Source organism: Rhodobacter lacus, assembly GCF_042683065.1.
Classification (GTDB): Bacteria; Pseudomonadota; Alphaproteobacteria; order Rhodobacterales; family Rhodobacteraceae; genus Rhodobacter; species Rhodobacter lacus.
On record NZ_JBHUIX010000003.1, the window covers coordinates 110861 to 167504 of the forward strand.

Sequence of the window (56644 nt, forward strand, 5' to 3'; positions counted from 1 at the left end):
TGGAGCTTGTTCTCGACGAATTCGTTGCCCTCTTCGGTGAAGGTCACGCGGCGGAACTTTTCATCGAGCGTGTAATGCTCGGGCTCCAGCAGCGGAATATAGGCATCGAGCGTGCGGTAAAGCTCGGAGCGGTCCTGCGAGGGGCCAGAGATGATCAGCGGCGTGCGCGCCTCGTCGATCAGGATGCTGTCCACCTCGTCGACGATCGCGAAGAAATGACCGCGCTGATACATTTCCGGCACCGAGGCCTTCATGTTGTCGCGCAGATAATCGAAGCCAAGCTCGTTGTTCGTGGCGTAGGTGATGTCGGCCGCATAGGCCGCGCGTTTCTCACCATCGCCCTGAAACGGGTAAACAACGCCGCAGGTCAGGCCGAGCTGGCCATAGACCTTGCCCATCCATTCCGAGTCGCGTTTGGCAAGGTAGTCGTTCACGGTCACGACATGCACGCCCTTGCCCGCAAGCGCGTTGAGGTAAGCCGGGAAGGTGGCCACAAGGGTCTTGCCCTCGCCCGTTTTCATCTCGGCGATATTGCCCTGATGCAGGAAAATGCCCCCGGCAAGCTGCACATCAAAGGCACGCAGCCCAAGCGCCCGGCGCGCCGCCTCACGGCAGTTGGCAAAGGCTTCGGGCAGCAGATCATCAAGGCTTTCGCCCGATTGCGCGCGCTTTTGCAATTCGCGGGTCTTGGCGATGATGCCTTCGTCGGTCAGCTTTTCGAACTCGGGCTCGAGCGAGTTGATCTTCGCGATGATCGGGCGCGTCCGCTTCACTTTGCGGTCATTCGGCGTTCCGAAAATCTTTCTTGCAATGAATCCGATGCCCAGCATTTTGTCTCCGCGGGTTCGACTGACCTAATCGTGTGAAATGCGGCCTTGCCGCACCCTCTGGACGCCCGTAGAACGGCAAGCGAATAAGGGCGGAGCGCCTTCACAGGACCCTTGGCGATGTAAGGGGGCGCCGTCCGAGTGTCAACGCCGCGGGGTGCCGCGGCCCTTGCGGAGAGGCTTTCATGCCGAATTTCACGAAATTTCTGGGCACTGCCGCGGTTCTGGCTTGCCTCGCCGGGGGCGCTTTTGCGGAAACCGCGCCCAAGGATCTCGACCCCGACACCGTGGTGGCCAAGGTCAATGGCAAGGAAATCACGCTCGGCATGATGGTTGCGGTGCGCAATGCGCTGCCCGCCGAATACAAGCAACTGCCCGACGAGATCCTGTTTGGCGGCGTGCTCGATCAGTTGATCCAGCAGACCGCGCTTTCCGAGATCGGCGAGGGCATGATGACCCATCGTGACGAGATCGCGCTTGAGGTGGACCGGCGCGCCTATCTGGCGGGCATGCTGCTCGACTTTACCGCCAAGCGCGCGGTGACGCCCGAGGCCCTCAAAGAGGCCTATGACACGAAATACGCGCATGCCGAGCCGAGCCGGGAATATCACGCCGCGCATATCATCGTGCCGACCGAAGACGAGGCGAAGGCCGTCTTGGCCGATATTCAGGGCGGCGCCGATTTCGCCACCGAGGCAAAGGAAAAATCGCAAGATGGCGCGGCCGCGAATGGCGGCGATCTGGGCTGGTTCGGCCTTGATGCGATGGTGCAGCCCTTCGCCGAGGCCGTTGCCGGAATGAAAGATGGCGAGGTCAAGGGCCCGATCCAGACCGAATACGGCTGGCACGTGGTCAAACTGATCGAGAGCCGCCTTGCGGCCGCGCCGACGCTGGAAGAAGCAACGGCGGATCTTTCCGGCGATCTGCGGCAAAAAGCGGTCGAAGATCGGGTGAATGAGACCGTTGCCAAGGCAAAGGTGGAAAAATTCGTGGATGGCATCGACCCTTCGGTTCTCAAGGACCCGAAGCTGACGGGCGCGGAATAAGCCCGGATCGGGGCGAGGAGAGATCATGGGCAAGAAAAAAGAGCTTGAAGCACGCATTGATCGTTTGAAGGCAAAAGTGCGCGCGCTGAAAGGAAAGCTGGGGGACGGCGCGGCTGCCGCTGCGCCCGCGACCAAGGCAAAAAACCCGGTCTCGCCGCTCGCCCCGGCGGCCTTCCCGGCGTTGCCGGTGATCGAGGGGGTGGCGTTTTCCGCCACCGCCGCGGGCGTGCGCTACGCGGGCCGCACCGATGTGATGCTCGCGCGCATCGCCCCCGGCGCCACCATTGCCGGGGTGTTCACCACCTCCGCCACCCGCGCCGCCTGCGTGCTTGACTGTCAGGCCAAGCTTGCGGGCACGGTGGACGAGGCGGCGGGCGCCGCGATCATCGTCAACTCTGGCAATGCCAATGCGTTCACCGGCGCCGCCGGTCAGGCCTCGGTCGATGCCGTGACGACCGCCGTGGCCGATGCGCTCGGCCTTCCGGCCCACCGCGTTTTCTCCTCCTCCACCGGCGTGATTGGCGAGCCCCTGCCGCATGAGCGCATCGTCGAGGCTGTGTCCAAGCTTGTGACGGCGCTGGATGCCGAAGGCATGGAGGCGGCGGCGCGCGCGATCATGACGACGGACACCTTCCCCAAAGGCGCCTCCGCCGAGATCGCCGCCGAGGGCGGCGCGATCCACATCGCCGGCATCGCCAAGGGCTCCGGGATGATCGCGCCGAACATGGCAACGATGCTGGTCTATATTTTCACCGATGCGAAGATCTCTGCCAAGCTCTTGCAAAAGATGCTCTCGCGGCAGGTGGATGACACGTTCAACGCGATCACGGTGGACAGCGACACCTCCACCTCCGATGCGCTGATCCTCGCCGCCACGGGCAAGAGCCCGGCGGCCGAAATCACCGATCTGCGCTCCAAGGCGGCGAAGGATTTCGAGGCTGCGCTGCGCAGCGTGATGATGGATCTCGCGCATCAGGTGGTGCGGGACGGCGAGGGCGCCACGAAATTCGTCGAAGTGCGCGTGAGCGGCGCCGAGACGGTTGCCGATGCGCATAAAGTGGCGATGGCGGTGGCCAATTCGCCGCTCGTGAAAACCGCGCTCGCGGGCGAGGATGCGAATTGGGGCCGGGTGGTGGCCGCCGTTGGCAAATCCGGCGCGAAAGCGGATCGGGACCGGCTGCGGATCTCTTTTGGGGACATGGTTCTGGCCGAGAACGGCGCGCGTGTGCCCGATTACTCGGAAGAGGCCGCGAGCGCCTACATGAAGGGCCAGGAGCTTGTGATCGGCGTCGATCTGGGCCTCGGCGATGCGGCGAAATCGGTCTTCACCTGCGATCTCACGCATCGCTACATCGACATCAACGCGGATTACCGCTCGTGAGCGGGGGCGGCTGCGGCCCCGGCTTGCCCGCCCCGCCCGCGCCTGCGCGGGTGGTGCTGGTGAGCGCCGTGGCGCTGATCGACATAGATGGGCGGGTATTGCTCGCCCAGCGCCCGGAGGGCAAGTCGCTTGCCGGGCTCTGGGAGTTTCCGGGCGGCAAGGTCGAGCCGGGCGAGAGCCCGGAGACGGCGCTTGTGCGCGAGCTGCACGAAGAGCTTGGCATCGACACCTGGCACTCCTGCCTCGCGCCGCTCACCTTTGCCTCGCATGCCTATGCCGATTTTCATCTCCTGATGCCGGTCTTTGCCTGCCGCCGCTGGGAGGGCACAGTGCAGCCGCGCGAGGGGCAAAAACTCGCCTGGGTGAAGCCCGCGGATCTGCGCAACTACCCGATGCCCCCCGCTGATGAACCGCTGATTGCAGTGCTGCAAGACTGGCTCTGACTGTTGCGGATGCAGAAATAATCACTGCATCGCAGCAATTATCCTGCGCCAGAATGCCACATCACGCAAGAAAAGTTCAAAAATTTGCCCGCTGCGGCGCTTTTGCATTTGCATTTCGTAAAGCTATTGTGACTAAGCTCACTTATGAAATGTCTCATGGGAGAGAGCCTGATGCTTCGCACCATCATCGTGGGCAGCTGTGTTTCCGTTCAGGGAACATTTGAAAGCCAACTCGACAATGGCAAGATCGTGGTGCGCGTCGGGGACGGTCTTTTCACCGGCAAGCCGGTGGTGAAGAAAACCGCCTGACCGCAACGGATATGCCGGAAACGCAAAAGGGGGGCCACGGCCCCCCTGATTCATTTTGGCAGACGGCCCCCCGCAGCCTGCGCCGCGGGAGGGAAAGCCTCAGAGCTTGCGCTCGACCTCTTCGCGTTCGAAGATCTCGATCACATCGCCCTGACGGATATCGTCGTAGTTCTCGAAGGCCATGCCGCATTCCTGACCGGACTGCACTTCCTTGACCTCGTCCTTGAAGCGCTTGAGCGTTTTCAGCGTGCCTTCGTGGATCACCACGTTGTCGCGCAGAAGCCGCACGCCCGCCGAGCGGCGCGCCACGCCCTCGGTGACAAGGCAGCCCGCCACCTTGCCGACGCCGGAGACCTTGAAGACCTCCTTGATCGAGGCATAGCCGATGAAGGTTTCGCGCACTTCGGCCTTGAGCAGACCCGAGGCCGCCGCCTTGATGTCATCCACCAGATCATAAATGATCGAGTAGTAGCGGATCTCCACACCCTTCTGGTTCGCGGCGGCACGCGCGGGCGCATTGGCCCGGACGTTGAAGCCGATCACCGGCGCCAGCGACGCTTCGGCAAGGCCGATATCGCTTTCCGTGATGGCGCCGACGCCGGAGTGGATGACGCGCACCCGCACCTCGTCATTGCCGATCTTTTCAAGCGCCTGCACGATCGCTTCGGTGGAGCCCTGGACGTCGGCCTTCACCACAACCGAAAGCTCGGCCACGTTCTCGTCGGCCTTGGCCTTCGCCATAAGCTGTTCGAGCGTGGTCGCGGCCCCGGCAGCGGCGCGTTTGTCCTTCGCGGCCTGGATCCGGTAATCGGCAATCTCGCGGGCCTGCGCCTCGGTCTCGACGACGTTGAGCACGTCGCCCGCCTCGGGCGTGCCGTTGAGGCCGAGCACCTCGACCGGAACCGAGGGGCCAGCCTCGTCCACGCGCTCGCCCTTGTCGTTGATCAGCGCGCGCACCTTGCCCCATTGCTCGCCGACCACAAAGATGTCGCCGCGCTTGAGCGTGCCGTGCTGCACCAGAACCGTGGCCACCGGGCCGCGGCCAACATCGAGCTTGGCCTCGATCACCGCGCCTTGCGCGGCGCGCTCGGGGTTGGCGCGCAGTTCGAGAATTTCGGCCTGCAGCGCAATCGCCTCAAGCAGCGTGTCGAGCCCCTTGCCGGTCTTGGCCGAAACCTCAACCGTCTGCACATCGCCGCCCATCTCTTCGACAACGACTTCGTGTTGCAGCAGGTCCGTGCGGACCTTCTGGGCATTGGCAGAGGGCTTGTCGATCTTGTTGATCGCCACGATCATCGGCACGTTGGCGGCCTTGGCGTGGTTGATCGCCTCGACCGTCTGCGGCATCACCGCGTCATCCGCGGCCACCACCAGCACAACGATATCGGTGACCTGCGCCCCGCGCGCCCGCATCGAGGTGAAGGCGGCGTGGCCGGGGGTGTCGAGGAAGGTCAGCACCGCACCCGATTCGGTCGTCACCTGATAGGCGCCGATATGCTGGGTGATGCCGCCCGCCTCGCCCGAAACCACGTTGGCGTGGCGGATCGCGTCCAGCAGCGAGGTCTTGCCGTGGTCGACGTGCCCCATGATCGTGATGATCGGCGGACGCGAGACGAGATCTTCGTCCTTGTCCTTGACCGTGTCGATCACCTGTTCCACGTCCGCATCCGAAACGCGCACGGCACGGTGACCAAATTCCTCGATGATCAGTTCGGCCGTATCGGCATCGAGCGTCTGGTTCGCCGTCACCATCATGCCCATTTTCATGAGCGCCTTGACGACATCTGCGGCGCGTTCGGCCATGCGGTTGGCAAGCTCCGAGACCACGATGGTCTCAGGGAGCTGCACATCGCGCACCATCTTCTCGGCTTTCTGGCCGAAGCCCATCGCCTTTTGCCGTGCTTTTTCCTGCTTGCGCTTCATCGCGGCAAGCGAACGCTGACGGCCGCCCTCGCCCTCGATATCCGAGAGGCTCAGCTTGCCGGCGCGGCGGCCTTCGTCGCCCTTGCCCTTCGAAGTGCGGTCGGCCTGCACATTGCCGCGGTCGTCGCGGTCGCGGTCGGTCTTGCGCGGCCCCGTGGCAGACACGCCCTTGGTTGCCGCACGGGCCGCAGCCGCTTCCGCCGCCGCCGGATCGGCGGGGGTGGCGGGCTTCGGCGCGGGCTTGGCGCGCACCTCTTCCTTGCGTTGGGCGCGCAGCTCCGCCTCGCGGGCCTTGCGCTCCTCTTCTTCCTGCTTGAGCTTGAGCGCCTCTTCGCGCTCGCGCTCCTCGCGTTCCTTGGCCTCGGCCTCGGCGCGACGGCGCTCACGCTCTTCCTCGCGTGCCTTTTCCTCGGCGACGCGTTGCGCGGCTTCCTCGACTTCGCGGGCCTTGGCGGCCTGCAGCGCCTTCAGACGGCGTTCCATCTCGGCATCGGAGATGCCGGCCGGGCGGCGCGACGGATCACCGAGCGCGGGGTTGCCAGACGGTTTCGCACCGCCGGCACCGGGCTTGGGCACCATGACCTTCTTGCGCTTGGTTTCGACCACGACGTTCTTCGTACGCCCGTGGCTGAAGCTCTGCTTCACCGAACCGGGGCGCGCGCCGCCACCAAGACCAAGGGGTTTCTTGCCGTCCGTATCGCTCATGCCGTCTTCGTATCCTTCATGGCGGTCTGGCCGCCGTCCTGCCTGCGCAATCCCGCAAGCCTTGCCGCTTCTCTAATCACACGAGGGGTGAGTCCTCCAGCCGCAAGCGCGCCGTGTATCGCACGGTCGCGGCCAAAAGCCAAACCCAATTCCGAGGAGGTCAGGCAGCCGAACCAGCGCCCGCCGGGGGGCGTCCAGAGTTTGCCCTTGCCACGGTCCGAACCGTCCGACGCCTGGAAAAGCACCTTCGCGCGCCCATCCGCCAGCCAGCCCTTGACCTTTTCGAAGCCGCAGACCGCATCCCCCGCCTTTCGGGAGAGCGAAATCAGCTCCACCACGCGATGCGCAAGGCCCGCATCGACGAGCCCGACGAGGTCTTCAGGCAGCTTTGCCTGCGACCTTGCAGCGCGGGAAAAGAGCCCCTTCGAGACCGCCTTTTCCAGCACATCGCGCTCCGAGGTGACCCAGATCCCCCGACCGGGAAGCTTTTCGGCCAGATCCGGGTAGATCATGCCGTCGGGGCCAAGCACGAAACGCAACAGGCCAGCCTTCGGCGCAACATCGTGGGTCACGATGCAGCGCCGCTCCGCCTCTTCACGTTCCTTTTCCCGGCCCCCGCGGCTCATCTTATTCCTCAGTTTCTTCTTCCTCGGTTTCTTCTTCCTCGGCCGTTTCAACTTCCGAGGGATCGACCCAGCCAAGCTGGATCCGCGCCGTCATGATCAGCGTCTGCGCATCTTCAAGCGACATGCCGAACTTCTCGAGGATGCCGTCATCCTTGACGCGCGAGCCATCGACCGTGGTCCAGCCACCGGCCAGTTCCCAGTCCGCACAGGTGGCGAAATCTTCCAGCGTCTTCACGCCATCCTTCGCCAGCGCCTCGATCATCTGGGGCGTCAGGCCCTCGAAGTCAAACAGCGACTCCTCGACCCCCATCGCTTTCGCGGCTTCGGTCGCCTTGCGGTTCTGCTCTTCGATATAGTCGCGCGCACGGGCTTGCAGCTCTTCCGCCGTGCCCTCATCCACGCCTTCAATCGCCAGAAGCTCGTCCAGATCGACGTAGGCCACCTCTTCGAGGTTGGTGAAGCCTTCGGCCACCAGAAGCTGGGCGAAGAATTCGTCGAGATCAAGCGCATCGACAAAGAGCTTGGTGCGCTCGGCGAATTCCGCCTGACGACGGCTCGATTCCTCGGCCTCGGTCAGGATGTCGATGTCGAGCCCGGTGAGCTGGCTCGCCAGCCGCACGTTCTGGCCACGCCGACCGATCGCCAGCGAAAGCTGCTCGTCGGGCACCACGACCTCGATCTTGCCCGCTTCCTCGTCGATCACCACCTTCGCCACTTCCGCCGGTTGCAGCGCGTTCACAAGGAAGGTCGCCTGATCGGGGTTCCACGGGATGATGTCGATCTTCTCGCCCTGCAGCTCGCCCACCACAGCCTGAACGCGCGAGCCGCGCATCCCGACGCAGGCACCGACCGGGTCGATCGAATTGTCGTTCGAGATCACGGCGATCTTTGCGCGCGAGCCCGGATCGCGGGCCACGGCCCGGATCTCGATGATGCCGTCATAGATCTCCGGCACTTCCATCTTGAAGAGTTCGGCCATGAACTGCGGATCGGTGCGGCTCAGGAACACTTGCGGCCCGCGGGTCTCGCGGCGCACATCCTTCACATAGGCGCGGATGCGGTCGTTCGGGCGGTAGCTCTCACGGCCAATCTTCTCGTTGCGGCGCAAGATCGCCTCGCCGCGGCCAATATCGACGATGATATTGCCGTATTCCTCGCGCTTGACCACGCCGTTGATGATCGTGCCCTTGCGGTCCTTGAATTCCTCGAACTGGCGGTCACGCTCGGCCTCACGGACCTTTTGCAAGATCACCTGCTTGGCCGATTGCGCGGCGATCCGGCCAAGGTCCACCGGGGGCACCTCGTCCACGATCTCGTCGCCCACCTTCGGGTCGGAGAGATATTGCTTGGCCTGCGCCACGGTCACTTCGGCCTGATAATTCTCGACCGCATCTTCCTCGACCACGGTGCGCACACGGGTAAAGGTGGCGCGACCGGTCTTGCGGTCGATGGCCACGCGGATGTCCATCTCGGCGCCATAGCGCGACTTCGCGGCCCGCGCGAGGCTGTCTTCCATCGCCTGGATCACCAGATCCGGGTCGATCATCTTCTCGCGGGCGACGGCTTCGGCCGTTTGCAGAAGTTCGAGCTGGTTGGCAGAGGTGATTGCCATCTCTCAGGTCTCCTCGTCGGGATCTTGGTCGTTGGAGTTCGTGTCGTCGTCTTCGATATCGTCGAATTTCGTCTCGTCGATGATGCCCGCGGCTTTGCGCTGGCGCAGCATCTCGGCAATCAGCTCATCGGTCAGGATCAGTTTCGCATCAGCGAGCCAGTCGAACTGCAGCCCGATGGTGACCTGCTCGCCCTGCTCCTCGATCTCGATCAGCACCTCGTCATTTTCGGTGCCGCGCAGCAGGCCCTTGAAGCGCTTGCGCCCGTCGATCTGCTCAGAGGTCTCAAGCCGCGCCTCATAGCCTTCCCAAGCGTCAAAATCCTTCAGCCGGGTCAGCGGCCGGTCGATGCCGGGCGAAGAGATCTCGAGCGTGTATTTTTCCTCGATCGGGTCTTCCACGTCGAGCACGGCCGAGATCGCGGTAGAGATCACCGCGCAATCATCCACGTCGATGCCGCCCTCGGGGCGGTCCGCCATGATCTGCAAAAGCGGGTGCTTGCCGCCTTGCAGGCGGATGCGCACGAGTTCGAAGCCGAGCCCCTCGATGGTGGGGCCGACAATTTCAGCCAGACGCCGGTCGATGGCGGTTTTGGCGATAAGGTCGGTCATGTCCGATCCCTGAAAACAAAAAGCGGGCCTAAGCGGCCCGCGACATAGCTTCGGTGGGTATCGAGTTTGGACCTCGATACGCCGCTGTTGAGAGCGATATAGGCGAAAGCGCTCTGCGTTGCAAGCGTTCTGTAAAAGGCCTGCAAAACGGGCTCAGCTGCGCATCCGGTCCATGGCGGCGACCAGCGCCGCGGTGATGCCCGGCTCGCTCAGCGCATGGCCCGCCGCGGGCACCAGGCGCAGGTCGCATCGCTTCCAGCCGCGCGCGAGCCGCCAGGCCGAGATCGGCGGGCAGATCATATCCATCCGGCCCTGCACGATGGTGGCCGGGATATGCTCGATCCGGTGCCGGTCCCGCAGGATCTGGCCGTCTTCTTCCAAAAACGCATGGTTCATGAAGTAATGGTTTTCGATCCGCGCGAAGGCATGGGCATAATCGGGCGGCGCCTCGCCGGGAAAGCCGTCGTAATCGACCGAGGCAAGCGCGTTTTCCCACATCGCCCAATGCCGCGCAAACCGCGCCTCTTGCAGGTAATCGCCCGAAAAGAGCCGCCGGTTATAGGCGGTGATCATGTCGTGGCGTTCCTCGTCCGGGATTGGCGCAATGAATTGCGTCCACAGATCCGGGAAGAACTGCCCCGCCCCGCCGCCGTAAAACCACTCAAGCTCGGAGCGCTGTGCAAGGAACACGCCGCGCAGCACCAGCGCATCGACGCGGTCAGGGTAGGTCTGCGCATAAAGGAGCGAAAGCGTCGCCCCCCAACTGCCGCCAAACACGACCCAGCTCTCGATGCCAAGCGCGGCGCGGATCCGCTCCATGTCGGAGATCAGATCCCAGGTGGTGTTGTGATTGACCGAGGCATGCGGTTTGGAGAGCCCGCAGCCGCGTTGGTCAAAGAGCACGATCCGGTAATGCGCAGGGTCAAAATAGCGCCGCATTGCGGGGCTTGAGCCGCCGCCGGGGCCGCCATGGCACACCACAACGGGGCGCCCCTGCGGGTTGCCCGATTGCTCGAAATAGATCTGATGGCCAAAGCCCACGTCCAGAAGCCGCTGATCGAAGGGCTCGATCGGCGGATAAAGAAAGGCGCTGGCCGTGCGCTTTTGCCCTGCGTTCTTGTCCATCGTTGCACTATATAACGCGGGCAACCCGCCCGCCACGGGGCGGAGGGAAAAATTCAGCCGGAGGGTGGCATGGAAGCTGCGACAAAGACGATCGACCCCGCCGAGGTGGCGAAATTCGAGGCAATGGCCGCTGAATGGTGGGATCCGAACGGCAAGTTCAAGCCCTTGCACATGCTCAACCCCTGCCGGCTCGACTATATCACCACCCAGATCGCCACCCAGTTTGGCCGCGACCTGAAGGCGCCGCGCCCGTTCGAGGGGCTGCGCCTTCTCGACATCGGCTGCGGCGGCGGGCTGCTTGCCGAACCGATGGCGCGGCTTGGCGCCACTGTCGTCGGCGCGGATGCGGCGCCCAAGAACATCCCCGTGGCAAAGCTTCATGCCGAACAATCGGGGCTCACCATCGACTACCGCAATTGCGCCGCCGAAGACCTTGCCGCCGCGGGCGAGCGGTTCGATGTGGTGCTGGCGATGGAGATCATCGAGCATGTCGCCGATACGCAGGGGTTCACCAACACCTGCGCGTCCCTGATGACCCCGGGCGGGCTGATGGTGATGTCGACCCTCAACCGCAATCCGAAAAGCTACATGATGGCAATTTTCGGCGCGGAGCGGGTGATGCGCTGGCTGCCGGTGGGCACGCATGACTGGTCGAAATTCATCACGCCGGACGAGCTTTACGGCCTGATGCGCGGCGCGAGCCTCGACCCGATCGACCGCAAGGGGATGGTGTTCAACCCGCTCGGCTGGAGCTGGTCGCTCTCGTCGCGCGATCTGAGCGTGAATTACGCCGCCGCGGCGGTGAAACGGTAAGAGCGGGGGTTTCACACCCCCGCACCCCCGTGGGATATTTGAACAAAGTCGAAGGCGAGACTTTTCACCTTCGACTTTGCGCAAATATCCCGGGGGGCGAGGGGGGCAGCGCCCCCCTGCTACGTCGCCTTCGGGCGGAACGCGGCAATCTTCGTCGGATCGGTCTCGATATGGGCCGCGCCGATCAGATCGAGGCAATAGGGCACGGCGGCAAAAACCGCATTCAGGCAAGTGCCGATCGCGCGCGGGCTGCCGGGCAGCGTGATGATCAGGCTCTTGCCTGCGATGCCTGCGGTCTGGCGCGAGAGGATCGCCGTCGGCACTTCCCTGAGCGAGGCCCGCCGCATCTCCTCGCCAAAACCCACAAGTTCCTTCTCGATCACCGCGCCCGCCCCTTCGGGCGTTTGATCGCGCGGCGCGGGGCCGGTGCCGCCGGTCACAAGGATCAGATCCGCGCCCTCTGCCACCAGCCCGCGCAGACAGGCGGCCACACTGTCGCGCCCGTCGGGAATGATCACGCGGGAAATGGAGAGGGGCGTCGTCACGACGCCCCGAACCCAGTTCTCGCAGCCCGGCCCGCCCTTGTCCTCGTATTCCCCGCGCGAGGCGCGGTCGGAAACGGTGACAATGGCGACCTTGGCGCTCATTTCTTCGCCACACGCGCGTTGCGGGTGGCGATAAGGCGCAGCCGCAGCGCGTTGAGGTGGATGAAGCCCGCCGCGTCTTTTTGATCGTAGGCGCCCGCATCTTCCTCAAAGGTGACGTGCTTCTCGGAATAGAGGCTCTCTTCCGACCAGCGCGCCACGGTCGAGGCCTTGCCCTTGTAAAGCTTGAGCCGCACCGTGCCCGAGACATGCTCTTGCGTCTTGTCGATCAGCGCCTGCAGCGCCTCGCGTTCGGGGCTGAACCAGAAGCCGTTGTAAATCAGCTCGGCATAGCGCGGCATGATGCTGTCTTTCAGGTGCCCCGCCCCCGCGTCGAGCGTGATCTGCTCGATGCCGCGGTGCGCCTCGAGAAGGATCGTTCCGCCGGGGGTTTCATAGACACCGCGCGACTTCATGCCGACAAAGCGGTTTTCCACCAGATCAAGCACGCCGATGCCATGCTTGCCGCCGATCTCGTTGAGCGTGGCAAGGATCGTCGCGGGCGACATCGCCACGCCGTTGATCGCCACCGCATCGCCCTTCTCGAACGTGATCTCGACCATCTCGGCCTGATCGGGGGCCTGTTCCACCGGCACGGTGCGTTGCAGCACGTAATCGGGGAATTCGACCGCCGGGTCTTCCAGCACGCGCCCCTCCGACGAGGTGTGCAAGAGGTTCGCATCGACCGAGAACGGCGCCTCGCCGCGCTTGTCTTTCGCGATCGGGATCTGGTTCGCCTCGGCAAATTCCAGCAGCTTGGTGCGCGAGGTCAGATCCCACAGCCGCCAGGGCGCGATCACCTTGATCGCGGGGTCAAGCGCGGCGGCGGAAAGCTCGAAGCGCACCTGATCATTGCCCTTGCCGGTGGCACCATGGGCAATCGCATCGGCGCCGTGCTGTTGCGCCAGCTCAACGAGATGCTTGGAGATCAGCGGCCGCGCAATCGAGGTGCCGAGCAGGTAGAGCCCCTCATAAAGCGCGTTGGCCCGGAACATCGGGAACACGAAGTCGCGCACGAATTCCTCGCGCACATCGACGATGTTGATGTTCTCCGGCTTGATGCCCAGCAGCTCGGCCTTGGCGCGTGCCGGCTCCAGCTCCTCGCCCTGACCGAGGTCGGCGGTATAGGTGATCACCTCGCAGCCGTATTCGGTCTGCAGCCATTTCAGGATGATCGAGGTGTCGAGGCCGCCCGAATAGGCAAGCACGACTTTCTTGGGAGCGGACATGGATAGCCTCCGAAGCTGCGTTTCGCGCGGCATAGTGGGTTTTTACCCACTTCTCAAGGGCCGCGGCGGGGTTTGGAGTGCCACAATTGTGCCCCGCACAATGGCGCCTCTGCCTTTGGGCTTGCGCAAAGCGCGGCTTGGCGCCACATCTCGGCGATGACCCAGTTTGCCCTCGCCGCCCTTGCCGCCACCCGTGCGCTGCGCGCGCTCTTCGAGCCGACGCCGTTGCAGCGCAATGCCATGCTCTCCAAGCGCTATGGCGCGGAGATCTGGCTCAAGCGTGAAGACCTGACGCCGGTGCGCTCCTACAAGCTGCGCGGCGCGTTTACCGCGATGCCCAAACGCCGCGCAATCGACCCGGCGGCGACCCATTTCGTCGCCGCCTCGGCGGGCAATCACGCGCAGGGCATGGCCTTTGCCTGCCGTCATTTTGGCGTGAAGGGCACGATCTTCATGCCGGTCACAACACCGCAGCAAAAGATCGACAAGACCCGCGTGTTCGGCGGCGATGCGGTCGAGATTGTGCTGACGGGCGATTATTTCGACCAGACCCTCGCCGCCAGCCAAGCCTTTTGCGAAGAGGCCGGGGCGCATTTTCTCTCGCCTTTCGACGATGCGGATGTGATCGAGGGGCAGGCCTCGGTCGGGGTGGAAATCCTTGACCAGCTCGGCGGCGCGCCCGATCTGGTGATCTTGCCGGTCGGAGGCGGCGGCCTTGCCGCGGGTGTTACAGGCTATCTGCGCGCCACCGCGCCGCAGACCGAATACCGCTTTGTCGAGCCGCTGGGCGGCGCGAGCCTCACCGCCGCTTTGGCTGCGGGCGGGCCCGTCACCCTCAAGCAAGTCAACAGTTTCGTTGACGGCGCGGCAGTGGCGCGGATCGGCGCCTTGCCGTTTTCGCGGCTGGACTGGATCGCCCCCGAGCATGTCCTGCTGTCCCCCGAAGACCGGATCTGCATCTCCATGCTCGAGATGCTCAATCACGAAGGCATCGTGCTCGAACCCGCGGGCGCGCTGTCGCTCGACGTGCTGCCCGAACTTGCAGAGCAGATTCGCGGCAAAACGGTGGTCTGCCTGACCTCGGGCGGCAATTTCGATTTTGAACGGCTCCCCGAGGTCAAGGAGCGCGCGCAGCGCTTCTCGGGGCTGAAGAAATATTTCATCCTGCGGATGCCGCAGCGCCCCGGTGCGCTTCGCGAGTTCCTCGAAATGCTCGGCCCGTCCGATGACATCGCCCGGTTCGAATACCTGAAGAAATCGGCACGCAACTTCGGTTCGGTGCTGATCGGCATCGAGACGAAAGAGGCCAGCGCCTTTGCCGCGCTGGCCCAAAAGCTTGATGCGGCAGGTTTTGACTACCGCGACATCACGGATGATTCGGCGCTTGCCGAATTCCTGATCTGACCGCCTCAGGCCGCCGAGAGGAATTCGTCGACGCGGCCCATGAACTCCGCCTTGGAGATGCCATAGCAGTCGAGCACCGCCGCAATATCGACGCTCTCGGCCTCTCCGGCCGCGCAGCGGCGCTCACCATACTGACACATCGCCCCGAACGCGCGGAACCCGAGATTCCAGGCCGAGCCTTTCAGAAAGTGCAATTCGTCGCCCAGCTTGCCGGGTTTGCGGCCGAGGTTCATCACCACCGCTTCGACTTCATCGAGAAAAAGCTCCAGAACTTCGGCAAACCCTTCGGCGCCGATTTCGGATCGCAACTCGGCGACCCGTTCCCAATCAATCATCATGCCCTCCACGGACCCCAATTTCCTTCACCACCTCCCACGCTACGGGGGAAATATTGCCGAAGCTTTAAGCGGCACTGCAGCAAATCGCGTTTACCGCTTCTTAAACCTGATCCCGCAATTTGGCGCGAAGCAGTGTAGCCGGTGAGCCGCGTGTCCCAACCGTTGATAGATGAGCGACCCTTGAACCGTGGCGCCGTAACGGCACAGCCGCGGCGCGTGCTTGTGGTCGACGACAGCCGGATGCAGCGCCGCATTCTTTCGGCGCAGCTTGCCCGTTCAGGCTATGAGGTGCTGGAGGCTGAAAGCGGCGAGAGCGCGCTTGAAATCTGCGCCCGAATCGAGCCCGATTTCGTGCTGTCCGACTGGATGATGGAAGGCATGACCGGGATCGACTTTTGCAAGCGATTCCGGGAGATGGAGCGGAAGGGCTACGGCTATTTCATCCTGCTCACCTCGAAATCCGACAAAAACGACGTGGCCGAGGGGCTCGAAAGCGGCGCCGATGACTTTCTCGCCAAGCCGGTGAATGGCGAGGAATTGCGCGCGCGACTCACCGCGGGCGAGCGCATCCTCAAGATGGAACACGAGATGAAGGAGAAGAACCGGCTTCTCTCCTCGGCGCTCGGCGAGTTACGCGCCCTTTACGATGTGATTGACCGCGACCTGATGGAAGCGCGCAAATTGCAGCAAAGTCTCGTCAAAGAAAGGTTCCGCAGCTTCGGCAATGCGCAGGTCTCGCTGACGTTGCGCCCTTCGGGCCATGTCGGCGGCGACCTTGTCGGCTTTTTCCCGATCAATGCGCGGCGCGTTGCGCTTTACGGGATCGACGTATCCGGCCATGGCATCACCTCGGCGCTGATGACGGCGCGGCTTGCGGGCTATCTCTCGGGCTCCTCGCCCGAACAGAATATCGCGCTGATCCAGACCGAATACGGCATTTACGATGCGCGCGACCCGGCCGAGCTTGCCGCCTATCTCAATGCGCTTGTGCTCGAAGAGATGCGGACCGACAGTTATTTCACGCTGATCTATGCGGATGTGGACCTGATTTCGGGGGATGTGGCGCTGGTGCAGGCGGGCCATCCCTATCCTGCGGTGTTGCGCGCCGCGGGCGAGGTGGAATTTCTCGGTCGGGGCGGCATGCCGGTGGGGCTTTTCGAGGGTGCGAGCTACGAGACAGTGACGACCCGGCTCGCCCCCGGCGACCGGCTGTTTCTCGGCTCGGACGGCATCACCGAGGTCATGCAGCCAGACGGCAAGCTGCTCTCTGAAACCGGGCTCTCAGACCTGCTGATTTCGTTGCGGGGGCTGCGCGGATCGGTCCTTCTCGACGCGCTTTACTGGAAGCTGCACCAACTCTCGGGCACGGCGCTCGATGATGATGTCTCTGCCGTGCTGTTCGAATTTGATGGCGCAAAGGCAAACGACGGCTGAGCCTCAGGGCTCCCGCAACGCCTCCCGCGACTTGTAGAGCGGCTTCATCAGATAGTGCAAAATCGTCTTTTCGCCGGTGTGCAGCTCGACCGTGGCCTGCATGCCGGGGCGAATTTCGAGCCCGCGCTGACGCTCGCTCAGATGCGCCAGATCGACCCGCAGCGTCACCTTGTACCAAGGCTCTGCATCGGGCTGGCGCTCGTCCTTGAAGGTATCGGCCGAGACAAAATGCACCTTCCCCTCAAGGCTGCCGTAGATCGTGTAATCATAGGCGGAAAGCTTGATCGTTGCCTCCTGCCCCAGCTTCACATTGGCGATGTCCTTGGGCGCGATGCGCGCATCAATGAAAAGCTCGTCATCAAGCGGAATGATCTGCATGATCTCCTCGCCCGGGCGCACCACGCCGCCGATCGTCGTCACCGAGAGCTTGTTGACCACGCCGCGCATGGGCGCGATCAGCGTGGTGCGGCCAAGCTGGTCTTGTGCCAGTTTCAGCTGCTGGCGCAGCGTGCCGAGCTTTTCCAGCGTATCGGAATACTCGCCCGCGCGCTCAAGCTCGGTCTTGGTGATGATGTCGTCGAGTTGCGCCTTGGCATCGGAATAGGCCTTGCGCGCCTTGGTCACGTCGATCAGCGGCGCGATCTCTTTTTCATACATGTTTTCGAGCAGGTCGCGCTCGGCCTTGGCCTGTTTGAGCACCGCCGCCGCGCCCGCCTTGCGAGAGGTGAAATCGCTCAGCCGCGCGGTCAAAAGGGCGCTTTCCGATTTCACGATCTCGGGGACAAGCTTTGCCTGCGCCTCGCTCGGTTCGAACTGGTCGAGCCCCTCCATCTCGGCCTCCAGCCGAAGCTGGCGGATTTCAAGCGCGGCGATCTGCGCCTCAAGGTCATCGGCCTGCGTCTTGTAGGAGGTGTCGTGAAGCCGGCCGAGCACCTGACCGGGGGCCACCTCGTCGCCCTCCGAAACGTTGAGCTCGGCAAGGATGCCGCCCTCAAGGTTCTGGATGATCTGCGGCTTCGAAGAGGAGACAATCTCGCCCGGGCCGCGCACGATCTGATCAACCGAGGCAATTGCCGCCCAGCCGATGAAGATCAGGATCGTCGCGGCAACCAGCCAGATCGTCAGGCTCATGCGGCGCGCGGCGGTATGCACCGAGGCGGGGTCAACCGTGGTCATGGCGCCGCACCGGATTTGGCCTTGTTCAGATGCGCGAGCACCGCATCGCGCGGGCCATCCACCGCCATGCGCCCGTTTTGCAAGATCAGCGTGCGCGCGGTCAGCGCAAGGATCGGCACCCGGTGCGTGGCGATCACCGCCGTGCGCCCGTCGAGCCATGTTTCAAGCCGGCTCACCAATGTGGTCTCAAGCGTGGTATCAAGCGCCGCCGTCGGCTCATCAAGGATCACCACCGAGGGGTCTTGCAACCAAAGCCGCGCCCAGCCGATCGACTGGCGCTGCCCCACCGAGAGCCCCTCGCCGCCGTCGCGGATCTCAAGGTCGAGCCCGCGCGGATGGGCGCGCAAAAACGGCCCGAGACCGGCAAAATCAAGCGCCTTGTAAAGCCGCTCCTCGTCGCGTTCGAGCTGGGTGAGGTTGAGGTTGTCGCGCAGGGTGCCGGAAAAGAGCCGCACATCCTGGCTCAGGTAGCCAACGGCGCGGCGCAGATCGCGCGGGTGCAGCTGGCCGATGTCGACCCCGTCGAGCAAAATCCGCCCGGCGCTGGGCTCATAGATCCCGGCGAGCAGTTTCAGGAGCGTCGACTTGCCCGAGCCGTTCGCGCCCAGCACGGCAACGCGCTGCCCCGAGGGAATGCGCAGCGCGGCAATGTCGACCGTGCGCGCGCCCTCCGGGTCATATTTGAAATCGAGCCCGCGCAGCTCATATTCGCCCTCGATCGCCTCCGCGCGCAGGTAGCTGCGCCCGCCCGCATGCACCTGATCCGCGCCCGCGATCTGATCCAGCCCGTCGAGCGCGGCCTTCACATTGGCCCAGCGGGCAAGCGTGCCGGCAAGCTGCGTGAGCGGCGCCAGCGTGCGCGAAGTGAGAATACCGATGGCGATGATCGCCCCCACGGTAAACTCGCCCTCAAACACCATATAGGTGCCCACCACCACAGCCGAAACATAGGTCGCCTGCTGCACCATCTGCGCCCAGTAGGTGAGCGCCGAGGAGAGCTTGCGGCTCTCGGAGGATTTGACCGCCGAGAGCGTGGTCAGCTCTTCCCAGACCCGCTTGAACCGGTCGGCGCCGCGCTGGGTGGCAACCGTTTCATGCTCGTAAATCGCTTCATGCAGGAGTTTTGCCGCCCGCGCCGAGGCGCCCTGGGTGGATTTGGTGATCTTCATCATCTTGCCCTGCATCAGGAAGCCGGGCACGACCATCAGCACCGCGCCAAGCGCCAGCACCCAGACCAGATTGCCGCCGATCGAGGCGACAAGGGCGAGGAATATGAAAATAAAGGGAATATCGGCAATCGTGCCGATCGTGGAGGCGGTGAAGAACTCCCGCACGGAGGAAAATTCCCGCATCGCGGAAAAGAGCTGGCTCGGCGAGCGCCGCCCCGGCGCCGCCTTCATGCCAAGGAGCCGGTCCATCAGCAGGCTTTGCACCGTCAGCTCGATCTTGCGCCCCGCAAGATCCATGAGCCCGGACCGCGCGAGCTTGAGCGCCATCTCCAGCGCCAGCGCCAGTATCGCACCGAGGGCCAGCACCCAGAGCGTTGATTCCGATTTATGCGGGATCACGCGGTCATAGACCTGCATCGAAAACATCGCCACGGAAACGGCAAGGATATTGGCAAAGAGCGATCCCACCGCAACCTCGACAAAGGCCATGCGCTGCGCCCGGAACGCGCTCCAGAACCAGTGCTCGGGCGCGGTCTCGGGGGCGTGGCGCGCTTCAAGCTGGCGCAAGGAGGTGCGCGCCCGGATGATCCGCCCGGAAAAGAACGGCGCGAAATCTTCGAGTGGCACCTCGGCGCGGCGATCGGCGCAAGTGGTGTCATAAATGAAGAGCGTGCCGCCCTCTTGGCCAAGCACCAAAACAAGCTGGCCCGAGGTCATCTGCGCCAGCGCGGGCCATTGCCCGGGGCTGAGCCGGTCAATCTCTTCGACCCCGGCGGTCATTCCGGCGACACGGAGAACCGCCGCAACATGATCGGGCTGCACATCGGCGGCGGGCGCACCGGTCACGGCGGCGGTGGCCTCGCCCACGGCAAGCAGCATCTGTTCGAGAATATCGGCGGCGGGCACCTGCGCGCCCAGAAGCCCGGCATAGGCAGCGGCAAGCTCGGCGCGGGCGCGGGCGCGCGGCGGGGTGCGGGGGGTATCCGTGCCGGAGGGGGGGAGCTTCTGTTTTGGCAAGGCGCCATCCGCCGCCCCGCTGACACGGGCCGCGTTGATGTCGAACGCTATCACACGGTCAGCCAAAACCCCCTACACCTTGTTAAATACTGCGGCCTTCAACCAATATCCCGTGTTGCCGCGCGATTTCCAGTTCAATCAGCGCAATGTCGTATTTCAGCCCCGCCTGCGCATGTGCCATATCGGCATAGCTCTCATACATATTGACGAGTTCCATCAGGGTGCGGCGCCCCATCCGGTATTGCTCGGTGAACATGTCGAGCCCGGCGCCGGTTTGCTCGACCACCGCGCCGTCGCGCGCCGCCTTCGCCTTGAGCGCAACGAGCTTGGCCTGCAGCGAAATGATCTGTTGCGCATCGTCCTGACGCGCTTTTTCCACCCGCGCCGCGGCGGCCTCTTTGCTTGCCTCAAGCGCCGCCATCGCATCGGCGGTGCCAAAACCGAGCATTTGATCGAGTCCGGCAGAAAAACCGAAATCAGGCCTGCCGCCGCTTGTGCTCGCCTGTGCCGAAAGCGAGGGCAGGTAGCCCGCGCGCGCCATCTCGGCCTCAGCCGTGGCGCGCCCGGCCTCGGCCCGCGCCTCCACCACGCTCAAGGCCTCTGGCAGCGGGTCGGGCAGGGCAAAGCTGCCCAGCGCGGCAAGATCCTCAAGGTTCTGGCCGGTCATCGAGCGCAGTTGCGCCAGCGCCGTCTGCTCGCTGTCACGGTCAGCCTGCGCCACGGCCTGCATCTCTGTAAGTTTCTGCGCCAAGATCCGCGCCTCGGACTGATCCGAAAGCCCGCCCTCAACACGCTGGCGCATGATGTGATTGTAATCGCCGATCTTGGCCGCGGACCGGGCCGCAACCGCCGCCTGCTCGCGCGACTTGAGCGCCGTGATATAGGCCTTCAACCCGTCGGCAACGGTATCGTTCATCTCGCTCGACAGGCTGACGGCGGCCACCTCGACATCGGCAGCGCTGTAATCGCGCTCTGCCCGCTTGGCGCCATTGTCCCACAGCACCTGTTCCACGAGGATCTGCGTCGCCAGATCTCCGAGCCGGGTCAGGCTCAGGCTCGGGCCGATCTCCGGCAGCCAGTTCTTCGACTGCGCCGTTGCGGTGAGCCGCTTCATCCGCAGCTCGGCCTTGGCGGTGCCTTTGGCATCGCCAAGAACCGCTTGCGCGACCCGGGCATAGGGGCCCGCGCCCTGCAGCGCCGTTGGCCGAGCGGCCAGATCGGCGATGATCACCGAGCTTTGCACCGTGGTGCCGGGGTGCCCCGCCACCAGATTCATCGCTGTCGGCGAAAAGGAGGAGCGACCGGCGGGAAAGGGCGTTCCCTGCATGCAGCCGCCCAGCCCCGCCAGAACCGAGGCGGCCACCGCCATCCGGGCGCAGTGCCGCGCCCGGAGCCCTGTCAGCTTGCCCCTGAAGGTCATGTCAGCCCCTTCAGATCGTCAGGTTCGTGATGTCGTTGTCGAGGATCAGCGTCGCGCCCTCGGTGCCCAGCGTGTAGATGCTGTAGCTCTCGCCACCGATCACGGTATCCATGCCGCTGTCATGGGCGCCAAGCGCCGTGACATGGTCTTGCGAGTCGCCCGAAACCACGAGGCTATGATCGGCGCCGGTAAGCTGCATCAACTGCGTCTCGGTGATCGTGAGCTGAGCCTGCGGCGCGAAGTTCAGGTCGATCGAGCCGAAGTCGAACTCGCTCAGCCCGGCGCGAGACAGGTCCACAACCGGCGCCGCGGTGTTGTCCACCACCAGCAGCGTCGAGGTTTCGTTGCCCGCGACATCATGATCGGTCACCACCAGATAGGAGCCGTTCGGCACCGTCTCGTAGAAATCATAGGTGGCGTATCCGACCTTGCTGTTGATCGCGACATCATTGTCGATCTGGGAGACAGCCCCCGCGGCATTGACCGCCGAGATATCGTAGATGCTTTCCCCCACATCGGTGCGGATCCCCAAAAGCGCCCCCGCATCCCGGGTGAAGGCGGTGATATCAGGGCTGTCGGGCGCCTGCAGGTCATAGGCGAAGCTGCCGGAGGCGGTATCGCTGTTGCCCGCCTGATCGACCGCGGTGATGTCGTAATCCATCTTCCCAGAGGTGCCGACAAGGTCACTGGTGTCGAAGGTGACAGACCAAAGCCCGCTCGCCCCGGCGGTGACCGCTGCCACCGCGCCGCTTGCCAGCGCCACCGTGACGGTTGCCCCCGGCTCGACAGTGCCGTTGATGGTGAACCCGTTTTCGGCTTCCTGGCCGTTGACGATGTTGTCGGGCGTGACCGAGGTGGCCGGCACGAAATTCGTCACCACAGGGTCGAAATCGACCGTGCTCGTCTGCGTCGCCGTGTTGCCATAGGCATCGGTGGCCGTCACCTTCAGCTTGACGTTATCCGTCTCGACCGAGGGCAGTTGCGCGGCCGGGATCGTCGCGCTCCAGGTTCCGTCCCCTGCCACGGTGGCAGCGATCGCCGCCCCCGAGGCCAGTTGCACCATCACCGTCGAGCCCGGTTCCACCGTGCCGGTGACAAGCAGCCCCGCATTGCCTTCGAGCGAGCTGACCACATCATCCGCCACCAGCGCATTCGGCGTCGGTGTGGTGTGGGTGAGGTTTTGCACCTCGGTGTCGATCAGCACCGCATCGGTCGCCGTGGCGGTGTTGCCGTAAATATCGGTCGTCGTTGCCGTCGCGGTGGACAGCCGGGTTCCGGTGCCGATCTCGCTTGTGGCAAAGCTCGCCGTCCAGGTGCCATCCGCAGCCGCTGTCACGGTATCGGAGCCGCCCTCGAAGTCGACCACGACCGTCGCGCCCGCTTCGGCGGTGCCGGTCAGCACCACGCCGGCATTGCGCTCGGCGGCGTTGATCACGTCATTGCCGACTTCCGGGTCATCAAAGGCCACCGCGGTTTCGGTGTCAAAGGTGACATCTTCCGTGGCCGTGGCCGTGTTTCCGGCGGCATCGGTCGCGGTGACCGTCGCCGTATGCGTGCCGGTGGTGAGCGCCACATCCGTGAGCGTCACGCTCCAGTTGCCATCGGCATCGGGCGTGGCGTTGTAATTCACCCCGCCAAGCTCCAGCACCACGGAGGTCGTGCCCGGCTCGGAAGTCCCCGACAGCACAAAGCCCGCCTTCGCCTCAGCCGCACTGACCACGTCATCACTTGTGACTGCGGCGCCGTCAAAGGCCACCGACGCCTCGGTATCGACCACCAACTTATCGGTGATCGTGGTAACGTTGCCGAGCGGATCGGTCGCCGTGACCGTCATCTCTTCGCTATACTGGCCGGGCGGAAGCTGGTCGGTCGTGAACGTCACGCTCCAGTTTCCGTTCGCGTCCACCGTGGTGGATTGCGTCTCGCCCGCCACCTCAACGGTGATTGACGCACCAGCCTCCCCCGTGCCGCTGACGCTGATCCCGTCTTGATATTCCGCAAGGTTCTCAACATCGCCGGTCGATTCCGCACCGGCGGTGATGTCCACCTCGGGCGGCGTCATGTCGATGATGAAATCGGGGCCGTCGAGTTCATAGGGCGTGCCATCGGGCGCGGCCACATTGACCGTCGAGCTCATGTTGCCGTCAGAGGGGAAATTCGCCCCTTCAAACGTGACCGACCACAGCCCGTCAGTACCAACAGTGGTTTCGAGCGTCTTGTCGCCAAGCGTCACCGTCACCTTGGAGCCGGTTTCGCCGGTGCCGGAAACGGTCGCCGAGGGGTCAACGGTGTTCGTGGTCAGAGTGTAAAGCGCATCGGGATGATCGACGGTCGGCACGATCGTCTGGCCACCACCGCCACCGCCGGTGTCATCGCCACCGCCGCCGGTGTCATCGCCACCGCCGCCGGTATCATCGCCGCCGCCGCCGGTGTCATCGCCGCCGCCGCCGGTGTCATCGCCGCCGCCGCCGGTATCATCGCCACCGCCGCCGGTGTCATCGCCGCCGCCGCCGGTATCATCACCGCCGCCGCCGGTATCATCGCCGCCGCCGCCCGTGTCATCACCGCCGCCGCCGGTGTCATCGCCACCGCCGCCGGTATCATCGCCGCCGCCGCCGGTATCATCGCCGCCGCCGCCGGTATCATCGCCGCCGCCGCCGGTGTCATCGCCGCCGCCGCCCGTGTCATCGCCGCCGCCGCCGGTATCGTCGCCACCGCCGCCGGTATCATCGCCGCCGCCGCCCGTGTCATCGCCGCCGCCGCCAGTGTCATCACCACCGCCGCCGGTATCATCACCACCGCCGCCGGTGTCATCACCGCCGCCGCCCGTGTCATCGCCACCGCCGCCGGTGTCATCACCGCCGCCGCCCGTGTCATCGCCACCGCCGCCGGTATCATCGCCACCGCCGCCCGTGTCATCACCGCCGCCGCCGGTGTCTGTGTCGCTGCCACCATCGCCGTCGCCACCGCCGACGAGACCAACGCCGACCAGACCAGCCGCCAAGCCGAGCGGCCCAAGACCCGCCAACGGCGCAAACATGGCCATGCCCGTGGTGTCGTCCCCACCCGGCGACAAGATGTCTTCGCCCTGAAGGAACGCCAGCTGGTCGTTCGGGCTCCATTTGCCGATCACTTCCACATTGCCATAATCGGCATAGAGAACGCCGTTGCCGCCATTCTCCAGAACCACCGGCGTCAATTCGCCATCCGACGAAATATAGAGATGGCCTCCGGCCTCGTAGTATCCCGAAAGGGTGATCGTGCGCCCATCGACAAGAACGATCTGAAGATCGTCGCCATCGCGCAGATATTTGAGGATGCTGGTCCGTCTCAGATTGAGGGAGATATCGTCTCCCGCGCCAACTTGAATGAAATCGCTTGCGCCGTCTCCGGCCACAACACCACGCGTCACACCGCCCGTAAAATCACGGACGGCAAAGTCAACAGACTTCACCATGATACTACTCCGCCTCGAAATTTCCTGGCTCTTGCGGCCAGATATGCTGCTTTGTTAATAATTAGCTCAAGTTGTAAGCGGAAACTAGCTGTAAGTTGTAAAACACCCTCAATGTGAGCTTGCAACAGCAAAACTGTGTGGATTTTGCCTGTGTCAAGCAACGATTCGGCGCATCACTTGCGCCATAAAAAATCTATCGCCTAGGTTCGCTAACCTTTCGATAGACTCTGGCCCACTCAACCAATGGGCTACGTGGCCCGGCTCGGTCGGCTCTCCGAGCCGAAGCACCGGACGGGCAAGGTAGATATGGCAGATTTTCTCTGCCCAAAGGTCATAGTCGGGCATGTAGGTGAAGCGGCGATAGGCCCCGAGCCGCCGCGGATTGGTGATCCGCCAGCCGGTTTCCTCGACCACTTCACGGTAAAGCGCGGCGAGCGGGCCCTCTCCGGGATCGATGCCGCCCCCCGGCAACTGGTATTCGGGCCGAGGTTCGGATTGATGCGTGAGCAGAAACCGGTCGCCCCGCACCAGCACCGCATAGGCCCCCGGACGCGCCTTGTAGCGCTGCCCCGGCACCAGTCTTTCCCCAAACCGCCGCATTTTCGACCTCCGACCCCTTGGGGGAACGGTTGCCCCCACCATATTGGCACGGTATGGCAGCCCGAGGGCTGCGCGAAAACCCCCAGGATTCTTATGACCAAGCTTACCGATATCACCTGGGACGACACCGTCCTGCCGTTCCAGCTTGACCGCTCCGACGTGCGCGGCCGCATCGCGCGGCTCGATGGCGTGCTCGAAGACGTGCTGCGCCAGCACGACTACCCCGCCATCGTCGAGGGTCTGGTCGCGGAAATCGCGATCCTGACCGCGCTGATCGGGCAAACCATGAAACTGCGCTGGAAGCTCTCGCTTCAGGTGCGCGGCAAGGGGCCGATCCGCATCCTTGCCACCGATTACTATGCCCCCGCCGCGGAGGGGGCGCCCGCCCGCATTCGTGCCTGGGCGAGTTATGACGCCGAGCGGCTCGATGAGGCCGCCGCAGACCCTTTCGCTGAAATCGGCGAGGGCTATTTTGCCGTGCTGATCGATCAGGGCGAGGGCACGCTGCCCTATCAGGGGTTGACCCCGCTCGATGGCGGCGCGCTCGCACGCTGCGCCGAAACCTATTTTGCGCAATCCGAGCAATTGCCGACCCGGTTCCAGCTCGCCTTTGGCCGCTCGACCGAGCCGGGGCAGGCGGAGCGCTGGCGCGCGGGCGGCGTGATGCTGCAGATGATGCCCGCAAGCCCGGTGGCCGCGCGCGAGGGATCGGGCGCCGGTGGGCTTTTGCGCCACTCCGACATTCTCGCGGGCGAGGCGGACGAAAACTGGTCCCGCGCCAATGTGCTGCTGGACACGGTCGAAGAGATGGAACTCACCGGCCCCTCGGTCGGGCTGACAAACCTGCTCGTGCGGCTCTTCAACGAGGAAGTGCCCCGCGTCTTCGACCCGCAGAAGGTTCAGTTCGGCTGCACCTGTTCGGAAGAGCGCGTGCGCACCAGCCTGTCGATCTACTCGGCAAAAGACATCAAGCACATGACCACGCCCGAGGGCACGGTGACTGCCGATTGCCAGTTCTGCGGGGCGCATTACGTGTTCGACCCGCTCTCGCTTGGCTTCGAGGCGGTGAAAAACCCGGACGGCACGCCGAAAGAGGCGGGTGATGCCTGAGGCCTTCGCCCCGCTCCTTGCCGCGCTTGCAAGGCCGGGGCGGCCCTCGTCAGATTACGACCTCAATCCCGGCACGGTGCTGCCGGAAAATCGGGTGCTGCGGCCCGCGGGCGTGCTCGTTGCCTTTGAGGAGACCGAGGCGGGGCTCCGGCTTTACCTGACCAAGCGCGCCTCGCATCTGCGCCATCATCCGGGGCAGATCGCCTTTCCGGGCGGCAAGGTCGATCCGGGTGACGCCGGCCCCGTCGCCGCGGCTTTGCGCGAGGCGGAGGAAGAGATCGGCCTGCCGCGCACCGCCGTGCAGGTTCTCGGCACAGTCGAGCCGCACGAGACGGTGACAGGCTTCATGGTCACACCGGTCATCGCGCGGCTCACGGCCTCGTTCACCCCGCGCCCCGAGGCGGGCGAGGTGGACGAAATCTTCACCGTGCCGTTTTCACACCTCACCCCCGCAAGCTTCCGCGTCGAGGCGCGGCGCTGGCGCGGGGGCATGCGCTCTTATTACGTCGCGCCCTATGGTCCCTATTACATCTGGGGCGCCACCGCGCGGATATTGCGCGGGCTCACCGATCGGCTCGGCCCATGAAGCTTTCCGCCGAGTGGCTCTACGCAGATCATGTCCAGCGGGTGCTGGCGCTTCTGGAAACGGGGGGGCATCAGGCGCTTCTGGTGGGGGGCTGCGTGCGCAATGCGGCTCTGTTGCAGCCTGTTTCCGATATCGACATTGCCACCGATGCCCGCCCCGAGCGGGTGCTGGCGCTGGCGAAAGCCGCCGGCGTGAAGGCCGTGCCCACCGGTATTGAGCATGGCACGGTGACGCTCGTGGTCGACCATCGGCCCCATGAGGTCACCACTTTCCGCCGCGATGTCGAAACCTTCGGGCGGCGCGCCACGGTCGCCTTTTCCACCGATCTTGCAGAAGATGCGGCGCGGCGCGATTTCACCATGAATGCGCTTTATGCCAGCGCCGATGGCACCGTGCTTGACCCGCTTGGCGAAGGGCTGGCCGACCTTCACGCCCGTCATCTGCGCTTTGTGGGCGCGCCTGAGGCACGCATCACCGAAGACTATCTGCGCATCTTGCGGTTCTTCCGCTTCACCGCATGGTATGGCGACCCGAACCTTGGCATGGATGCCGAGGGGCTGGCCGCCTGCGCGGCCCATTCCGCCCAAATAGAGACGCTTTCGCGCGAACGGATCGGCCATGAGATGCGCAAGCTTCTCGCCGCGCCAGACCCGGCCCCTGCGGTGGCCGCGATGGCCGCGAGCGGCGTGCTGGCGCAGGTCATCCCCGGCGCCGAGGCAACGGCGCTTGCCCCCCTCGTTCATCTTGAAGCCGGGCTCGCCCCCGAGCCGATCCGCCGTCTGGCCTGCCTCGGCGGCACGGAGGTGGCGGAACGGTTGCGGCTCTCCAAACCCGAGACAAAACGGCTCACCGCGATCCGCGCAGCGCTGGGCGAAACGATGGAAGCCGCCGAACTCGGCTATCGCTACGGCGCAGAGGGCGCGCGCGATGCGCTGCTGATCCGCGCCGCGATGCTTGGAGAAGAACGACCCTCATCGGGCCTGAACAGGGTCTTGTTCGGCGCGGCGCAACGCTTCCCCATCACCGCGGCGGACCTGATGCCCGGCCTTGAGGGCCCGGCCCTCGGCGCGCGGCTCAAAGAACTTGAGGCGCGCTGGATCGCCTCCGGGTTCACGCTCACGCGGGACGCGCTTCTCCGCGACGGGGCGTGAGGCGGGGGGTGAGACGGGGCGTGCGCTTTCCCTTTCCCGGCGCGCGCCTATATGGTGGCGGCGAAAGGAATCCCGATGATCAACGCCTTCACCCCCGCCGAGGGGCCGCCGCCCCAGCGCCTTCTTGCCTTCCTGCGCTGGTGCCTGCGCGGCGCCTGGCCCGCCGTGGCCATTGCCGGTGTCTTTTCGGCCCTTGCCGGCACGATGGAGGTGGGCGCGGCCTGGCTTCTGGGCCTTGTCATCGACTCGATCGTCGGCGCAGATCCCACCACCTTCGTCAGCCAGCATCTGTGGCTGCTTTTGGCCTTTGTGGTCTTTTATCTGGTGATCCGCCCGGCCTCCTTTGCGGCCTCGACATGGTCATCAAACATGCTGGTGGCGCCAAACCTGATGCCGCAGGTGCTCTCGCGGCTGCACCGCTGGACAATGGGGCATGCGGTCACCTTTTTTGACAATGATTTCGCGGGCCGGATCGCGCAAAAGCAGATGCAGACCGCGCGCGCCGTCACCGATGTGGTGACAGAGGTCATCAGCACGGTGTTCTTCGCGCTTGCCTCGATCATCGGCTCGGTCTTCCTCCTGGCCGGGATCGACATTTTCGGCGCGCTGGCGCTTGGCGTCTGGCTGGTGCTCTATCTGCTCCTGATCCGCTCGTTCCTGCCCTATGTGCGCGGCCGCTCCAAGGCGCGCGCCTCTGCCCGCGCAATGGTGACAGGTCAGGTTGTCGACACCATCACCAACATCAAGACGGTGAAGCTTTTTGCCCATGCGAGCCACGAAGATCAGGCGGCGCTGGGCGCGATGCAGGGCTTCCGCACGGCAACCCAGAACTTTGGGGTAACAACAACCTGGTATCGGGCGAGCCAGATCACCTTTTCCGGGCTTTTGCCGATCTTGCTGGTCGGCGGCGCAATCTTGATGTGGCGGCGCGGCGAGGCCACGGCAGGCGACATCGCCGCCGCGGGCGCGGTGGCGATGCGCATCACGCAAATGTCGGGCTGGGTCTCGCAGGCGCTGATGGCACTCTGGTCGAACATCGGCGAGGTCGAAGACGGGATGCGCACGCTCACCCCCGCGCATGAGATCACCGACGCCCCCGGCGCGCGCACGCTTGAGCGGATCAAGGGCGCAATCCATTTCGACCATGTGAGCTTTGCCTATGGCCGCGGGCGCGGCGGCATCGAAGCGATCGACCTGAAGATCGCACCGGGCGAGCGGATCGGCATCGTCGGCGCCTCGGGCGCGGGCAAATCGACCCTCGTGGCGCTTCTGTTGCGGCTCTATGACACCGAAAAGGGCGCGGTCCGGCTTGATGGCACCGACCTGCGCGCGGTCACGCAGGAGAGCCTGCGCCGCCAGATCGGCATGGTCACGCAGGAAACCGCGATGTTCAACCGCTCGGCACGCGAGAACATCCTTTATGGCCGCCCGGATGCGACCGAGGAAGAGATGATCGCCGCGGCGAAGGCGGCAGAGGCGCATGAGTTCATCCTCGGGCTGAGCGATCACAAGGGCCGGCGCGGCTATGATGCGGCTCTGGGCGAGCGCGGCGTGAAGCTCTCTGGCGGGCAGCGGCAGCGGATCGCGCTGGCGCGGGCGTTCCTGAAGAACGCGCCCATTCTGGTGCTCGACGAGGCCACCTCGGCGCTCGACAGCGAGGTCGAGGCGCAAATTCAGGCCGCGCTGCGGCGCGTGATGGAGGGCAAGACCGTGCTTGCCATCGCGCACCGGCTCTCCACCATTGCCGAGATGGACCGGATCGTTGTGCTCGACAGCGGGCGGATCGTCGAAGAGGGCTCGCATGCCGAGCTTCTGGCGGCGCAGGGCCTTTACGCGCGCTACTGGAACCGGCAGTCGGGTGGCTTCATCGGCACCGATGAAGACGAGGGCGGCGGCGAAGAGGCCGAGACAACCGAGGCCGCGCAATAGGCTTGGCGCAGGGCAGAGCTTGCGGTAAGGGGGCCGAAACGGAGGCCCCATGCCGATCACCATCGACCGTCTGTCCATTCTCGCCGATGGCATTGCCGAAACGCCCACGGGCCGGCTTCATGTGGCCATGGCGCTGCCGGGAGAAACGGTGGAGGGCGAGATCGAGGCGGGCCGGATCGCGGCGCCGCGCATCCTGAGCCCCGCGCCCGAGCGGGTAAAAGCGCCCTGCCCGCATTACCGCGCCTGCGGCGGCTGTGTGCTGCAACATGCCTCGGACGGCTTCGTGGAACGCTGGAAGGCCGAGGTTGTGGAAAACGCACTCGCCGCGCGCGGCATCGCGGCAACGGTCTGCCGCGTCGAGACCTCGCCCGCCTTCTCGCGCCGTCGCGCGGGCCTTTCGGGGCGGCGCACGAAAAAGGGCGCGCTCGTCGGCTTTCATGCGCGCGCCTCCGATACGGTGGTCGAAGTGCCGGGCTGCCGGGTTTTGCGCCCTGCCCTGATCGCCGCGCTGCCCGCCGTGACCGAAGCGACCTTGCTCGGAGCCTCCCGCAAGGGCGAGATCGCTTTTGCGCTGACACTCTCCGAGGCCGGGGTGGAGGTTGCCGCAACAGGCGGCAAGGAGATGGAGCCGGCGCTTTTTCAAAGCTTGGCCGCGCTGGCGCAGGCGCATGACCTTGCCCGGCTGAGCTGGAACGGCGAGACCATCGCCGCCCGCCGCCCGGCCCTGCAGAGCTTCGGCCCGGCCCAGGTCACGCCACCGCCGGGCGCGTTCTTGCAGGCCACCGCCGAGGGCGAGGCGGCGCTCGTCGCATTTGTGCTCCGCGCAACGGAAGGGGCCGCCCGGATTGCCGATCTTTTCGCCGGATGCGGCACCTTTTCGCTGCCGCTTGCGCGCGGTGCAGAGGTGCACGCGGTTGAGGGAGAGGCGGAGATGCTGGCCGCGCTCGACCGCGGCTGGCGGGGGGCTCCGGGCTTGAAAAAGGTCACCCACGCAGCGCGCGACCTGTTTCGCCGCCCGCTCCTGCCCGACGAGATCGACCGATTCGACGCGCTGGTGCTCGACCCGCCGCGCGCGGGCGCCGAAGCGCAGGTGGCCGAGATCGCCGCCTCAAAACTGACGCGCCTTGCCTATGTTTCGTGCAACCCCGTCACCTTCGCACGGGATGCCGAGAGGCTGATCGGCGCCGGTTTTGTGCTCGAAGAGCTGATCGTCGTCGATCAGTTCCGCTGGTCTGCACATATCGAGCTTGCGGCACGATTCGTGCGCGCTTAGAGCTTCGCTGCCGGCAGCTCCTCTGCTAGGCTGACAAAAAACGAATACAGGCAGATCATGCAGCGTCGTACCGTCTTTCTGGGGCTCTCGAGCCTCGCCCTTCTGGCCGCCTGCGGCGGCGATTCCGGCAAGTTTCGCCTCTATAGCGGGCCGCGCGTCACGCAGATTCAGGTGTTCAAGGCGAAACGCCGGATGTTCCTGTTTTCCGGCAACAAGGTGATCAAACGCTACAAGATCGGCCTTGGCGGCAACCCGGTCGGCGCCAAGCATTTCGAGGGCGATGGCAAGACCCCGGAAGGGCTTTACTACATCAACCGGCGCAACCCGAAGTCGGCCTATCACCTCTCGCTCGGGGTCTCCTACCCGAACGCCGAGGATATCGCCTTTGCGAAGGCGCAGGGGCACCCCCCCGGCGGCGACATCATGATTCACGGTCGCGCCGGCAAGAACGACCCGAAGAAGCGCGACTGGACCGCAGGCTGCATCGCGGTCAAGGACAGCGAGATCGAGGAAATCTATTCCATGATCACGCTCGGCACGCCGATCTACATCTTCCCCTGACAGCAAAAGGCCCCGGTCAATGCCGGGGCCTTTGTGTATCTTAGGCCTGGTGCGGGGTTATTCCCCGGAGACCATCGTCCACCAGATCTTGCCCGAGGGTTCCTGGAACCAGCCAAAGCCCATTTGCGTGGCCGAGGGGTTGAGGATCACATCGCGGGTATCGGCAAGTGCCATCCACGCCGAGAGGGTTTCGGTTTCGGTCTCGTAGGTCTCGGAGATGTTCTCGCCGAGGAACTTGCCGGTGAACCCGGCCTGACGCGCGCGATCAACGGGGGAAGAGCCGTCCGAACCCCAGTGCCAGGGCCGGTTCTGCGCCGCCATGTCGCGCGAATGGCGTTCTGCCGCGGCATTGAGCGCGGGGCTGAGCACCACCGGCGCCGTGCCGCGCGCGCCGCGCAGCGCATTGACCGCTTCGAGAACCCGAACCGGGATCTCCTGCGCATCACGGCCAGAAATCTTGTAAAGCTGCGGCAAGGGCTGGCCATCCGGGCCGATTTGCGGATCGGTGCCCGACACACAGGCGGAAAGCGTCAGGCCCAGGGCCAGCAGCAGGAATTTGGCGCGGATCATCATTGTCCCCCGGGCGTCGCGGTCGCGGAGCGCCGGCAACGGGCACCCCATCCGGGCGCCATACACTGCGCCCGCCTGCCGCGCAAACCCACAGTTGCGTGAAAGCGAGCAATGACGCCGGTTTGATTTGCACCTGCGGCTCAGTCGCAATATGGGAACGGGCTGACAGCCGGTTTACGGGTGGTCGGGCGTAACGCCCCTCACCTTCAGGGCCACCGGCACGAACGGAGTTTTCTCATGACGGATGCGCGCAAGATGCTCGACCGCCGCTCGTTTCTTGGATCTGCCGCGCTCGCGGGCGTTTCGCTGGCAGCGCCGGCGGTGTTTGCGCAGACCCCCGATGCCGGGATGACGCAGCAGGAAGAGACCGCAAACACCAACATGCGGCGCAATATCTCGAGCTTCCGCGAGCTCGACTGGAAGCCCTATTTTTCGAACACGACAAACGGCGCGATTCTCGTCGACACGATTTCGCGCGCGCTGCATTACTGGTCCGAGGATCAGTCGATCTACCGGCTTTACCCGACCTCCGTCCCGGTCTCCGACGAGCTCACCCGCCGCGGCCGCACCGAGGTGATCCGCAAGGTCAAGAACCCGACCTGGTCGCCCACGCCCTCGATGAAGCAACGCAACCCCGACTGGCCCGATTTCGTGGCCGCCGGGCCGGACAACCCGCTCGGCACCCGCGCGCTTTATCTGAGCTGGCAGTATTACCGCATCCACGGCACCCATGACACGCGCAAGATCGGGCGCAAGTCATCGAACGGCTGCATCGGGCTTTTCAACCAGCATATCGAAGAGCTGTTCGAGCTGGCCAAGGTCGGCACGCAGGTGGTGTTGATCTAACCCTGCCAAAAGAGCCGCGTCAGGTGAAAGAACACCGGCGCGGCAAAAACCACCGAGTCGAGCCGGTCGAGGAAGCCGCCGTGCCCCTCGATCACATGGCCCCATTCGCGCACGCCACGGTCGCGCTTGATCGCCCCCATCACCAGCCCGCCGAAAAAGCCGAGCGCCGAGATCAGCGCGGCCATCGCAAGGGCCTCAAGCGGGCGGAACGGGGTGAGCCAGGCGAGCGCCATGCCGATGGCCGAGGCGGCGAGCACGCCAAAGCCAAAGCCCTCCCATGTTTTTGTGTGCGAGACCCGTGGCGCAACCTGGTGGCGGCCGAACATCTTGTCGGCGAAATAGCGCAGCACATCGCCCGATTGCACGACAATCAGCAAGAAGATGATCAGGAGCACCGTGTCGCCGCCGTAGCCCGGGATCGTGAGCGTCAGCAGCGCGGGAACATGGCTCACGCAGTAAACGGCAACCATCAATGCCCATTGCGTTTCCGCCACGCGGCTGAGGAATTGCGCCGTTTCGGCGCGCAACACCGTCAGGATCGGCAGGCCGAGGAAGGCATAGACCGGAATGAAGAGCGCAAAGACGCCCGTCCAGCCCGCCCAGAGCGCAAGATATTGCACCGGCAGCACGAGGAAGAACGCGGCGGCAAGCGCGGCGTGATCGGCGCGCGCGCGATGCGTGAGGGTGAGAAATTCGCGCAACGCGCTGAAAGAGGCGAAGACAAACAGCAAAAACACCGCGCCGCGCCCGATCAGGAAGGCGAGCGAGAGCACGATGATCATCAGCCACCAGCCGTCGATCCGGGCGTTGAGCGTGGCAATGACCGGGTTGCGCCCCTCCGGGTCAAACCGCGCGCGCAGCCCCTGCCCCACGGCGGAGGCCAGCGCCAGAAGCGCGAAGAGCGCCGCAAAAATGGCGATGAGGTTGAGCGAGGTTTCCGGGCTCATGCGGCCTCCTTGGGCGCCAGCGCCAGAAGCGCCGCCCGGGCGCGCGCCATGAACGCCTCTTTCGGCTCCTCGGGGGCGGGCCGCATCGGCGCACCAAAGCCAACGGTACAGAGGATCGGCACGGGAATGAGCGCGCCGCGCGGCAGCACGGCGTTGAGGTTATGGATCCAGACCGGCACCAGCTCCAGTTCGGGGCGCGCCTGCCCGAGGTGGAAGATGCCGGGCCGCATGTCCAGCAACAGCTCCGCGCTCTCATTGCGCCGCCCCTCGGGGAAAATGATCAGCGAAGCGCCCGCGTCGACCGCCGCCATCATCTGCTCGACCGGGTTTTGCGTGCGGTGCGCGCGCAGCCGCTCGATCAAAAGCACCCGAAACACATCGCGCCCCATGAAACGGCGCAGCCGGTTCTTCAACCAGTAATCGGCAGCCGCCACGGGCCGGGTGCGGGCGCGGATCTCGGGCGGCAGCACCGCCCAGATCAGCACCGCATCGGCATTGGAACAATGGTTGGCAAAATAGACCCGTTGCGGCCCCGGCGGCAGTTCGACCGCGTAAAGCGCCTGCGGCGCGGTGAGAAACCGCACAAGGACCGAGATTGCCCCGGCGGTGGCGTGCGCGGCAACATGCCGCAGCCCGGATGAGAGCGCCTGTCGCACCTTTTCTCCCCTGCTGCCGCTTTCCGTGGCGGAAGCCTAGCCGAGGGGGGCGATTAAGCAAGCGCCAAAGCCGCGACCGGAGAGGAGGGCCGGTGTCAGCAGATCCAGCCGCAGAGGTTTTCTGCCACCACTTCCATCAGCGCGGTGATATGGGCGTCGTCATCGTTGAGGCAGGGCACATAGGTGAAATGCTCGCCCCCCGCATGTTCAAACGCCTCGCGGATCTCGCCGTTGATCTCTTCGAGCGTCTCGATGCAATCCGCCGAGAAGGCGGGAGAAATGACGGCGATGTTCTTTTTGCCAGCCTCGGCCAGCTTCACCACATGCTCGACCGTGTAGGGCCGCAACCATTCCTCACGCCCGAACACCGACTGGAAGGTGGTGTCGATCGCATCCTTGTCCCAGCCCAGCCGCTCACGCAAAAGCCGCGAGGTTTTCTGGCACTGGCAATGGTAGGGGTCGCCCTCGCGATGGTAGCGGCTCGGCATGCCGTGATAGGAGGCGACAAGCACATCGGGGCGTGTCTCGAGCGTGGCATAGACCCGCTCCACCGATTGCGCCAAAGCATCAATATAAGAGGGTTTGGCGAAATATTCGGGGGCGGTGCGCGCGGCAGGCTGGCGTTTGAGGCTCATCAGCGCACGGAAGAACTGGTCATTCGCCGTGGCCGAGGTGGCGCCCGCATATTGCGGATAGAGCGGGAAGAACAAGATTCGCTCACACCCCTGCGCCACCATCTCGTTGACGACATCATGGGTCGAGGGGTTGCCGTAGCGCATGCAAAAATCAACGATCACGTTGCCCGCGCCATAGCGTTGATCCACCGCGGCGCGCAGCTTTGTCACCTGCTGGCGGGTGATCGTCATCAAGGGGCTCTCGTCAAGCTCCTCGTTCCAGATCGTGCGGTAATTCTCGCCCGAGGTGAAGGGGCGCTTTGACAGGATGATCAGTTGCAGCAGCGGCTGCCACTTCCATTGCGGAATGTCGATCACCCGCGCATCCGAGAGGAATTCGTTCAGATACCGCCGCATCGACCAGTAATCGGTCGCGTCGGGGGTGCCGAGGTTGGCAAACAGCACGCCGATCCGCGCCGCGGGCACCGCGGGGTGATCGGCGGGAGCATGGGCAAGGCGCGCGGGCCGCTCTTCTGTCATCTCACTTCCTGTCGTCACTCCGATGAAACCAGACCCGGACTTAATGGGTTTATGGCTCAGGTCAATGCCGCCTTTCAAATGTGTCGCGCCTCGCCTAAGCTCGGAGCATGCCGATGAGAGACCCGTTCGGAGCTACGGAAGCTCCGCCCGCCCTCGATACTGCGCAAGATGCGCTGTTTCTGGATTTTGACGGCTGTCTGGTCGAGATCGCGCCCCGACCGGATGCGATCTGCGTTCCCGACCGGCTTGGCCTGGGGCTGGCCGCTCTGGCCGCAAGGCTCGATGGCGCGCTGGCAATCGTTTCGGGCCGGTCCCTGCGCGAGCTTGAACATTATCTCGCCGGGTTCGACGGGCCGATGGTGGGCAGCCATGGCGCCGAATCGCGCGGGCTTGGAGAGGCCCCGCTGCGCCCCGAGGGCCTGTTGGCGCTGCAAGCCGAGCTTGCGGAATTTGCCGCACAAAAGGGGCTGCTTTATGAGCCCAAATCTCTTGGGGCGGGGCTGCACTTCCGCGCCCGGCCCGAGCTTCAGGCGGAAACCGAGGCTTTTGCGGCACGCGCGGCGCTGCGCTTTCCGGGGTTTGAGGTGCAGCTTGCCAAGATGGCGGTAGAGCTGCGCCCGCGCGGCGCCTCCAAGGATGGCGCGCTGGCCCGGCTCACCCGCCGCGCCCCGTTTGCCGGGCGCCGCCCGGTTTATGCGGGCGACGATGTGACCGACGAGCCCGCCCTCGCCTGGGCCGAGGCGCATGGGGGCTACGGCGTGAAGGTGGGCCCGGGCGACACCGCCGCCAGCTACCGCCTTGGCGCACCAGATCAGGTGCGCGCCTGGCTTGCGCGCCCGCTCGGGGAGGATGCATGGGACGTTTGATCTGTCTTTCAAACCGGATCCCGACCGGGGCGAGCCCTTCGGGCGGGCTGGTCGTGGCGCTTGGCGATGCGCTGGAGCAGGCCGGCGGCATCTGGATCGGCACCTCGGGGGAGCTTTGCGACGCGCCCTCCGATGCGCTGCGCGAGATCGAGGGCGGCCCATTTCGGCGGCTCTGCTTCGATCTGACCGAGGAAGAGCAGCAAAACTATTACGCGGGCTATGCCAATTCGGTGCTTTGGCCGCTGTTTCATGGCCGCACCGATCTGATGGACATCCATCAGGAATATCTTGCCGCCTACAAGCGGGTGAACCGGCGGTTGGCGCGGATGCTGGTGCCGATGCTTGAGCCAGAAGACCGGATCTGGGTGCATGACTTCCACCTGCTCGCGCTGGCCTATGAACTGCGCGTGATGGGTGTCACGAACCGGATCGGCTTTTTCCTGCACACGCCCTTTCCGGGGCCGCTCGCAATGCAGGCCCTGCCCAATGGCCGCGAAATTTGCCAGTGGCTCGCCGGATTCGACCTGATCGGCCTTCAGGCCGAGCGCGATGTGCGCGCCTGCCTCGCCTCGATGGTCGAGATCGGCGAGGCGATCGACCTTGGCTCGGGCTATCTGCACCTCGGGCAACGGCAAAGCCGGGTCGCCGCCTTCCCGATCGCGATCAATGCGCGCGAATTCATGGACCTTGCCGAGGAGCAGTTCCAGAAACTCCCCGAAGGCATCGTCAAGACGCGGCGACGCCTGATGATCGGCGTCGACCGGCTCGATTATTCCAAGGGCGTGCCGCAGCGCTTCCGCGCCTTTGGCGAGTTTCTCTCGCGCCACGAGGAATGGCACCGGCATGTTTCGCTGTTGCAGATCTCCCCGCCCACCCGCGAGGGGGTGCAGGCCTATGACCAGATCCGCGAGGAGACGGAGCACCTTTCGGGCCAGATCAACGGCACCTTTGCCGACATTCAATGGGCGCCAATCCGGTTCATCAACCGCGCGATCCCGCGCGAGGTGCTGGCGGGGCTTTACCGTGCCGCCCATGTCGGGCTGGTGACGCCGCTCATGGACGGGATGAACCTCGTGGCGAAAGAGTTCATCGCCGCGCAAAACCCCGAAGACCCGGGCGTTCTGGTGCTGTCACAATTTGCGGGCGCGGCAGAGCAGATGGGGCAGGCGCTGATCGTCAATCCGCATGACACCGAACAGATGGCCACGGCGATCCTGACCGCGCTCGCGATGTCTCAATCCGAGCGGCGGGAGCGGTATCAAGCCCTGATCGAGGTGTTGCTGACGCAAGACGTGCGTTGGTGGTCGGAGAATTTCCTGCGCGAACTCGGCTAGTTACGGCTTCTCGCCGGCCGGGATCTCGCAACTGCCCAGCGCCTCGGCCAGCCGCGCCTGTGCGGAGCCGGGGCGCAGCGGTTTTTGCTGGCTTTCATGCGGCTTCCAGCCGGTGAGCCAGACCATGTCGAAGCTTGCCCGCACCCGACCATCGGGCTCGGAGAAATGCGCAATGTAATGGCTGAGCGCCTCGGCCATCACGCTGCGGCGGGTGAAATGGCGCAGCCGGTCGGAGAGCGCATTCGCCTCTCCCATCGCGCGCAAATCGGCCAGAAGCCGCAGCGGATCGGCATAGGTGACCTTGCGCAACACGCTGTCAGCCACGGGCAGCGCGAGCCCTGCACGGCTCAGAAGCCCGCCCAGATCGCGGATCTCGCCCATCGGCAGCACCCGCGGCGAGAGCCCGCCGGTCACGGCCACCTCGGCCTCGGCGAGGGCCGCGCGCAGCTCCGACAGCGTCTGGCCACCGAACAGCACCGCAATGAACAGGCCATCGGGCGCCAGCGCGCGGGCCGCCTGCACGATCTGGCCCACCGGGTCTTCGGCCCAATGCAGGCACATCGCATGCACGACGAGATCATGCGCGCCGGGCGCGAGGTCGAGCACCTCGGTATCGGCCACAACCTTCGCGCCGGGCACAACAGCGGCCCAAGGCTCGGGAAAAGCGGTTACAAGCGCGGGCGACGTAAACGCTTTATTAACCTCGTTCAGCCTCTCATGAAGCTCTTCGGCGGCGTCCTCATGGAGGAACAGCGCCGGCTCGCGCCGTCTGGCCCGGGCCCGGTTGCGCAGGAGCGCGTCGCGATCTGTGAGTTTGTGCGAGGTATTCATGGTTGAGACAGACGATAAGGCGCTTCGCGCCCGGATGCCAGACGGCTTGCGCCGCTCGCTCGAAGCGGTGCTGCACACCGTCTTTCCGCCCCGATGTATCTGTTGCGGCGAGGCCGTCAGCTCAGATTTCGGCCTGTGCGGCCCGTGCTGGCGCGAGGCGCATTTCATCACCGGTTGCGCCTGCGATGCCTGCGGGGCGCCCCTGCCCGGCACCGACGGCGAAGTGGTGCTGTGCGACGAATGCCTGACCGCGCCGCGGCCATGGGTGCGCGGACGCGCCGCCTTTTTATATGCCGGCACCGGGCGCCAGCTCGTGCTCGCCTTCAAATATGCGGATCGGCTCGACCTCGTGCAGCCTTTGGGCGACATGCTCGCCCGCACCGCCGCCCCGTTGATTGCGCCCGGCATGGTGGTGGCGCCGGTGCCGCTGCACCGGCTCCGGCTCGTCAAGCGGATGTATAATCAATCCGCCCTTCTGGCACAGAACACCGCGCGACGGCTGCGGCTTCCCTGCCTGCCTGATCTGTTCGAACGCAAGCGCGCCACACTGAGCCAGGAGGGGCTCAGCCGCGCCGCGCGAGAGGCAAACCTCGCCGGTGCGATCCGGCTGCGGCCGAAATATGCCGCAAAGATCCGCGGGCGCCCGCTGCTCATCATTGATGATGTGATGACCTCCGGCGCGACGCTTGCCGCCTGTGCCGAGGCCGCGCTTGCTGCCGGCGCATCGCAGGTTTCGGTTGCCGTGCTGGCCCGCGTTGCGAAGGACGGATGAACACCTTAGTTTGAGGGCAACAAGGAGCCCTCATGAAACGCGTTGAAATCTACACCACCCGAAGCTGCCCCTATTGCATCGCCGCCAAGGAGCTGCTGACCGCCAAGGGCGTCGCTTATGAAGAGACCGACGTGGGCGCCGATCCTGCGCTGCGCCAGAAAATGACCGAGCGCGCGAACGGCGGCTACACCGTGCCGCAGATCTTTATCGGCGGCACGCATGTCGGCGGCTGTGACGACCTGCATGCGCTTGAGGCGGCGGGCCGGCTCGACGCGCTTTTGGCCAACTGATGCGCGCGGGGTTGATCCAGCTTTCGGTGGGCGACGATCCGGCAGCAAACCTGCCGGTGACACGCGATTTCATCCGGGAGGCCGCGGCAGCCGGGGCGGGCTTTGTGCTCACACCCGAATGCACGAACATGCTCTCCTCCGACCGCGCCCATCAACAAGCGGTGCTGCGCCACGAGGAAGAGGATGGCACGCTGGAAAGCCTGCGTGCCGAGGCGGCGCGGCTGGGCATCTGGCTGCTGATCGGCTCGCTCGGGGTAAAAACCCACGATGCCGATGGCCGCTTTGCCAACCGCTCTTTTCTGATCGGTCCCGAGGGGCAGATCGTGGCGCGTTACGACAAGATCCATATGTTCGACGTCGATGTGAGCGCAACGGAGCGCTACCGCGAATCGGAGGGCTACCGGCCCGGCACCCGCGCGGTGCTGGCCGAGGCGGCCTTTGCGAAGATCGGCATGGCGATCTGTTATGACCTGCGCTTTGCGCATCTGTTCCGCCGCCTCGCGCAAGCGGGCGCCGAGATCCTGACACTGCCCGCCGCCTTCAACGACACCACCGGCGCCGCGCATTGGGAAACCCTGATTCGCGCCCGTGCGATCGAAACCGGCTGTTTCGTGCTCGCGCCCGCGCAATGCGGCGCCCATGCCGCGCATGGCGACACGCCGCGGCGCACCTATGGCCACAGCCTTGCCGTCGCCCCTTGGGGAGAGGTTCTGGCCGATGGCGGCACCTTGCCCGGCGTGACGCTTGTGGATCTGGACCTCACCCGGGTGAGTGCGGCGCGCGGTCGCGTGCCCTCGATCCGCCATGACCGCGCTTTCGAGGGGCCCTGACATGTCTGACCCGCTGGCCGCCGCGCTCTTTTCCGAGGTCTTCATGGCCGATCAGCTGGCGCGCAACGTGGTCAGCCGGGCGCTGCCGAAGGGCATGGAGATCTCGCATTTTTCCGTGCTCAACCACCTTGCGCATATCGGCGAGGAGCGCACCCCCGCGCAGCTTGCCGCAAGCTTTCACGTCACCCGCGGCGCGATGACAAACACGCTCTCCAAGCTCGCTTGGGCGGGGCATGTCCACATCCGCCCGGACTGGGACGATGCGCGGCGCAAATTCGTGGCGATCTCCCCCGCGGGGCGGCAGGCGCGCGATGCCGCCCTCGCCGCCTTGATGCCGCGCATCACCGAGGTCGTGCGGGCGATCGGGCCGGAAAAAGTGCGCGCCGCGCTGCCGGTGTTGCGCGAGTTGCGCGCCCAGCTTGAAGACAGCTGACCGGGGCGAAGCGCGGCCCCCCCCTTGGGCTGCCCTGAAAGCGAAAAGACCCCGCCGAGCGAACGGCGGGGTAAGGTCGTGCCCGGGCATGCCGGAGCACTGGCGGTAACTTTTTGATCTGTAAAGTCAGTGCATCTCGGCGCGGATCTGCTGGCGCAAGAGGTCGATCGGCACCATTTTGCCGTCGCGCTTGAAGTGCCAGTAGGTCCAGCCGTTGCAGCTTGGCGCGCCTTCGAGATGGGCGCCGACCTGATGGATCGAGCCCTTCACATCATTGCCCACAAGCGTGCCATCGGCGCGCACCTTGGCCTTGAAGCGGTTGCCGACCGAATAGAGCTCTTCGCCCGGACGCAGCATGCCGCGCTCGACAAGCTGGCCAAAGGGAACGCGCGGTTCGGCGCGTTTCGAGCCCGTGATCTCGAGCGCCTCGCGGTCAAATTTGCGCACCTTCTCAAGCCGCTTGCTGGCGGCCTCGCGATAGGCTTCCTCGCGCTCGATGCCGATGTAGTCGCGCCCGAGCATCTTGGCGACGGCGCCGGTCGTGCCGGTGCCGAAGAACGGATCGAGCACGACATCGCCGGGATTGGTGGTGCCAAGGATGATGCGGTGCAGCAGCGCCTCGGGCTTTTGCGTCGGGTGCGCCTTGTCGCCCGCCTCGTCCTTCAGCCGCTCGCCGCCGGTGCAGATCGGCAGCACCCAGTCCGAGCGCATCTGCACGCCTTCGTTGAGCGCTTTCAGCGCCTCATAGTTGAAGGTGTATTTCGCACCTTCGGATTTCGAGGCCCAGATCAGCGTTTCATGTGCATTGGTGAGCCGCTTGCCGCGGAAGTTCGGCATCGGGTTCGATTTGCGCCAAACCACATCGTTGAGGATCCAATAGCCCTGATTTTGCAGCTCGGCGCCAAGACGGAACACATTGTGGTAGGAGCCGATCACCCAGATCGCGCCATTGGGCTTGAGGATGCGGCGCGCCGCCGCCAGCCAGTCGTGGGTGAAGCTGTCATAATGGCCAAAGGAGCCAAACTGGTCCCAGGCATCATCCACCGCATCAACGCGCGAATTGTCCGGCCGGTGCAGTTCGCCGCGCAGCTGCAGGTTGTAGGGGGGGTCCGCAAAAATCAGGTCGATGCTCGCCTCGGGAAGGCGGTTCATCTCTTCGATGCAGTCGCCTGCAATGATCTGGTTGAGCGGAAGCGCGAGTGGCGCCTTCCGCGGATCGGTCTTGGTCATCTCTGCCTCATTGTGCCCGTGCGGGTCTTGCCCAGGGGTCGCCAGCTTGTGCCGGTCTATGGGCCTAAAGATGAGTCAAAGCTGATTCGCCGTCAAATTCTTTTTTGAATCAGGTACTTACTGTTTTCGCTTGGCACAAGATATTGTGCACAGGCTTGAACGAACGCCTATGAACGGGCGTAACCCCCAGATCTAGGAGCGCCTGCACGTGGTCCTTTGTCGGGTAGCCTGCGTTCCTCTCCCAACCATAGCCGGGGTATTGTTGCGCCAAATCCACCATCAGCGCGTCACGTGCCTCTTTGGCGAGGATCGAGGCGGCGGCGATGGAAACAGACCGCGCATCGCCCTTCACCACGGCCTCGGCAGAGAGGGTGAGCGCCTTCGGGAGCCGGTTGCCATCGACAAGCACATGATCGGGCGGCCGGCAAAGCCCGGCCAGTGCGCGCATCATCGCAAGGTGGCTCGCCTGCAAGATATTGAGCGCGTCGATCTCTTCAACGCTCGCATGGGCCACGCACCATTCCGCATGGGCGGTGATTTCGGCCACAAGCGCGGCGCGGCGCTTCGCCGAGAGCTTTTTCGAATCATCGAGCCCGGCGGGGATATGCGCGGGGTCGAGCACCACAGCGGCGGCCGTGACCGGGCCGCACAGCGGGCCGCGGCCCACTTCGTCCACCCCGGCCACGCGCAAAAGCCCGCGCGCGCGGGCAAGGTCTTCAAAGGAATAATCGGGTTTTTGAGCCATGCCCTCGCATGACGCGCCCGGCGCGCAGGCGCAACGAAAAAGGCGCGAGGGAGAGCCCCCCTCGCGCCTTCCCGGTGCCGTCAGCGGCGGTGGCTCCAGTCGCGCCGCCCGGTGTCACGGCAACCGGGCGATTGCACCTCGATGCGGCGGCCATGGCGGTCGCGCTCAATGCGGATCACGCAGGCATCGGCACGGCGGTGATCATCACGCCGACTGTCCCAGCCATGATCACGGCCATGATCACGCCCATGATCGCGGCCGCGATCATAATAGCCCCAGGCCGGGGGCGGCGGGGCCCGGTGCGGAGCGGCGCGCGGCTTGTCATTTTGATCAACCAGCGCGGCAATCGCGCCGATGCCGATGAGCAGTGCCAGCGCATTGCGGTCTTTCTCGCTCATCGCGGCGGCGGGGGTGGCGGTGACGGAGGTCAGGCCGATCGCCAGAGCGGTGACGGCGGCGGTCAGGCGGGGCGAGAAAAAGCGGATCATGGCAGGTCTCCTGTCGGATGCGGCAGTGCCGCGGTTTCGATGCGATGAGCCTCGGGCCAAGCGCCCCGGACAGGCAATATCAGCCCCCTGTTATCCGATAGCATGCCCGCCAAACCCCTTTGGCTATTGCATAACGCGGCCCGGCGGCGCAGCCTTGGCACATGATGAAACATGCGCTCTTTGCCCTGATCTTGCTCGCTCTGGCCGCGCCCGCGCAGGCCGACTGCTATGCCGATTACAAGGCCAAGCAGGACAATCCTCTGCGCCTCCATTACGGCGTGGCGCAGGTGCCGGACGGCGCCTGCTCCAAGGGGGCGGCATCCGCGGCCCTCGCGCCCCGGCTTGCGGCCGGGGGCTGGACCCTGCTCAATATCGTTTCCGTTTTCGGGCCCGAGGGGCTCCAAGCCAAGAAGGCCAGTGCCGGTGCCTATTTCCTCCGTTACTGAGGGGCTGAAGGCGGGCTCGCGCGCGGTGCTTTGGGGCGTCATTGCCATCGCCGTTGCGCTCGGGGCAGCGGCGGCGCTCCTGTTCCTCTCGCTTCCCGATGCCAATGCCTTCAATGCGCGGGTCGAGCAGATCTTCGTGCAAAACGATGCCCTCACCAACCCGACGCAATTGCGGCTGCTTGAGGTTCTGGCGCAATCGGGCACCTCTTTTGCCGAGGTGCTTTCCTCCTATCGCCTGATCATCTTCATCCTGCTCGTTTTCGCCGCGGTGCTGATGGTGGCGGCGCTCGGGCTCTTGCTCACCATCATCGGGCTGAACCGGCGCATGAGCGCGATTCAGCGCTCTGGCATCGAGGTGCAGAGCCTGCGCATCCTGCGGGCAGAAAACGCGGTGATGCTGAACGACATGGCCTTCACCCTCACCCCCGCCGCCATCGAAACCCTCGCGGTGCTGGCCGAGGCGCGGATGGACGATGATTTCGTCACCGGCGCGCAGATCGAGGCGATGATCTCGGGCAAACCCGAGGCAGATTGCGACGAGGCCGCGGGCGCCACCCGCATCAAGCGGCTGCGTGATGCACTGGGCAATGCTCTCGTCAGCGAGCTTTTGGTGCGCAACATTTCACGCAAGGGTTACACGCTCGCCGTAGCAAGGGAGCGTCTGCGCGTCGACTGACCCCGATTCCTGTTGCTTATGGGGGGCGGGGGTCCTATATCGCGGCTTCACTTTTTCGCGGGGGGGCGCCCATGATCCCGACACCCTTCTACCTGATCGACGAAGCCCGGCTTCTGGTCAACATGCGCAAGATCGACGCTTTGCGCGCGGCCTCCGGGGCAAAGGCGCTTCTGGCGCTCAAATGCTTCGCCACATGGTCCGCCTTCGACATCATGCGCCCTTACATGGATGGCACCACCTCCAGCTCGCTTTATGAGCTGCGGCTGGGGCACGAGAAGTTCGGCAAGGAAACGCATGCCTATTCCGTTGCCTGGTCAGACCGGGAGATCGACGAAGCCTGCAGCTATGCCGACAAGATCATTTTCAACTCGGTGGGCCAGCTCACCCGGTTTGAGGCGCAATCGGCCGGGATCAAGCGCGGGCTGCGGCTCAATCCCCGGTTCTCCACCTCCGGCTTCGACCTTGCGGACCCGGCGCGCCCGTTCTCGCGGCTGGGCGAATGGGATCTGGCGAAACTGCTTGGCGTGGCCGAGCTGATTTCGGGCGTGATGATCCACTACAATTGCGAGAACCGCGATTTCGCGCTGTTTGACGACCAGCTTGGCCGGATCGAGCGCGACTTCGCGCCGCTGCTGGAAAAGCTCGACTGGGTGAGCCTGGGGGGCGGCATCCATTTCACCGGCGAGGGCTACCCGCTCGACGCGCTTGCCGCGCGGCTCAAGGCCTTTTCCGAGCGCTTCGGGGTGCAGGTCTATCTTGAGCCCGGCGAGGCCTCGATCACGCAATCGACCTCGCTTGAGGTGAGCGTGCTCGACCTGCTCGAAAACGGCAAGACCCTCGCCATCGTCGACAGCTCGATCGAGGCCCATATGCTTGATCTGCTGATCTACCGCGAAAGCGCGAAGCTGCCGCAACAGGGCGATCACGCCTATCAGATCTGCGGCAAATCCTGCCTTGCGGGGGATATCTTTGGCGAGGCCCGCTTCCCCGCGCCCCTGAAGGTGGGCGACCGGATCTCGGTGGCCGATGCGGCGGGCTACACGATGGTGAAGAAAAACTGGTTCAACGGCGTCAACATGCCGTCGATCGCCATTCGCCGCGAGGATGGCACTGTCGAGCGGATCCGAGACTTTACCTACGAGGATTACCTCTCATCCCTGTCCTGAGGGGCTGATCGCCCCCCTTCCCTGCCTCATGAAAGGAGCCAGAAGAAGTGAAGAAGAACGTGCTTATCATCGGTGCCGGTGGCGTCGCGCAGGTGGTTGCCCACAAATGCGCGCAACACAACGACATTCTGGGTGACCTGCACATCGCATCGCGCACACGCGCGAAATGCGACGCCATCATCGCCTCGGTCCATGAGAAAGGCGCGATGAAGGTGCAAGGCACGTTCGAGGCGCATGCGGTGGATGCGATGGATACGGCGGCGGTGGCGGATCTGATCCGCAAGACCGGCGCGCAGATCGTCATCAACGTCGGCTCGTCCTTCGTCAACATGACGGTGCTGGCCGCCTGCATCGAGACCGGCGCGGCCTATATGGACACGGCGATCCACGAAGACCCGGAAAAGATCTGCGAAGCGCCGCCGTGGTATGGCAATTATGAGTGGAAACGGCGCGCGGCCTGCAAGGCGGCGGGGGTCACCGCGATTCTTGGCGTCGGCTTTGATCCGGGTGTGGTCAATGCCTATGCGCGGCTCGCCGAGGACGAGTTCCTCGACACGATCGAAAGCATCGACATCGTCGACATCAATGCCGGCTCCCACGGGCGCTGGTTTGCCACCAACTTCGACCCGGAGATCAACTTCCGCGAATTCACCGGCACGGTCTATTCGTGGCAACAGGGCGCCTGGCAATCGAACACAATGTTCGAGGTGGGCAAGGAATGGGATCTGCCGGTTGTGGGCAAGCAAAAGGCCTATATGACCGGGCATGACGAGGTGCATTCGCTCTCGGCGCGCTACAGCCAGGCCGATGTGCGGTTCTGGATGGGCTTTGGCGATCATTACATCAACGTTTTCACGGTGCTGAAAAACCTCGGCCTGCTCTCGGAACAGCCGGTGAAAACCGCCGAAGGGCAGGAGGTGATCCCGCTCAAGGTGGTGAAGGCAGTGCTGCCCGACCCGGCAAGCCTCGCGCCGGATTACGAGGGCAAGACCTGCATCGGCGATGTGATCAAGGGCACGAAGAACGGCAAACCGGCCGAAGTTTTCATCTACAACGTCGCCGATCACAAGGAAGCTTATGAGGAAGTAGGAAGCCAGGGCATTTCCTACACCGCGGGCGTGCCGCCGGTTGCCGCCGCACTCCTGATCGCCAAAGGCGTGTGGGATGTGGGCACGATGGTGAACGTGGAAGAGCTTCCGCCGCGGCCCTTCCTTGAGCTTCTGGGAGAGATGGGCCTGCCAAGCCGGGTGATTGATCCCACCGGCGCAGACCGCGCGATCTGATCCACCTGCCAACAGAATTGCGAAAGGCCCGCCAGTCGGGCCTTTCGCATTTGGCCAACGCGCCCCCGCATCCGAGGCGGTTGAGCGCCGTGTTGCCCCCGGCCCGGGCAAGATCGCAGCGCACAGATTGGTTGCGCGCGACGTTTGAAGACGAGGGAAAACGGGGGGCTTTGTCGCGCGCGCGGGCACGCGCTTCGCCCGGCTCAGGCAGGCCTGCCACGCTGCGCCGCGCGCGCCCCGCCTGACACCGCGACCAGTGCCGAAAAAGTGGGCGCGGCGCGCATCCATCCGATTTTTCAGGGGCGCCTTTCCTGAGCGCACGCAGTGACCGGGTGACTTAAAGATCTCGCGGGGATTGCGCCTTGAGAACCTAGCCTTCGCGCTTGCTCACCGAATCAGCTTGGTCTAATTTGCCGGAGTCGGGCGAAGTATGCCTTCTGCTGGCTCGGCTTCGCGAAACAAGAGCTCGGATTAAGGCCGCGCCTGCACGACCGACGCATGACACCGATGGTGTTCGACGTGCTGCGGGATGGCTTTCAGAAGATATTGAAGGCGGGCCAACAGATGCTGCGAAGAGAATAATCGCAGGCGTCAGATGAGGAAAAGATATGGGACTAGTCGGAATTTATTCCTTTCCAAAGTCTGGGAATACCTGGATTCGCGTGATTATTGGCCGGATCATGAACCAGGATTTCGAACAGGTTCCTGACCTTCATATTTCTCCTTTGTCTAACGCCCAAGAATTCAACGGATTGAGGTTTTTCAAGCATCACGGCGGCAGGAACTACAAATCCTGGAATGGGCAGAAGCTCGATACCACCAATGTGATCCATATTCGAAGAAACCCGCTGGATGTATTTGTATCCTATCTGAATTTTCTCTCTGACAATGTGACCGGAAAAGCCCCAATCAAGTTCAGTTCCGTCGATGACATTCGCGGAACGGATCTTTTTGATTTGTACTTCAGCACATTCATTACGACAGGCCATGTGTCTGCCGGATTTGCGGATGTGACGGGCAGTTATTTTCAGAACAACACGTTCTGGATGAACCAGACTGAAGTTCCTGCGATCTTGCTGAAATATGAAGATCTCGTGAGCGATCCTATTGCAACGCTTGAGCCTGTCAAACAGCTTCTGGGGATCGACGACGCGCTTATTGCATCTGCTGTCGAAGAGGCAGCGGCCGTAACCAAGCCGGATGGAAAGTTTTTCTGGAAACAGCAGGAAAAAAATTATCTGAATTACCTGTCGCAGGAACAGATTGATCTCTTCGTGAAATACCGCGGCGCAGAAAGCGAGGCGATGGGTTATAAATTCTGACCCATCCGCGCCCAGCTTGCGGTCGAGGCATCATGAAAATAAATATGGCGCATGCATTTTTGCTTGCGCCCTGAGGCTGGCACGAGGCGCGCCGACATTGAAAACATCAGACGAACAAAGCTATAATTCAGCAATTCTGCGTTGAGCAATGTAGATCGACATGTGCTATCGTGTGACCTGAAAATTCAGCGAAAGATTGCTTCTTGGCTTCCTGTTCGGCACCCTCTCGCACATGCAACGGATCGATAATAGAGAGACTATCATGAAGATCTACATCGCAGGCCATCGCGGCATGGTCGGAGGCGCTATCCTGCGCAAGCTCCAGGCGCGCAAGAGTGCCGGTGCCGCGCTCGAACTCATCACGCGCACCCATGCCGAGCTCGATTTGACGAGCCAGCAGGCGGTGCGTGATTTCATGCAGACCGAAAAGCCCGATGTGGTGATCCTCGCCGCGGCGAAGGTGGGCGGCATCCATGCCAACAACACCTATCCGGCTGAGTTCATCTACGAAAACCTGATGATCGAATGCAACGTGATCCATCAGGCCTTTGCCGCCGGGGTGCAACGGCTGCTCCAGCTTGGCTCGTCCTGCATCTACCCGAAAGCCGTGCCGCAGCCGATGGCGGAGAATGCGCTGCTCACCGGCACGCTTGAACCCACGAACGAGCCCTATGCCGTCGCCAAGATCGCCGGGATCAAGCTTTGTGAGAGCTACAACCGGCAATATGGTGTCGATTACCGCTCGGTGATGCCCACCAACCTCTATGGCCCGGGCGACAATTTCCACCCCGAGAACTCGCATGTGCTGCCAGCCCTGATCCGGCGCTTTCACGAGGCGGCTCAGGCGGGCACCGAGGAGGTGGTGATCTGGGGGTCCGGCACGCCGATGCGCGAATTCCTGCATGTCGATGACATGGCAGAGGCCTCGCTGTTCGTGCTCGACCTCGACAAGGCCACCTATGAGGCCAATACCCAGCCCATGCTCAGCCATATCAACGTGGGCAGCGGCACCGATATCTCGATCATGGATCTGGCCAGGCTCGTGGCCCGCGTGACAGGCTATCAGGGCCGGATCACGAACGACCCCACGAAGCCCGATGGCACGATGAAGAAGCTGATGGATGTCAGCCGCCTGACGCAGATGGGCTGGACCGCGCGGATCGGGCTGGAGGACGGCGTCGCGGAAACCTACCGCTGGTTTTGCGAAACCGCGCAGATCCGCGCCTGATCCTTTTGCGCCTGACCGTCTGAGATCGGGCGAACTTTTCTCTGCCAGCGGATAACGATAGGATAGATCGTCCGTTGTTGAAAGAAAGAGACCGTAAAGATGGCCAACAGCACGTTGGGAACGCTTCAGGACTGTGGCGTGATCTATGCCGTGACGGGGGAGCCCTATTTCAAGGAGATGCGGACCTCGATCCGGTCGATCCGTGCGGTGCACCCGGAGTTGCCGATCACCGTCGCCTATTCCTGGGAAGGGGCGCTTGCACGCGAGCTTCTGGCCGGGATTCCGCATATCGAGTTTCTCGATCTCACGGAAACGGTGCGGGCCTCCGGGCTGAAGATGAATGACGGCATGGAGCGCAGCCGCGGCGTCAAGATCAACACGATCAATGTCTCGCCCTATCGCTTCACGCTGTTTCTCGACACGGACACCTATGTGCGCAAGACCCTCGTGCCGATGTTTGACGCGCTGCGCGAGGGCGATACGCAGATCGTGCTCACCAATGAGCCGATCGCCTATTACCCGAAGGAGCAATACGAGAAGGGCATCGCCGATGGCGACCGCCCGAATGCGCAAGGCCTGATGGCGCTTTCAAACCCGAAGTATTTCAACTCTGGCGTCTTCGCCTTCCGCGACACGATCCGTGATTATGGTGCGGGCACCGGCTGGGTCGAGCAGTTTCTGGCCCAGTCGCAGGCCCCGGCGACCAGCAACTGGGCGCGCCTGTGCGATCAGACCGCGCTGAACAAGACGATGAACCGGCTGACGGATATTCCCCGCAAGGTGCTTTCCAACACGATCTGGAATGCGCAGTGCAAGATCCTGTTCGAACTGCACAAACAGGGCCGCTGGGATGACATCCACATCATTCACTGCAAGATGGTGCACCACCTCGGGCCGGAGCCCGAAAAGCTCGTGCACGGTCAATACATCAGCAGTTTCCAGTTGATCAAACCCTGACCTGCGGGGCCGGGGCCCACAGGCAGCATCGGCAACGGGCCGTCAGGGCCACGGGTCGCACCGGGGGAACCACTATGCACGTTTTAGTCGTTGGATTCAGCGTTACCGCGGAAAAATCCTTTGTTGAGCGGTGTCAGGAACAATTGGCCGGGCAAACCGGAATCCGGCTCTCCAAGGCCGGGATCGGTGGCTGGTTCCCCTTCCTGCTGCGGCATGTGATCGACGAGATCCTCGCCCGTTACCGCCCGGACCATGTGGTGTTCGAGATCGCCACGCCGAGCCTGCGCAGCCAGAGCCGCAGCCACGAAGATCATCTTGAAAGCTTGCGGTGCCTCGTGGCCTCGGCGGTCAAGCACGGCGTTGGCCGGATCTCGTTTCTCGACCTGCCCCGCAGCGATGTGGACGAGGCGACGGATTGGCAATGGGCCATGCATCGCGCCTTTTGCGAAGACTATGCGCTTGGCTATCGCGCCGTGCCGCTTGCCGAGGGGGTGCTGCGCGATGTCGTGCACCCCACCGCAAAGGGCGTGGCGACATTTGCAGATGCGTTGAGGGCGCTGATCGAAACCACGCCAGAGCTCTCCGCCGAGGCGCGCGCGCGGCTCAGCGTTTTGCGCAACCCCTTCCGCAGCATCCCGGCCCACCGTTACGGCTGCGGCAGCGCGGGGCTGCGTGAGTATGCCCGCGGCGGATATGATGTGACCGCCGTGTGCATTCCCGCCGGGGAGACCGTGCATTTCGACTTTGGCCCGGCGCCGGTGCGGGTGCTTGGCTATTCCATGATCATGGGGCCGCGGAGCGGTGCGCTCGACCTGAGCACCGGCGATTTTTCGCATCGCGCAGGCGGCTATGACCCGTTTTGCTATTACGAGCGGATCGGCGCGACGTTCTTTCTGGAGCAATCCTGCCGCGGGCTGGATATCCGCCAGGATCCGGCACTGCCGCGCGTCGAGCTGCTCAAGGGCACGCCCGACACCGGCCCCCGGATGGGCCATCTGTGCAGCATCTTCATCGCGGGAGACACGGTGCCCGCCCCGACACGCGCCGCGCCCGCCCCCGCACAGCCCGTCGCGGCTCTCGCGCCTGCCCCGGTGCCGGCCGATCGGCAGCATGTGCTGACCGTGGGCTTCAGCGTCACCGATCAAAATTCCTTTGTCGAATTTGCCCGGCACCGCTGTGCCCGTGCCGGGCGCGACAAGATCCGCTTCGACAAGGTTGGCATCGGCGCCTGGACCCCGTTCCAACTGCGCCATGTGATGGGGCAGATCCTCGCCCTGCACAAAGGGGCCAACCATCTCGTTTTCGAGATCGCCACCTCCCAGTTGCGCGGCATGAACCGCCCGCGAGAAGATCATCTGGCCACGCTCCGCGCCCTTTGTGCCGCGGCGGTGGCGCATGGGGCGACGCGGATCTCGTTCCTGGATCTGCCGCGGATCGACGTGGTCGAGGCCCGAGACTGGCTTTGGCAAATGCACCGCAGCTTCGCCGCCGACCACGGGCTTGGCTATGCCTCGGTCTCGCTCGCAAAGGACATGCTCACCGACGACGTTCACCCGACCGAGGCGGGCAAGCAGATCTATACTGACGCCTTCATGACGCTGCTTGAGACGCCCGAGATCCCGGCCTTAGCGCGCGAAACGCTGCGGAGCTATCCTGCGCCTTGGGGGAGCATGTCCGCCGCCGCCTGCGCAAGCGGCGCGCCAGAAACGAAAGCCTATGGCCGCGGCGGGTTTCGTCAGACGCTGGTGAGCATTCCGGGCGGCACGGAGCAACGCTTCGTGTTTCCAAGGCCGATGCAGGTGGTGGGCTATTCGATGCTGCGCGGGCCAACCACGGGGGCGCTCACACTCACCGCAGGCACCTTCACCGACCGCAACGACGGCTATGACAACCGGTGCTATTATGAACGTCTGGCCGTGACCCAGTTTGAGCCGCAGACGGTCTCGGAAATCACGATCCGGCAGGAGCCCGAAATCCCCGAGATCGCGCTGTTCAAGGGCGAAAAGGATCTCGGCCCGCGTGTCGGGCATATTGGCGCGATCCTGACCCTCGCCCCCGATGGCGAAGGGCTCCAGATGGCACCGCAGCGCGCCCCTGCCCAGACGCCGCCCGGCGCCCCGACGCCCCCGCTCCCCGCCCTGAGCAGGCGGGCACGCGCGGCGCGGCTGATCCATCTGCACCAGCCGCGCACCGCCGGGCGCTCTCTGCGGCAGGCAATGGCCGCGCATCTCGCGCCGGGCCGGCTCGAAATCTATCAGCCCCAAGCGCCGCAAAGCGTGCGCGACATGCTGGAGCGCGACGACTGGGCCGTGTTCACGGGCAATTTTCAGGCCTTGCATGGCACCCTTGCCGCGCCTTTGCTGCAATTGCCGTGCTGGATGACGGTGGTGCGCGACCCGGCCGAGCGGCTCGTCTCCTTCCTGCATTATGCCCGCGCGGTGCCTGCACTCGGGGGCGTGCATGACCGGCTCAAACCGCTGGGTCTGGAGGAGGGGCTCGCGCTCCTGATCGCGGAAAGCTCAAGCTATGCGCAATCGAGCCAATGCCGCGGCATCGTCTGGGGCGAGGAACCGCCAACCGCCGAGGGCGCCCTGCGCGTGATCGACCGGCGCTTTCGCTTTGTCTCTACCATGGAACAGCTTGCAGAAGGTTTCGAGGCGTTGCGGCGCTGGGATCTGGTCGCGCCGGATGCCGTGTTGCCCCATATCTTTGCCGGTCCGCCGCGCGATGCCCGGTTGCTGGAGACGGCCCGCGCCCTTCTGGGCGAGCGCGCCCATGAGGATGCCCTCCTGCATCAGCGGCTGCTGCGAGAAGGCCCTGTCTTGCGCGATCCGACCGGCGTTTTGTGAGCTGTGCCGGCCCGGCCCCCCATCCGTCCGCCGCAGACCGCAGCGGCTAATTGGCAAGAAGACGGCGCAGGGCGGTTGTTGTTTGGCGGTCCTCTGTCTAGGGTCTTGCCCAAACAGCCCCTCGAAAGATGCCCGTCACAACTGATTTTCAGGATCGAACGATGTCGAAAACGATTTTCATCACGACCCCTTGCCTCAATATGGCAAGAACCATCGACCGCACGATCCAGAGCGTTCTTAACCAGGCCGGCGATTTCTTCCTGCGCTACCACATTCAGGACGGCGGCTCGGAGGATGGCACGCTTGCGCGGCTCGACTGGTGGCAAGATCACATGCGCAGCAAGGCCTTTGTCAAAAACTGCCTCGGGGTCGATTTCTCTTATAGTTCGGAACCCGATACCGGCATGTATGACGCGCTCTGCAAGGGCTTTGCCCAGATGCAGATCCCGCCCGATGCCTTCATGACATGGATCAACGGCGACGACATTCTCACGCAGGGGTCTTGCGCGTTCATCGAGAATGTGGCCGCGCAATTCACCAAGGAGCAGGTCTCCTGGGTGGGCGGGGCCACTTCGGTGTTTCGGGGCAACCGGCCCATGCTCCATTTCGACAATCCGATCCCGCGGGCAGCCCTGCAACTGGGCCTGTGCGAGGGGCAGCACTGGAACTTTTTGCAACAGGAAGGCACTTATTTCCGCAAATGGCTCTGGAGTGCCGTTTCTCCCGAGGAAACGATTGCGCCGATGCGCCTTGCGGGCGACTGGAACCTGTGGCGGCTGTTCTCCGGGAAAGCATCGCTCGCGCAAACCAAGGTCGCGCTGGCAACCTTCCGCATCACGGATGATCAGCTCTCCGCGCGCCAGCGCGAGAAATACATGGCCGAGATCGAGGCGATCATCCCTGCCGCCGAGCGCCGCGCCGCCCTCGAAACCTTGGCGCAGCAGGCTGATATCTCCCGCCGCAGCCTCAAGGTGCATTATGCCGATGCGGCGCTCACGGTTCTCGACGAAGGCTGCAACGGCACGCTGCGGGTGAATGTTGAAAAGACCTTCGGCGCCGAGAGAAGCGCCGCGATCCCCTCCAACGGTGGGCAGGTCAAGGTGGTTTACGAAGGCACGGCCCCCGCCCCGGAAGCCGCGCCTGGACACCATATCTCTTTTCAGAACAACATTCTCGCCCATGATCGCGACTGGCAATTTCCCGCCATCACCGAAAAGCAGGCGTTCCATCGGCTGCGCGATTGCGGCTGCGTGCCCGAGGGCGTGACCTATGTCGCCTATCCTTGGGCGAACCTGATCGACAAGCTTCAGACCAAATCTTCTGATGCCCATATTCATCTTTCGCAGTTTTTTGAATTTTGCGAACAGCTTCCCCAGAACACCACACTCGTGACCGTGTGCCAGCAGATCAAGATGAAGGAGTTTCTGGATCTGTTCGAAACCGCCGGGATCTCGCATGTGTTCTGGAGCCATGCCACGCAAGAAGATCTTGCAAACAACGCCGCGCTTGCGGATCGCGACGCGCTGTCGATCCACCCTTTCCCGCTGTTTCCGGTGCAGATCCCCGATCCCTCGGAATGCATCGAAATCGCCGCGCGGCCGTTCCTGTTTTCGTTCATCGGGGCGCGGGCGAACCAGTATTACCTGACCGAGTCGCGCACGCATATTCTCGAACTGCTCCAGGATCATCCGCGCGGGCTGATCATCGGGCGCGACGACTGGCACTATAACAAGGTGGTGTACGAGCTGCAGATCCGCCCCGGCGCGAAATCCGCCGCGGTCGAAGATCTGGTGAACAAATCACATTCCGAACAGTTCCGCCTCTCGCTGGCGCAAAGCGTGTTCTCGCTCTGCCCCTCCGGCTCGGGGCCGAACTCGATCCGGCTGTGGGAAAGCCTTGGGGCCGGGTCGATCCCGGTGATCCTCGCCGAGACCTATGCCCCGCCCGGAGACCCCGCGCTCTGGCAGGCGGCGGCCGTGTTTTGCGAGGAGACCCGCGAGGCAATCGCCGCACTGCCCGCACGGCTTGAAGAGATCGCGGCAGACCCAGAGCGGTTGCGCGCCATGCAGCGCGCGGGGGCGCAGCTTTGGCTGCTCTACGGTCCGCAGAGCTTCGTTTATGATGTGCAAAAGTTGATGCTGGAGCTTGGTCAGGGTGGTCAGGCCGGGGCCCCCGCGCTCACGCCGCACCCGGCGGGGCACTCCACCACGGCATCGGAGCCGCAGGGGCCGGCTGCGCTTTGCGAATTGTTGGCCGCGCGTTTGCACCACAAGAAAACGCTCGATCCAGACGAGGCAAGAAGCCTGCTGCGCGCCGCGGCAAGCGCATTGCTCGTTGCGGGCAACGCGCTGATGCCGCTTTTCAACGCGGCAAGCACCCCGCTCGGCCAGACCGTGCAACGGGCCCAAGACGCTCTGCCGCCTGCCGATGCGGCGCGGACGCATTTCGAGCAGGTGCTCGCGCATCTGGAGCTGGCGCCCTGCGCGCCTGCGCGGCCAGCCCTGCCCGCGCTTGCCAGCCCTGCCGTTGCGCCCGCGGCCCGCCCGGCCTCGGCTCTGAGGATTTGTTTTGTCGGGCAGCATTCTCACCGCACGCCGCTGAGCTATCCGGCATTCCGCGCCACGGCGCGCGAGCGCATCACCGTGGTCGAGGAGCCGGCACAGGCCGATGTGGTGATGACCGGCTTCAATCTCGATCTGCGCAACGATGCCGCGCGGTTCGAAGCGATCACCAAGGCAAATCCGGGCGCGAAGATCATGGTGATCTCGGAAGAGCCGTTGTGGGATTCGACCTGGTCTGACGGCTTCA

Annotated in this window: 51 protein-coding genes (2 of these 51 cut by a window edge); 29 read left to right on the forward strand and 22 right to left on the reverse strand. The window is 64.3% G+C overall.

What is annotated here, in order from left to right; all coding sequences use genetic code 11:
- Nucleotides 1-830, reverse strand: partial view of a preprotein translocase subunit SecA gene (gene secA / locus ACFSM0_RS02195; protein ID WP_377386489.1) — the 5' end (the start) only. Its footprint begins 1894 nt before the window's first position; only the first 830 of its 2724 coding nucleotides appear in the window; it begins with the start codon at nucleotides 828-830; the stop codon falls past the left edge of the window.
- Nucleotides 831-1012: 182 nt separating this feature from the next.
- Here secA and ACFSM0_RS02200 point away from each other — a divergent pair, with 182 nt between their 5' ends.
- From ACFSM0_RS02200 to ACFSM0_RS02215, 4 genes are all read left to right on the forward strand, one after another.
- Nucleotides 1013-1873: a peptidylprolyl isomerase gene (locus ACFSM0_RS02200; protein WP_377386492.1), complete on the forward strand. Its 861-nt coding sequence runs from the start codon at nucleotides 1013-1015 to the stop codon at nucleotides 1871-1873.
- A gap of 25 nt (nucleotides 1874-1898) precedes the next feature.
- Complete coding sequence (argJ, locus tag ACFSM0_RS02205; protein ID WP_377386495.1) at nucleotides 1899-3254, forward strand: bifunctional glutamate N-acetyltransferase/amino-acid acetyltransferase ArgJ; 1356 nt, start codon at nucleotides 1899-1901, stop codon at nucleotides 3252-3254.
- Nucleotides 3251-3697, forward strand: a complete 447-nt coding sequence (locus ACFSM0_RS02210) for a (deoxy)nucleoside triphosphate pyrophosphohydrolase (protein ID WP_377386498.1) — start codon at nucleotides 3251-3253, stop codon at nucleotides 3695-3697. Before argJ ends, ACFSM0_RS02210 begins: the two co-directional genes overlap by 4 nt.
- A gap of 171 nt (nucleotides 3698-3868) precedes the next feature.
- Nucleotides 3869-4006, forward strand: coding sequence for a hypothetical protein (locus ACFSM0_RS02215; protein ID WP_377386501.1), 138 nt, complete (start codon nucleotides 3869-3871; stop codon nucleotides 4004-4006).
- A 99-nt stretch (nucleotides 4007-4105) separates the two neighbouring features.
- Here the strand turns inward: ACFSM0_RS02215 and infB are convergent, their stop codons facing one another.
- The 5 genes from infB to pip form a co-directional block, all read right to left on the reverse strand.
- On the reverse strand, nucleotides 4106-6634 hold the full coding sequence (gene infB, locus ACFSM0_RS02220; protein WP_377386504.1) for a translation initiation factor IF-2: 2529 nt from the start codon (nucleotides 6632-6634) through the stop codon (nucleotides 4106-4108).
- Nucleotides 6631-7260 (reverse strand): RNA-binding protein, encoded by a 630-nt coding sequence (locus ACFSM0_RS02225; protein ID WP_377386507.1) that lies wholly within the window; start codon nucleotides 7258-7260, stop codon nucleotides 6631-6633. The genes infB and ACFSM0_RS02225 overlap by 4 nt, the downstream gene beginning before the upstream one ends.
- Nucleotide 7261: 1 nt before the next feature.
- Nucleotides 7262-8872 (reverse strand): transcription termination factor NusA, encoded by a 1611-nt coding sequence (gene nusA / locus ACFSM0_RS02230; protein ID WP_377386510.1) that lies wholly within the window; start codon nucleotides 8870-8872, stop codon nucleotides 7262-7264.
- A 3-nt stretch (nucleotides 8873-8875) separates the two neighbouring features.
- Nucleotides 8876-9481: a ribosome maturation factor RimP gene (rimP, locus tag ACFSM0_RS02235; RefSeq protein ID WP_377386512.1), complete on the reverse strand. Its 606-nt coding sequence runs from the start codon at nucleotides 9479-9481 to the stop codon at nucleotides 8876-8878.
- 153 nt (nucleotides 9482-9634) lie between these two features.
- On the reverse strand, nucleotides 9635-10606 hold the full coding sequence (pip, locus tag ACFSM0_RS02240; RefSeq protein ID WP_377386515.1) for a prolyl aminopeptidase: 972 nt from the start codon (nucleotides 10604-10606) through the stop codon (nucleotides 9635-9637).
- Nucleotides 10607-10675: 69 nt separating this feature from the next.
- Here pip and ubiG point away from each other — a divergent pair, with 69 nt between their 5' ends.
- Nucleotides 10676-11419 (forward strand): bifunctional 2-polyprenyl-6-hydroxyphenol methylase/3-demethylubiquinol 3-O-methyltransferase UbiG, encoded by a 744-nt coding sequence (ubiG, locus tag ACFSM0_RS02245; RefSeq protein WP_377386518.1) that lies wholly within the window; start codon nucleotides 10676-10678, stop codon nucleotides 11417-11419.
- 119 nt (nucleotides 11420-11538) lie between these two features.
- Here ubiG and mog read toward each other — a convergent pair whose 3' ends face one another.
- Together mog and ACFSM0_RS02255 are read right to left on the reverse strand one after the other, a co-directional pair.
- Nucleotides 11539-12066, reverse strand: a complete 528-nt coding sequence (gene mog, locus ACFSM0_RS02250) for a molybdopterin adenylyltransferase (RefSeq protein WP_377386521.1) — start codon at nucleotides 12064-12066, stop codon at nucleotides 11539-11541.
- Nucleotides 12063-13292, reverse strand: a complete 1230-nt coding sequence (locus ACFSM0_RS02255) for an argininosuccinate synthase (RefSeq protein WP_377386524.1) — start codon at nucleotides 13290-13292, stop codon at nucleotides 12063-12065. Before ACFSM0_RS02255 ends, mog begins: the two co-directional genes overlap by 4 nt.
- Nucleotides 13293-13448: 156 nt before the next feature.
- Between ACFSM0_RS02255 and ilvA the strand changes: the two genes are divergently transcribed.
- Nucleotides 13449-14696 (forward strand): threonine ammonia-lyase IlvA, encoded by a 1248-nt coding sequence (ilvA, locus tag ACFSM0_RS02260; protein WP_377386527.1) that lies wholly within the window; start codon nucleotides 13449-13451, stop codon nucleotides 14694-14696.
- A 5-nt stretch (nucleotides 14697-14701) separates the two neighbouring features.
- Here the strand turns inward: ilvA and ACFSM0_RS02265 are convergent, their stop codons facing one another.
- Complete coding sequence (locus ACFSM0_RS02265) at nucleotides 14702-15034, reverse strand: Hpt domain-containing protein (RefSeq protein WP_377386530.1); 333 nt, start codon at nucleotides 15032-15034, stop codon at nucleotides 14702-14704.
- Between the two features lie 180 nt (nucleotides 15035-15214).
- On the opposite strand from ACFSM0_RS02265, the gene ACFSM0_RS02270 reads away from it, so the two are divergent.
- A complete protein-coding gene (locus ACFSM0_RS02270) occupies nucleotides 15215-16468 on the forward strand; it encodes a PP2C family protein-serine/threonine phosphatase (protein ID WP_377386533.1) in 1254 nt (417 codons plus the stop codon).
- A gap of 3 nt (nucleotides 16469-16471) precedes the next feature.
- Here ACFSM0_RS02270 and ACFSM0_RS02275 read toward each other — a convergent pair whose 3' ends face one another.
- The 5 genes from ACFSM0_RS02275 to ACFSM0_RS02295 form a co-directional block, all read right to left on the reverse strand.
- On the reverse strand, nucleotides 16472-17644 hold the full coding sequence (locus tag ACFSM0_RS02275) for an HlyD family type I secretion periplasmic adaptor subunit (RefSeq protein WP_377386535.1): 1173 nt from the start codon (nucleotides 17642-17644) through the stop codon (nucleotides 16472-16474).
- Nucleotides 17641-19896, reverse strand: coding sequence for an ATP-binding cassette domain-containing protein (locus ACFSM0_RS02280; RefSeq protein WP_377386538.1), 2256 nt, complete (start codon nucleotides 19894-19896; stop codon nucleotides 17641-17643). The genes ACFSM0_RS02275 and ACFSM0_RS02280 overlap by 4 nt, the downstream gene beginning before the upstream one ends.
- 16 nt (nucleotides 19897-19912) lie before the next feature.
- The gene (locus ACFSM0_RS02285; RefSeq protein ID WP_377386541.1) at nucleotides 19913-21250 is read right to left on the reverse strand and encodes a TolC family protein; all 1338 of its coding nucleotides are present in this window, start codon (nucleotides 21248-21250) and stop codon (nucleotides 19913-19915) included.
- 10 nt (nucleotides 21251-21260) lie between these two features.
- Nucleotides 21261-24707: an Ig-like domain-containing protein gene (locus ACFSM0_RS02290; protein WP_377386544.1), complete on the reverse strand. Its 3447-nt coding sequence runs from the start codon at nucleotides 24705-24707 to the stop codon at nucleotides 21261-21263.
- 153 nt (nucleotides 24708-24860) lie between these two features.
- A complete protein-coding gene (locus ACFSM0_RS02295) occupies nucleotides 24861-25307 on the reverse strand; it encodes an NUDIX hydrolase (RefSeq protein WP_377386547.1) in 447 nt (148 codons plus the stop codon).
- A gap of 93 nt (nucleotides 25308-25400) precedes the next feature.
- On the opposite strand from ACFSM0_RS02295, the gene hslO reads away from it, so the two are divergent.
- The 6 genes from hslO to ACFSM0_RS02325 all read left to right on the forward strand — a co-directional run bounded on the left by hslO (nucleotide 25401) and on the right by ACFSM0_RS02325 (nucleotide 31917).
- Nucleotides 25401-26417 carry an Hsp33 family molecular chaperone HslO gene (hslO, locus tag ACFSM0_RS02300; protein WP_377386550.1) on the forward strand — a complete coding sequence of 339 codons (1017 nt, stop codon included), beginning with the start codon at nucleotides 25401-25403 and terminating at the stop codon, nucleotides 26415-26417.
- Nucleotides 26410-27003: a CoA pyrophosphatase gene (locus tag ACFSM0_RS02305; protein WP_377386553.1), complete on the forward strand. Its 594-nt coding sequence runs from the start codon at nucleotides 26410-26412 to the stop codon at nucleotides 27001-27003. Before hslO ends, ACFSM0_RS02305 begins: the two co-directional genes overlap by 8 nt.
- A complete protein-coding gene (locus tag ACFSM0_RS02310) occupies nucleotides 27000-28154 on the forward strand; it encodes a CCA tRNA nucleotidyltransferase (protein ID WP_377386556.1) in 1155 nt (384 codons plus the stop codon). The genes ACFSM0_RS02305 and ACFSM0_RS02310 overlap by 4 nt, the downstream gene beginning before the upstream one ends.
- Nucleotides 28155-28229: 75 nt before the next feature.
- On the forward strand, nucleotides 28230-30083 hold the full coding sequence (locus tag ACFSM0_RS02315) for an ABC transporter ATP-binding protein (RefSeq protein WP_377386559.1): 1854 nt from the start codon (nucleotides 28230-28232) through the stop codon (nucleotides 30081-30083).
- 49 nt (nucleotides 30084-30132) lie between these two features.
- The gene (locus tag ACFSM0_RS02320; RefSeq protein ID WP_377386562.1) at nucleotides 30133-31356 is read left to right on the forward strand and encodes a class I SAM-dependent RNA methyltransferase; all 1224 of its coding nucleotides are present in this window, start codon (nucleotides 30133-30135) and stop codon (nucleotides 31354-31356) included.
- Nucleotides 31357-31413: 57 nt separating this feature from the next.
- Complete coding sequence (locus ACFSM0_RS02325; protein ID WP_377386565.1) at nucleotides 31414-31917, forward strand: L,D-transpeptidase family protein; 504 nt, start codon at nucleotides 31414-31416, stop codon at nucleotides 31915-31917.
- A gap of 57 nt (nucleotides 31918-31974) precedes the next feature.
- Here ACFSM0_RS02325 and dalA read toward each other — a convergent pair whose 3' ends face one another.
- Nucleotides 31975-32487, reverse strand: a complete 513-nt coding sequence (gene dalA, locus ACFSM0_RS02330; protein WP_377386568.1) for a divisome-associated lipoprotein DalA — start codon at nucleotides 32485-32487, stop codon at nucleotides 31975-31977.
- Between the two features lie 237 nt (nucleotides 32488-32724).
- On the opposite strand from dalA, the gene ACFSM0_RS02335 reads away from it, so the two are divergent.
- Nucleotides 32725-33333 carry a L,D-transpeptidase gene (locus ACFSM0_RS02335; RefSeq protein WP_377386571.1) on the forward strand — a complete coding sequence of 203 codons (609 nt, stop codon included), beginning with the start codon at nucleotides 32725-32727 and terminating at the stop codon, nucleotides 33331-33333.
- Here the strand turns inward: ACFSM0_RS02335 and ACFSM0_RS02340 are convergent.
- The 3 genes from ACFSM0_RS02340 to hemH form a co-directional block, all read right to left on the reverse strand.
- Nucleotides 33330-34280, reverse strand: a complete 951-nt coding sequence (locus tag ACFSM0_RS02340) for a phosphatidate cytidylyltransferase (protein WP_377386573.1) — start codon at nucleotides 34278-34280, stop codon at nucleotides 33330-33332. The two genes, ACFSM0_RS02335 and ACFSM0_RS02340, sit on opposite strands and share 4 nt — an antisense overlap.
- Entirely contained in the window at nucleotides 34277-34936 is a 660-nt protein-coding gene (locus ACFSM0_RS02345) for a lysophospholipid acyltransferase family protein (protein WP_377386576.1), read from the reverse strand. Before ACFSM0_RS02345 ends, ACFSM0_RS02340 begins: the two co-directional genes overlap by 4 nt.
- Nucleotides 34937-35031: 95 nt before the next feature.
- A complete protein-coding gene (hemH, locus tag ACFSM0_RS02350) occupies nucleotides 35032-36090 on the reverse strand; it encodes a ferrochelatase (protein ID WP_377386579.1) in 1059 nt (352 codons plus the stop codon).
- A 113-nt stretch (nucleotides 36091-36203) separates the two neighbouring features.
- On the opposite strand from hemH, the gene otsB reads away from it, so the two are divergent.
- Entirely contained in the window at nucleotides 36204-36956 is a 753-nt protein-coding gene (gene otsB, locus ACFSM0_RS02355) for a trehalose-phosphatase (RefSeq protein WP_377386582.1), read from the forward strand.
- Entirely contained in the window at nucleotides 36944-38290 is a 1347-nt protein-coding gene (locus tag ACFSM0_RS02360; protein ID WP_377386585.1) for an alpha,alpha-trehalose-phosphate synthase (UDP-forming), read from the forward strand. The genes otsB and ACFSM0_RS02360 overlap by 13 nt, the downstream gene beginning before the upstream one ends.
- Here ACFSM0_RS02360 and ACFSM0_RS02365 read toward each other — a convergent pair whose 3' ends face one another.
- The gene (locus ACFSM0_RS02365; RefSeq protein WP_377386587.1) at nucleotides 38291-39121 is read right to left on the reverse strand and encodes a methyltransferase domain-containing protein; all 831 of its coding nucleotides are present in this window, start codon (nucleotides 39119-39121) and stop codon (nucleotides 38291-38293) included.
- Here ACFSM0_RS02365 and ACFSM0_RS02370 point away from each other — a divergent pair.
- The 4 genes from ACFSM0_RS02370 to ACFSM0_RS02385 are packed head-to-tail and all read left to right on the forward strand — an operon-like array spanning nucleotide 39120 to nucleotide 41446.
- Nucleotides 39120-39893: a ComF family protein gene (locus tag ACFSM0_RS02370; protein ID WP_377386590.1), complete on the forward strand. Its 774-nt coding sequence runs from the start codon at nucleotides 39120-39122 to the stop codon at nucleotides 39891-39893. The genes ACFSM0_RS02365 and ACFSM0_RS02370 overlap by 2 nt on opposite strands.
- A gap of 32 nt (nucleotides 39894-39925) precedes the next feature.
- Nucleotides 39926-40183 (forward strand): glutaredoxin 3, encoded by a 258-nt coding sequence (gene grxC, locus ACFSM0_RS02375; protein WP_377386592.1) that lies wholly within the window; start codon nucleotides 39926-39928, stop codon nucleotides 40181-40183.
- Entirely contained in the window at nucleotides 40183-41013 is an 831-nt protein-coding gene (locus ACFSM0_RS02380; protein WP_377386596.1) for a carbon-nitrogen hydrolase family protein, read from the forward strand. Before grxC ends, ACFSM0_RS02380 begins: the two co-directional genes overlap by 1 nt.
- A 1-nt stretch (nucleotide 41014) precedes the next feature.
- Nucleotides 41015-41446, forward strand: coding sequence for a MarR family winged helix-turn-helix transcriptional regulator (locus ACFSM0_RS02385; RefSeq protein WP_377386599.1), 432 nt, complete (start codon nucleotides 41015-41017; stop codon nucleotides 41444-41446).
- Nucleotides 41447-41572: 126 nt separating this feature from the next.
- Here ACFSM0_RS02385 and ACFSM0_RS02390 read toward each other — a convergent pair whose 3' ends face one another.
- The 3 genes from ACFSM0_RS02390 to ACFSM0_RS02400 form a co-directional block, all read right to left on the reverse strand.
- Nucleotides 41573-42676 (reverse strand): site-specific DNA-methyltransferase, encoded by a 1104-nt coding sequence (locus tag ACFSM0_RS02390; RefSeq protein ID WP_377386601.1) that lies wholly within the window; start codon nucleotides 42674-42676, stop codon nucleotides 41573-41575.
- 109 nt (nucleotides 42677-42785) lie between these two features.
- Nucleotides 42786-43421, reverse strand: a complete 636-nt coding sequence (locus ACFSM0_RS02395; RefSeq protein ID WP_377386604.1) for a ribonuclease HII — start codon at nucleotides 43419-43421, stop codon at nucleotides 42786-42788.
- An 80-nt stretch (nucleotides 43422-43501) separates the two neighbouring features.
- Complete coding sequence (locus ACFSM0_RS02400; RefSeq protein ID WP_377386607.1) at nucleotides 43502-43909, reverse strand: hypothetical protein; 408 nt, start codon at nucleotides 43907-43909, stop codon at nucleotides 43502-43504.
- Nucleotides 43910-44070: 161 nt separating this feature from the next.
- Here ACFSM0_RS02400 and ACFSM0_RS02405 point away from each other — a divergent pair, with 161 nt between their 5' ends.
- From ACFSM0_RS02405 to ACFSM0_RS02445, 9 genes are all read left to right on the forward strand, one after another.
- Nucleotides 44071-44355, forward strand: coding sequence for a hypothetical protein (locus ACFSM0_RS02405; RefSeq protein WP_377386610.1), 285 nt, complete (start codon nucleotides 44071-44073; stop codon nucleotides 44353-44355).
- Nucleotides 44327-45031 carry a winged helix-turn-helix domain-containing protein gene (locus ACFSM0_RS02410; RefSeq protein WP_377386613.1) on the forward strand — a complete coding sequence of 235 codons (705 nt, stop codon included), beginning with the start codon at nucleotides 44327-44329 and terminating at the stop codon, nucleotides 45029-45031. Before ACFSM0_RS02405 ends, ACFSM0_RS02410 begins: the two co-directional genes overlap by 29 nt.
- A 71-nt stretch (nucleotides 45032-45102) precedes the next feature.
- The gene (locus tag ACFSM0_RS02415; protein WP_377386616.1) at nucleotides 45103-46197 is read left to right on the forward strand and encodes a carboxynorspermidine decarboxylase; all 1095 of its coding nucleotides are present in this window, start codon (nucleotides 45103-45105) and stop codon (nucleotides 46195-46197) included.
- Nucleotides 46198-46244: 47 nt separating this feature from the next.
- Complete coding sequence (locus ACFSM0_RS02420; protein WP_377386618.1) at nucleotides 46245-47480, forward strand: saccharopine dehydrogenase family protein; 1236 nt, start codon at nucleotides 46245-46247, stop codon at nucleotides 47478-47480.
- A 608-nt stretch (nucleotides 47481-48088) separates the two neighbouring features.
- On the forward strand, nucleotides 48089-48802 hold the full coding sequence (locus tag ACFSM0_RS02425; protein WP_377386621.1) for a sulfotransferase domain-containing protein: 714 nt from the start codon (nucleotides 48089-48091) through the stop codon (nucleotides 48800-48802).
- A gap of 262 nt (nucleotides 48803-49064) precedes the next feature.
- On the forward strand, nucleotides 49065-50030 hold the full coding sequence (gene fcl / locus ACFSM0_RS02430) for a GDP-L-fucose synthase (protein ID WP_377386623.1): 966 nt from the start codon (nucleotides 49065-49067) through the stop codon (nucleotides 50028-50030).
- 99 nt (nucleotides 50031-50129) lie between these two features.
- Entirely contained in the window at nucleotides 50130-50987 is an 858-nt protein-coding gene (locus ACFSM0_RS02435; protein WP_377386626.1) for a hypothetical protein, read from the forward strand.
- 74 nt (nucleotides 50988-51061) lie between these two features.
- Nucleotides 51062-53836, forward strand: coding sequence for a hypothetical protein (locus ACFSM0_RS02440; RefSeq protein ID WP_377386629.1), 2775 nt, complete (start codon nucleotides 51062-51064; stop codon nucleotides 53834-53836).
- Between the two features lie 161 nt (nucleotides 53837-53997).
- Nucleotides 53998-56644 carry the 5' portion of an exostosin domain-containing protein gene (locus ACFSM0_RS02445; protein WP_377386632.1) on the forward strand. Its footprint extends 767 nt past the window's final position, so only the first 2647 of its 3414 coding nucleotides appear in the window; it begins with the start codon at nucleotides 53998-54000; its stop codon lies off the right edge, out of view.

Excerpts from the sequence above, each read along its gene's own strand:
- ACFSM0_RS02200 (WP_377386492.1), top strand. The coding sequence starts at position 1,013 with ATGCCGAATTTCACGAAATTTCTGGGCACTGCCGCGGTTCTGGCTTGC.
- argJ (WP_377386495.1), top strand. The coding sequence starts at position 1,899 with ATGGGCAAGAAAAAAGAGCTTGAAGCACGCATTGATCGTTTGAAGGCA.
- ACFSM0_RS02215 (WP_377386501.1), top strand. The coding sequence starts at position 3,869 with ATGCTTCGCACCATCATCGTGGGCAGCTGTGTTTCCGTTCAGGGAACA.
- infB (WP_377386504.1), bottom strand. The coding sequence starts at position 6,634 with ATGAGCGATACGGACGGCAAGAAACCCCTTGGTCTTGGTGGCGGCGCG.
- ACFSM0_RS02225 (WP_377386507.1), bottom strand. The coding sequence starts at position 7,260 with ATGAGCCGCGGGGGCCGGGAAAAGGAACGTGAAGAGGCGGAGCGGCGC.
- nusA (WP_377386510.1), bottom strand. The coding sequence starts at position 8,872 with ATGGCAATCACCTCTGCCAACCAGCTCGAACTTCTGCAAACGGCCGAA.
- rimP (WP_377386512.1), bottom strand. The coding sequence starts at position 9,481 with ATGACCGACCTTATCGCCAAAACCGCCATCGACCGGCGTCTGGCTGAA.
- pip (WP_377386515.1), bottom strand. The coding sequence starts at position 10,606 with ATGGACAAGAACGCAGGGCAAAAGCGCACGGCCAGCGCCTTTCTTTAT.
- ubiG (WP_377386518.1), top strand. The coding sequence starts at position 10,676 with ATGGAAGCTGCGACAAAGACGATCGACCCCGCCGAGGTGGCGAAATTC.
- mog (WP_377386521.1), bottom strand. The coding sequence starts at position 12,066 with ATGAGCGCCAAGGTCGCCATTGTCACCGTTTCCGACCGCGCCTCGCGC.
- ACFSM0_RS02255 (WP_377386524.1), bottom strand. The coding sequence starts at position 13,292 with ATGTCCGCTCCCAAGAAAGTCGTGCTTGCCTATTCGGGCGGCCTCGAC.
- ilvA (WP_377386527.1), top strand. The coding sequence starts at position 13,449 with ATGACCCAGTTTGCCCTCGCCGCCCTTGCCGCCACCCGTGCGCTGCGC.
- ACFSM0_RS02265 (WP_377386530.1), bottom strand. The coding sequence starts at position 15,034 with ATGATGATTGATTGGGAACGGGTCGCCGAGTTGCGATCCGAAATCGGC.
- ACFSM0_RS02275 (WP_377386535.1), bottom strand. The coding sequence starts at position 17,644 with ATGACCACGGTTGACCCCGCCTCGGTGCATACCGCCGCGCGCCGCATG.
- ACFSM0_RS02285 (WP_377386541.1), bottom strand. The coding sequence starts at position 21,250 with ATGACCTTCAGGGGCAAGCTGACAGGGCTCCGGGCGCGGCACTGCGCC.
- ACFSM0_RS02290 (WP_377386544.1), bottom strand. The coding sequence starts at position 24,707 with ATGGTGAAGTCTGTTGACTTTGCCGTCCGTGATTTTACGGGCGGTGTG.
- ACFSM0_RS02295 (WP_377386547.1), bottom strand. The coding sequence starts at position 25,307 with ATGCGGCGGTTTGGGGAAAGACTGGTGCCGGGGCAGCGCTACAAGGCG.
- hslO (WP_377386550.1), top strand. The coding sequence starts at position 25,401 with ATGACCAAGCTTACCGATATCACCTGGGACGACACCGTCCTGCCGTTC.
- ACFSM0_RS02305 (WP_377386553.1), top strand. The coding sequence starts at position 26,410 with ATGCCTGAGGCCTTCGCCCCGCTCCTTGCCGCGCTTGCAAGGCCGGGG.
- ACFSM0_RS02310 (WP_377386556.1), top strand. The coding sequence starts at position 27,000 with ATGAAGCTTTCCGCCGAGTGGCTCTACGCAGATCATGTCCAGCGGGTG.
- ACFSM0_RS02315 (WP_377386559.1), top strand. The coding sequence starts at position 28,230 with ATGATCAACGCCTTCACCCCCGCCGAGGGGCCGCCGCCCCAGCGCCTT.
- ACFSM0_RS02320 (WP_377386562.1), top strand. The coding sequence starts at position 30,133 with ATGCCGATCACCATCGACCGTCTGTCCATTCTCGCCGATGGCATTGCC.
- ACFSM0_RS02325 (WP_377386565.1), top strand. The coding sequence starts at position 31,414 with ATGCAGCGTCGTACCGTCTTTCTGGGGCTCTCGAGCCTCGCCCTTCTG.
- dalA (WP_377386568.1), bottom strand. The coding sequence starts at position 32,487 with ATGATCCGCGCCAAATTCCTGCTGCTGGCCCTGGGCCTGACGCTTTCC.
- ACFSM0_RS02335 (WP_377386571.1), top strand. The coding sequence starts at position 32,725 with ATGACGGATGCGCGCAAGATGCTCGACCGCCGCTCGTTTCTTGGATCT.
- ACFSM0_RS02340 (WP_377386573.1), bottom strand. The coding sequence starts at position 34,280 with ATGAGCCCGGAAACCTCGCTCAACCTCATCGCCATTTTTGCGGCGCTC.
- hemH (WP_377386579.1), bottom strand. The coding sequence starts at position 36,090 with ATGACAGAAGAGCGGCCCGCGCGCCTTGCCCATGCTCCCGCCGATCAC.
- otsB (WP_377386582.1), top strand. The coding sequence starts at position 36,204 with ATGAGAGACCCGTTCGGAGCTACGGAAGCTCCGCCCGCCCTCGATACT.
- ACFSM0_RS02360 (WP_377386585.1), top strand. The coding sequence starts at position 36,944 with ATGGGACGTTTGATCTGTCTTTCAAACCGGATCCCGACCGGGGCGAGC.
- ACFSM0_RS02370 (WP_377386590.1), top strand. The coding sequence starts at position 39,120 with ATGGTTGAGACAGACGATAAGGCGCTTCGCGCCCGGATGCCAGACGGC.
- ACFSM0_RS02365 (WP_377386587.1), bottom strand. The coding sequence starts at position 39,121 with ATGAATACCTCGCACAAACTCACAGATCGCGACGCGCTCCTGCGCAAC.
- grxC (WP_377386592.1), top strand. The coding sequence starts at position 39,926 with ATGAAACGCGTTGAAATCTACACCACCCGAAGCTGCCCCTATTGCATC.
- ACFSM0_RS02380 (WP_377386596.1), top strand. The coding sequence starts at position 40,183 with ATGCGCGCGGGGTTGATCCAGCTTTCGGTGGGCGACGATCCGGCAGCA.
- ACFSM0_RS02385 (WP_377386599.1), top strand. The coding sequence starts at position 41,015 with ATGTCTGACCCGCTGGCCGCCGCGCTCTTTTCCGAGGTCTTCATGGCC.
- ACFSM0_RS02390 (WP_377386601.1), bottom strand. The coding sequence starts at position 42,676 with ATGACCAAGACCGATCCGCGGAAGGCGCCACTCGCGCTTCCGCTCAAC.
- ACFSM0_RS02395 (WP_377386604.1), bottom strand. The coding sequence starts at position 43,421 with ATGGCTCAAAAACCCGATTATTCCTTTGAAGACCTTGCCCGCGCGCGC.
- ACFSM0_RS02400 (WP_377386607.1), bottom strand. The coding sequence starts at position 43,909 with ATGATCCGCTTTTTCTCGCCCCGCCTGACCGCCGCCGTCACCGCTCTG.
- ACFSM0_RS02405 (WP_377386610.1), top strand. The coding sequence starts at position 44,071 with ATGATGAAACATGCGCTCTTTGCCCTGATCTTGCTCGCTCTGGCCGCG.
- ACFSM0_RS02415 (WP_377386616.1), top strand. The coding sequence starts at position 45,103 with ATGATCCCGACACCCTTCTACCTGATCGACGAAGCCCGGCTTCTGGTC.
- ACFSM0_RS02425 (WP_377386621.1), top strand. The coding sequence starts at position 48,089 with ATGGGACTAGTCGGAATTTATTCCTTTCCAAAGTCTGGGAATACCTGG.
- fcl (WP_377386623.1), top strand. The coding sequence starts at position 49,065 with ATGAAGATCTACATCGCAGGCCATCGCGGCATGGTCGGAGGCGCTATC.
- ACFSM0_RS02435 (WP_377386626.1), top strand. The coding sequence starts at position 50,130 with ATGGCCAACAGCACGTTGGGAACGCTTCAGGACTGTGGCGTGATCTAT.
- ACFSM0_RS02440 (WP_377386629.1), top strand. The coding sequence starts at position 51,062 with ATGCACGTTTTAGTCGTTGGATTCAGCGTTACCGCGGAAAAATCCTTT.